The organism is Streptomyces sp. NBC_01288, assembly GCF_035982055.1.
In the GTDB taxonomy this organism is placed as follows: Bacteria; Actinomycetota; Actinomycetes; order Streptomycetales; family Streptomycetaceae; genus Streptomyces.
This window is the reverse complement of record NZ_CP108427.1, coordinates 6346231-6401739: the sequence shown is the minus strand read 5'-3', so window position 1 is coordinate 6401739 and position 55509 is coordinate 6346231. Positions and strand designations below refer to the sequence as shown.

The 55509-nt window shown below is 69.8% G+C and carries 59 protein-coding genes, 1 tRNA gene and 3 pseudogenes (2 of these 63 cut by a window edge); 20 read left to right on the top strand and 43 right to left on the bottom strand.

The annotated features are described in order from the left end of the window. On the top strand, positions 1-817 hold the 3' portion of the coding sequence (locus OG194_RS28880) for a PTS transporter subunit EIIC (protein ID WP_327403698.1). Its footprint begins 500 nt before the window's first position; the window shows 817 of its 1317 coding nt (coding positions 501-1317); its start codon lies beyond the left edge, outside the window; it ends in the stop codon at positions 815-817. Positions 818-892: 75 nt separating this feature from the next. Here OG194_RS28880 and OG194_RS28875 read toward each other — a convergent pair whose 3' ends face one another. From OG194_RS28875 to OG194_RS28865, 3 genes are all read right to left on the bottom strand, one after another. Beyond that, positions 893-1825 (bottom strand): NADP-dependent oxidoreductase, encoded by a 933-nt coding sequence (locus tag OG194_RS28875; protein WP_327403697.1) that lies wholly within the window; start codon positions 1823-1825, stop codon positions 893-895. A 120-nt stretch (positions 1826-1945) separates the two neighbouring features. Next, positions 1946-2362 (bottom strand): nuclear transport factor 2 family protein, encoded by a 417-nt coding sequence (locus OG194_RS28870; RefSeq protein ID WP_327403696.1) that lies wholly within the window; start codon positions 2360-2362, stop codon positions 1946-1948. A gap of 120 nt (positions 2363-2482) precedes the next feature. Beyond that, positions 2483-2929 (bottom strand): Rrf2 family transcriptional regulator, encoded by a 447-nt coding sequence (locus OG194_RS28865; protein WP_327403695.1) that lies wholly within the window; start codon positions 2927-2929, stop codon positions 2483-2485. 161 nt (positions 2930-3090) lie between these two features. Here OG194_RS28865 and OG194_RS28860 point away from each other — a divergent pair, with 161 nt between their 5' ends. Continuing rightward, a complete protein-coding gene (locus OG194_RS28860) occupies positions 3091-3789 on the top strand; it encodes an SDR family NAD(P)-dependent oxidoreductase (protein ID WP_327403694.1) in 699 nt (232 codons plus the stop codon). Between the two features lie 76 nt (positions 3790-3865). Here the strand turns inward: OG194_RS28860 and OG194_RS28855 are convergent, their stop codons facing one another. Next, positions 3866-4618, bottom strand: a complete 753-nt coding sequence (locus tag OG194_RS28855) for an MBL fold metallo-hydrolase (protein WP_033286049.1) — start codon at positions 4616-4618, stop codon at positions 3866-3868. A 214-nt stretch (positions 4619-4832) separates the two neighbouring features. Between OG194_RS28855 and OG194_RS28850 the strand changes: the two genes are divergently transcribed. Next, complete coding sequence (locus OG194_RS28850; RefSeq protein ID WP_327403693.1) at positions 4833-5252, top strand: type II toxin-antitoxin system PemK/MazF family toxin; 420 nt, start codon at positions 4833-4835, stop codon at positions 5250-5252. An 86-nt stretch (positions 5253-5338) separates the two neighbouring features. On the opposite strand, the gene OG194_RS28845 is transcribed toward OG194_RS28850, so the two are convergent. The 7 genes from OG194_RS28845 to clpS form a co-directional block, all read right to left on the bottom strand. Beyond that, entirely contained in the window at positions 5339-6289 is a 951-nt protein-coding gene (locus OG194_RS28845) for a PLP-dependent cysteine synthase family protein (protein WP_318016595.1), read from the bottom strand. A 16-nt stretch (positions 6290-6305) separates the two neighbouring features. Then, the gene (locus OG194_RS28840) at positions 6306-6584 is read right to left on the bottom strand and encodes a MoaD/ThiS family protein (RefSeq protein WP_327403692.1); all 279 of its coding nucleotides are present in this window, start codon (positions 6582-6584) and stop codon (positions 6306-6308) included. Between the two features lie 103 nt (positions 6585-6687). Then, complete coding sequence (locus OG194_RS28835; protein ID WP_327403691.1) at positions 6688-6783, bottom strand: putative leader peptide; 96 nt, start codon at positions 6781-6783, stop codon at positions 6688-6690. Between the two features lie 90 nt (positions 6784-6873). After that, the gene (locus tag OG194_RS28830) at positions 6874-7302 is read right to left on the bottom strand and encodes a M67 family metallopeptidase (protein WP_327403690.1); all 429 of its coding nucleotides are present in this window, start codon (positions 7300-7302) and stop codon (positions 6874-6876) included. A 76-nt stretch (positions 7303-7378) separates the two neighbouring features. After that, positions 7379-8803, bottom strand: coding sequence for an amino acid permease (locus OG194_RS28825; RefSeq protein ID WP_327403689.1), 1425 nt, complete (start codon positions 8801-8803; stop codon positions 7379-7381). A gap of 277 nt (positions 8804-9080) precedes the next feature. Beyond that, positions 9081-9686: a DUF2017 domain-containing protein gene (locus tag OG194_RS28820; RefSeq protein WP_327403688.1), complete on the bottom strand. Its 606-nt coding sequence runs from the start codon at positions 9684-9686 to the stop codon at positions 9081-9083. A gap of 12 nt (positions 9687-9698) precedes the next feature. Next, a complete protein-coding gene (gene clpS, locus OG194_RS28815; protein ID WP_327403687.1) occupies positions 9699-10016 on the bottom strand; it encodes an ATP-dependent Clp protease adapter ClpS in 318 nt (105 codons plus the stop codon). Between the two features lie 80 nt (positions 10017-10096). On the opposite strand from clpS, the gene OG194_RS28810 reads away from it, so the two are divergent. Further along, positions 10097-11443 carry a nicotinate phosphoribosyltransferase gene (locus tag OG194_RS28810; RefSeq protein WP_327403686.1) on the top strand — a complete coding sequence of 449 codons (1347 nt, stop codon included), beginning with the start codon at positions 10097-10099 and terminating at the stop codon, positions 11441-11443. A 129-nt stretch (positions 11444-11572) separates the two neighbouring features. Then, positions 11573-12157 (top strand): isochorismatase family protein, encoded by a 585-nt coding sequence (locus OG194_RS28805; RefSeq protein ID WP_327403685.1) that lies wholly within the window; start codon positions 11573-11575, stop codon positions 12155-12157. Here OG194_RS28805 and OG194_RS28800 read toward each other — a convergent pair. From OG194_RS28800 to OG194_RS28790, 3 genes are all read right to left on the bottom strand, one after another. After that, the gene (locus tag OG194_RS28800) at positions 12154-14394 is read right to left on the bottom strand and encodes an MMPL family transporter (protein ID WP_327403684.1); all 2241 of its coding nucleotides are present in this window, start codon (positions 14392-14394) and stop codon (positions 12154-12156) included. The genes OG194_RS28805 and OG194_RS28800 overlap by 4 nt on opposite strands. 302 nt (positions 14395-14696) lie before the next feature. Next, positions 14697-15050: a hypothetical protein gene (locus tag OG194_RS28795; RefSeq protein WP_327403683.1), complete on the bottom strand. Its 354-nt coding sequence runs from the start codon at positions 15048-15050 to the stop codon at positions 14697-14699. A 135-nt stretch (positions 15051-15185) separates the two neighbouring features. Then, the gene (locus tag OG194_RS28790; RefSeq protein ID WP_327403682.1) at positions 15186-17528 is read right to left on the bottom strand and encodes an immune inhibitor A domain-containing protein; all 2343 of its coding nucleotides are present in this window, start codon (positions 17526-17528) and stop codon (positions 15186-15188) included. 434 nt (positions 17529-17962) lie between these two features. On the opposite strand from OG194_RS28790, the gene OG194_RS28785 reads away from it, so the two are divergent. Beyond that, positions 17963-18289 (top strand): hypothetical protein, encoded by a 327-nt coding sequence (locus tag OG194_RS28785; protein WP_327403681.1) that lies wholly within the window; start codon positions 17963-17965, stop codon positions 18287-18289. Positions 18290-18400: 111 nt separating this feature from the next. On the opposite strand, the gene OG194_RS28780 is transcribed toward OG194_RS28785, so the two are convergent. Next, positions 18401-19051: an RDD family protein gene (locus OG194_RS28780; protein WP_327403680.1), complete on the bottom strand. Its 651-nt coding sequence runs from the start codon at positions 19049-19051 to the stop codon at positions 18401-18403. Positions 19052-19140: 89 nt separating this feature from the next. Next, positions 19141-20637, bottom strand: a complete 1497-nt coding sequence (locus OG194_RS28775; protein WP_327403679.1) for an RDD family protein — start codon at positions 20635-20637, stop codon at positions 19141-19143. Positions 20638-20902: 265 nt separating this feature from the next. On the opposite strand from OG194_RS28775, the gene OG194_RS28770 reads away from it, so the two are divergent. After that, positions 20903-21376 carry an SsgA family sporulation/cell division regulator gene (locus OG194_RS28770; protein WP_033286035.1) on the top strand — a complete coding sequence of 158 codons (474 nt, stop codon included), beginning with the start codon at positions 20903-20905 and terminating at the stop codon, positions 21374-21376. 64 nt (positions 21377-21440) lie between these two features. Here OG194_RS28770 and OG194_RS28765 read toward each other — a convergent pair whose 3' ends face one another. After that, complete coding sequence (locus OG194_RS28765; RefSeq protein ID WP_327403678.1) at positions 21441-22847, bottom strand: FAD-binding oxidoreductase; 1407 nt, start codon at positions 22845-22847, stop codon at positions 21441-21443. A 92-nt stretch (positions 22848-22939) separates the two neighbouring features. Between OG194_RS28765 and OG194_RS28760 the strand changes: the two genes are divergently transcribed. Beyond that, on the top strand, positions 22940-24406 hold the full coding sequence (locus OG194_RS28760) for a tetratricopeptide repeat protein (protein ID WP_327403677.1): 1467 nt from the start codon (positions 22940-22942) through the stop codon (positions 24404-24406). 9 nt (positions 24407-24415) lie between these two features. On the opposite strand, the gene nthA is transcribed toward OG194_RS28760, so the two are convergent. From nthA to hppD, 5 genes are read right to left on the bottom strand one after another with little or no spacing between them, the layout of a single operon-like run. Further along, the gene (gene nthA, locus OG194_RS28755) at positions 24416-24997 is read right to left on the bottom strand and encodes a nitrile hydratase subunit alpha (protein WP_327403676.1); all 582 of its coding nucleotides are present in this window, start codon (positions 24995-24997) and stop codon (positions 24416-24418) included. Further along, the gene (locus OG194_RS28750) at positions 24987-25283 is read right to left on the bottom strand and encodes an SH3-like domain-containing protein (RefSeq protein WP_327403675.1); all 297 of its coding nucleotides are present in this window, start codon (positions 25281-25283) and stop codon (positions 24987-24989) included. Before OG194_RS28750 ends, nthA begins: the two co-directional genes overlap by 11 nt. Then, a complete protein-coding gene (locus OG194_RS28745) occupies positions 25276-25566 on the bottom strand; it encodes a hypothetical protein (protein ID WP_327403674.1) in 291 nt (96 codons plus the stop codon). Before OG194_RS28745 ends, OG194_RS28750 begins: the two co-directional genes overlap by 8 nt. Before the next feature lie 27 nt (positions 25567-25593). Continuing rightward, positions 25594-26460, bottom strand: coding sequence for a phage baseplate protein (locus OG194_RS28740; RefSeq protein WP_327403673.1), 867 nt, complete (start codon positions 26458-26460; stop codon positions 25594-25596). Between the two features lie 32 nt (positions 26461-26492). Then, positions 26493-27638: a 4-hydroxyphenylpyruvate dioxygenase gene (gene hppD, locus OG194_RS28735; protein ID WP_327403672.1), complete on the bottom strand. Its 1146-nt coding sequence runs from the start codon at positions 27636-27638 to the stop codon at positions 26493-26495. A gap of 126 nt (positions 27639-27764) precedes the next feature. On the opposite strand from hppD, the gene OG194_RS28730 reads away from it, so the two are divergent. From OG194_RS28730 to OG194_RS28700, 7 genes are all read left to right on the top strand, one after another. Beyond that, positions 27765-28256 (top strand): Lrp/AsnC family transcriptional regulator, encoded by a 492-nt coding sequence (locus OG194_RS28730; RefSeq protein ID WP_033286027.1) that lies wholly within the window; start codon positions 27765-27767, stop codon positions 28254-28256. Between the two features lie 12 nt (positions 28257-28268). Further along, complete coding sequence (locus tag OG194_RS28725; RefSeq protein ID WP_327403671.1) at positions 28269-28916, top strand: ABC transporter permease; 648 nt, start codon at positions 28269-28271, stop codon at positions 28914-28916. Continuing rightward, positions 28909-30183, top strand: a complete 1275-nt coding sequence (locus tag OG194_RS28720) for a betaine/proline/choline family ABC transporter ATP-binding protein (protein WP_327403670.1) — start codon at positions 28909-28911, stop codon at positions 30181-30183. The genes OG194_RS28725 and OG194_RS28720 overlap by 8 nt, the downstream gene beginning before the upstream one ends. Next, a complete protein-coding gene (locus tag OG194_RS28715) occupies positions 30180-30986 on the top strand; it encodes an ABC transporter permease (protein ID WP_442811643.1) in 807 nt (268 codons plus the stop codon). Before OG194_RS28720 ends, OG194_RS28715 begins: the two co-directional genes overlap by 4 nt. Then, complete coding sequence (locus OG194_RS28710) at positions 30983-31939, top strand: glycine betaine ABC transporter substrate-binding protein (RefSeq protein ID WP_327403669.1); 957 nt, start codon at positions 30983-30985, stop codon at positions 31937-31939. The genes OG194_RS28715 and OG194_RS28710 overlap by 4 nt, the downstream gene beginning before the upstream one ends. Positions 31940-32020: 81 nt before the next feature. Further along, positions 32021-32593, top strand: a complete 573-nt coding sequence (locus OG194_RS28705; protein WP_327403668.1) for a winged helix-turn-helix domain-containing protein — start codon at positions 32021-32023, stop codon at positions 32591-32593. A gap of 16 nt (positions 32594-32609) precedes the next feature. Next, on the top strand, positions 32610-32801 hold the full coding sequence (locus tag OG194_RS28700) for a hypothetical protein (protein WP_327403667.1): 192 nt from the start codon (positions 32610-32612) through the stop codon (positions 32799-32801). Here the strand turns inward: OG194_RS28700 and OG194_RS28695 are convergent. From OG194_RS28695 to OG194_RS28670, 6 genes are all read right to left on the bottom strand, one after another. Then, entirely contained in the window at positions 32798-33592 is a 795-nt protein-coding gene (locus OG194_RS28695; RefSeq protein WP_327403666.1) for a S16 family serine protease, read from the bottom strand. The two genes, OG194_RS28700 and OG194_RS28695, sit on opposite strands and share 4 nt — an antisense overlap. Before the next feature lie 72 nt (positions 33593-33664). Then, the gene (locus OG194_RS28690; protein WP_033286087.1) at positions 33665-34306 is read right to left on the bottom strand and encodes an IclR family transcriptional regulator; all 642 of its coding nucleotides are present in this window, start codon (positions 34304-34306) and stop codon (positions 33665-33667) included. Between the two features lie 380 nt (positions 34307-34686). After that, positions 34687-36486, bottom strand: coding sequence for a DEAD/DEAH box helicase (locus tag OG194_RS28685; RefSeq protein ID WP_327403665.1), 1800 nt, complete (start codon positions 36484-36486; stop codon positions 34687-34689). A gap of 302 nt (positions 36487-36788) precedes the next feature. Next, positions 36789-37160 carry a type II toxin-antitoxin system death-on-curing family toxin gene (locus OG194_RS28680; RefSeq protein WP_327407239.1) on the bottom strand — a complete coding sequence of 124 codons (372 nt, stop codon included), beginning with the start codon at positions 37158-37160 and terminating at the stop codon, positions 36789-36791. A 32-nt stretch (positions 37161-37192) separates the two neighbouring features. Further along, positions 37193-37390: a hypothetical protein gene (locus OG194_RS28675; protein WP_327403664.1), complete on the bottom strand. Its 198-nt coding sequence runs from the start codon at positions 37388-37390 to the stop codon at positions 37193-37195. A gap of 42 nt (positions 37391-37432) precedes the next feature. Next, complete coding sequence (locus OG194_RS28670) at positions 37433-38893, bottom strand: MFS transporter (RefSeq protein WP_327403663.1); 1461 nt, start codon at positions 38891-38893, stop codon at positions 37433-37435. Positions 38894-39087: 194 nt separating this feature from the next. Here OG194_RS28670 and OG194_RS28665 point away from each other — a divergent pair. After that, positions 39088-39162, top strand: a tRNA-Cys gene (locus tag OG194_RS28665). Positions 39163-39461: 299 nt separating this feature from the next. On the opposite strand, the gene OG194_RS28660 is transcribed toward OG194_RS28665, so the two are convergent. The 5 genes and pseudogenes from OG194_RS28660 to OG194_RS28645 form a co-directional block, all read right to left on the bottom strand. Continuing rightward, positions 39462-39629 carry a hypothetical protein gene (locus tag OG194_RS28660; protein WP_327403662.1) on the bottom strand — a complete coding sequence of 56 codons (168 nt, stop codon included), beginning with the start codon at positions 39627-39629 and terminating at the stop codon, positions 39462-39464. Next, entirely contained in the window at positions 39629-39892 is a 264-nt protein-coding gene (locus OG194_RS28655; RefSeq protein WP_327403661.1) for a recombinase family protein, read from the bottom strand. The genes OG194_RS28660 and OG194_RS28655 overlap by 1 nt, the downstream gene beginning before the upstream one ends. A 103-nt stretch (positions 39893-39995) precedes the next feature. Continuing rightward, positions 39996-40268: pseudogene (locus OG194_RS47690) on the bottom strand (zinc finger domain-containing protein); the annotation flags it as partial. Between the two features lie 63 nt (positions 40269-40331). Then, positions 40332-41033 (bottom strand): NAD(P)H-binding protein, encoded by a 702-nt coding sequence (locus tag OG194_RS28650; protein ID WP_327403660.1) that lies wholly within the window; start codon positions 41031-41033, stop codon positions 40332-40334. Positions 41034-41098: 65 nt separating this feature from the next. Then, positions 41099-41773, bottom strand: coding sequence for a TetR/AcrR family transcriptional regulator (locus OG194_RS28645; protein ID WP_327403659.1), 675 nt, complete (start codon positions 41771-41773; stop codon positions 41099-41101). A gap of 204 nt (positions 41774-41977) precedes the next feature. Here OG194_RS28645 and OG194_RS28640 point away from each other — a divergent pair, with 204 nt between their 5' ends. Next, positions 41978-42841: an SDR family NAD(P)-dependent oxidoreductase gene (locus tag OG194_RS28640; protein ID WP_327403658.1), complete on the top strand. Its 864-nt coding sequence runs from the start codon at positions 41978-41980 to the stop codon at positions 42839-42841. Positions 42842-42856: 15 nt separating this feature from the next. Here the strand turns inward: OG194_RS28640 and OG194_RS47685 are convergent. Continuing rightward, positions 42857-43278, bottom strand: a pseudogene (locus OG194_RS47685) (Tn3 family transposase); the annotation flags it as partial. Positions 43279-43293: 15 nt separating this feature from the next. Between OG194_RS47685 and OG194_RS28630 the strand changes: the two are divergent. From OG194_RS28630 to OG194_RS28620, 3 genes and pseudogenes are all read left to right on the top strand, one after another. Continuing rightward, positions 43294-43356, top strand: a pseudogene (locus OG194_RS28630) (hypothetical protein); the annotation flags it as partial. A gap of 294 nt (positions 43357-43650) precedes the next feature. Then, positions 43651-44076 (top strand): antibiotic biosynthesis monooxygenase family protein, encoded by a 426-nt coding sequence (locus OG194_RS28625; RefSeq protein ID WP_327407238.1) that lies wholly within the window; start codon positions 43651-43653, stop codon positions 44074-44076. A 146-nt stretch (positions 44077-44222) separates the two neighbouring features. After that, positions 44223-44828 (top strand): DUF4328 domain-containing protein, encoded by a 606-nt coding sequence (locus OG194_RS28620; protein ID WP_327403657.1) that lies wholly within the window; start codon positions 44223-44225, stop codon positions 44826-44828. Between the two features lie 69 nt (positions 44829-44897). Here the strand turns inward: OG194_RS28620 and OG194_RS28615 are convergent, their stop codons facing one another. From OG194_RS28615 to OG194_RS28575, 9 genes are all read right to left on the bottom strand, one after another. Next, entirely contained in the window at positions 44898-45602 is a 705-nt protein-coding gene (locus tag OG194_RS28615; RefSeq protein WP_327403656.1) for a DinB family protein, read from the bottom strand. A 90-nt stretch (positions 45603-45692) separates the two neighbouring features. Further along, the gene (locus tag OG194_RS28610; protein ID WP_327403655.1) at positions 45693-46868 is read right to left on the bottom strand and encodes an SUKH-4 family immunity protein; all 1176 of its coding nucleotides are present in this window, start codon (positions 46866-46868) and stop codon (positions 45693-45695) included. Positions 46869-47035: 167 nt separating this feature from the next. Continuing rightward, entirely contained in the window at positions 47036-47566 is a 531-nt protein-coding gene (locus OG194_RS28605) for an AAA family ATPase (RefSeq protein WP_327403654.1), read from the bottom strand. A 7-nt stretch (positions 47567-47573) separates the two neighbouring features. Next, entirely contained in the window at positions 47574-49892 is a 2319-nt protein-coding gene (locus tag OG194_RS28600) for a xanthine dehydrogenase family protein molybdopterin-binding subunit (RefSeq protein WP_327403653.1), read from the bottom strand. Next, on the bottom strand, positions 49889-51538 hold the full coding sequence (locus OG194_RS28595; protein WP_327403652.1) for a 2Fe-2S iron-sulfur cluster-binding protein: 1650 nt from the start codon (positions 51536-51538) through the stop codon (positions 49889-49891). The genes OG194_RS28600 and OG194_RS28595 overlap by 4 nt, the downstream gene beginning before the upstream one ends. Further along, positions 51535-52428 carry an FAD binding domain-containing protein gene (locus OG194_RS28590; protein WP_327403651.1) on the bottom strand — a complete coding sequence of 298 codons (894 nt, stop codon included), beginning with the start codon at positions 52426-52428 and terminating at the stop codon, positions 51535-51537. The genes OG194_RS28595 and OG194_RS28590 overlap by 4 nt, the downstream gene beginning before the upstream one ends. A 234-nt stretch (positions 52429-52662) precedes the next feature. Further along, a complete protein-coding gene (locus OG194_RS28585; protein ID WP_327407237.1) occupies positions 52663-54312 on the bottom strand; it encodes a beta-N-acetylhexosaminidase in 1650 nt (549 codons plus the stop codon). A 10-nt stretch (positions 54313-54322) separates the two neighbouring features. Beyond that, a complete protein-coding gene (locus tag OG194_RS28580) occupies positions 54323-55186 on the bottom strand; it encodes a carbohydrate ABC transporter permease (RefSeq protein ID WP_327403650.1) in 864 nt (287 codons plus the stop codon). Further along, positions 55183-55509, bottom strand: the 3' portion of a protein-coding gene (locus tag OG194_RS28575) for a carbohydrate ABC transporter permease (protein ID WP_327403649.1). Its footprint extends 630 nt past the window's final position; only the last 327 of its 957 coding nucleotides appear in the window; its start codon lies off the right edge, out of view; its stop codon occupies positions 55183-55185. Before OG194_RS28575 ends, OG194_RS28580 begins: the two co-directional genes overlap by 4 nt.

The following is a 55509-nucleotide window of genomic DNA, read 5'->3' as shown; positions in this document are numbered from 1 at the left end:
GCTGTGGCAGCGCTACCACCGCAAGAAGCTCGTGGACTGGCTCGGCTTCTTCAACGGCCGCCGCCTGGTGCCGATCATCATGTCCGTCGTCGGCGCCCTCCTCGGTGTTCTGGTCGTCCTCGGCTGGCAGCCCATCGGTGACGTCATCACCAACTTCGGCGAGTGGATGACCGGGCTCGGTTCCTTCGGCGCGGCGCTCTTCGGTCTCATCAACCGCGCGCTGATCCCGATCGGCATGCACCAGTTCGTGAACTCGGTCGCCTGGTTCCAGATCGGCGACTACACCAATTCCGCCGGCACCGTCTTCCACGGCGACCTGCCGCGCTTCTTCGCGGGTGACCCGTCCGCGGGTATGTTCATGACCGGCTTCTTCCCGATCATGATGTTCGGTCTGCCGGCCGCCGCGCTGGCCATCGCGCACTCGGCCCGCCCCGAACGACGCAAGGCCGTCACGGGCATGATGGTCTCGCTGGCGCTGACCTCGTTCCTCACCGGCGTCACCGAGCCGATCGAGTTCTCGTTCATGTTCATCGCCCCGGTGCTGTACGCGATCCACGCGGTGCTCACCGCTCTGTCGATGGCCGTGACGTGGGCGCTGGGCATGCACATGGGCTTCAGCTTCTCGGCCGGCTTCACCGACGTGTTCATCAACTGGGGCATCTCCACCAAGCCCTGGCTGCTGATCCCGGTCGGCCTCGCCTTCGCCGCGATCTACTACGTCGTCTTCCGCTTCGCCATCACCAAGTTCGACCTCCCGACCCCGGGCCGGGAGTCCGACGAGGAACTGGCGGAGATGGAGAAGGCGGACGCCAAGTAGCCCTCGGCCACGTACAACGCCCGATGCCCGGCCCGGAGTTCACCCCGGACCGGGCATCGTCGTGTGCCGGCCGACTCACACCGTGAGCACGATCTTCCCGCGCACCGACCTGTCCTCACTCCTCCGATGCGCCTCCGCCGCCTCGGTCAGCGGCAGGGTCAGACCGACGCGGGTCCGCTTCTTCCCGTCGGCGACATCGGCGAGGATCCGGCCCAGCAGCGCGCCGTCGGACCGCGCGTTGACCCGGCGTACGTCGACACCGCGCTCCGGTGCGGGATCCGGCACGACCGCGATGACGACGAAGACACCGCCGTCGCGCACGGCGTGGATCAAGTCACCGCCGATACCGGCGGGGTCCACGACGACATCGACCCCGCCGGGCACCGACTTCCGTACGGCGGCGGCGAGTTCCCCGGCATCGTGCGAGCGCCCGAGGACGATGTCGGCACCGAGACCTTCGACGTACTTCTCGTCGCCGTCCGACGCCACGGCGACGACCTTGGCGCCGCGGCCGGCCGCGTGCTGGACCGCCCATCCGCCGATGGCGCCGCTCGCCCCGGTGACCAGCACGGTCTGCCCGGCTTCGAGCCCGCCCAGGTCGAGGGCCTGCCACGCGGTCTCGGCGGTGATGGGCACGGACGCCGCCGTGACGTCGTCGACCCCGGCCGGGATCTCCGCCAGATGGGCTGGGTCGATGGAGACGACCTCCGCGTACGTGCCCTCCTGGTCGACGAACCAGGGCGCGAGCCCGGCGACGCGGGTACCGGGGGCGAACGGTCCGTCGCCGTCGACGACCGTGCCCGCGAGGTCCGCGCCGAGGATGAACGGCGGTGCCAGGTCGGGCAGCACCTGGCGCAGCCATCCCGCGCGGGCCGCGAGGTCCGCCGGGTTCACGGAGGTCGCCGCCACCCGGACCCGGACCCGTCCGGCGCGCGGCGCGGGTTCGGGGATCTCGGTGACGGTGAGCACCTCGGGCCCGCCGAAGTCGTACTGCTGAATCGCCTTCATCACAGCCTCTTCCCTGCGAGATCCGGGTCCTCGCACGATCTGCTCAGACTTGCTTGCGGAAGCAATATTATGGCTATCAACTTGCCCCCGCAAGCAGTACGCCGAAAAGGGGGCGGTCACTCAGAAGCCTGCGCCGCCGAGCGCCTCCAGGAAGACCTTCGGGTTCCAGTACTCCCGGTAGTTGACGACGAGTCCGTCGCGGAAGGTCACGAAGGTCGCGTAACTCATGTTGTAGGGATTGCCGTTGGGCACCACGCTGCCGACCACGCTCCACTCCGCGATCGCCACGTTCTCGTCGGCGGTCGGATAGACGCGCACCGAGGGGATCTCGCGGATGTCGATGAGGTCCGGGTAGCCGCGCAGGTAGTCGTAGAGCGCCTCGCGCCCCTCGATCCGGGCCGGCGATCCTTCCGGGGCGAACGGGAATTCGGCGACGACATCCTCGGCGCACAGGTCCGTCCAGGCCTTCATGTCCTTGGCGAGGAAGGTGTCGAGGGTGCGCCGCAGCAGGTCGACGGCCGAGGGGGTGCCGCTCATCGTGTGCTCCTGTCATGGGTGGTGCCCGCCAGGGGCGGCGGACGCTCCGACACTAGCACTGTGTAAGCGACACAGCGACACTTATCTTCGAGCGGTGCCACGAACCACCCCGTCGGGCGGTCACCATTCGAGCGGCATCGTGAAGTTCCCGAGGCGGGCGACCTCGTCGGCGATCTCCGCGATCGTGGTGTGGTCCAACTCCGCCTCGAACGCCTCGCGCGCACGGGTCAGCGCGGGCTGGAGACCGCCCACGATGTTGCCGCCGACCGCGCAGTCCGGCGGCGGCGGGCTGCGGTGCAGGGTGAACAGCCGGGTGTCCTCCACCGCCCGGTACACCTCCAGCAGCCCGATCTCCTCGGCCGGCCTGGCCAGCAACGCGCCGCCTCCCGCGCCGAGTTGGGACCTGGTGAGCCCGGCGGCACTCAGCCGGGACAGCAGGCCGCGGATCACCACGGGGCTCGTGGCGGCCGAGTGTGCGAGGTCCTCGGAGCGCAGGGGTTTGCCGCCGCTGACCGCGAGGGCGACCAGGGCGTGGACGGCGACGACGAAGCGGCTGCTGGTGGGCATTGCGGTCCCCGGGCGTGTAAGGGTGACGGTTACACGTCCCACTATGCCGCAGCGATGACTTGCCGTGCGATCGCGGGCTGACGCATAATTTGCTTGCTTGAGCAATGAATGCTCAGAATGTGATGACCGCCCTCGATGCTGCGACGCAGGAGATGAGAACCATGGCTGATGTCCCGACGGCACGGGTCGCGGTGGTGACCGGCGGAGCCGGCGCGATCGGCGGTTCGATCGCCCGTGAACTCGCCCGGCTGGGCCACCGGGTCGTCGTCCTGGACCGGACCGGTGACGTCGGGTGCGATCTCGCCTCGGAGGCGGACGTACGGCGGGCCGCCGCCGAGATCCTGGAGCGGTACGGCCGGGTCGACGTGCTCGTCCACTCGGCCGCCGCGGTCGACCCGCAGGAGCTGGAGACCGTCGACCTCGCCACCTGGCGGCGGATCCAGTCCGTCAACGTCGAGTCGGTCCTGCTGCTCGCCCAGGCCTTCACGCCCGGGATGCGGGAGCGCGGGTTCGGCCGGATCGTACTGATCACCTCGGACACCGTCTGGAAGCCGCCGAGCTCCGACCTGCTCGGCTACATCACCAGCAAGGGGGCGCTCACCGCTTTCGGCCGCACGCTGGCCGCCGCGCTGGGCAGGGACGGAATCGCCGTGACGTCCGTGGCACCCGGGCTGACCCGCACCCCGTCGACCGCGTACCAGCCCGACGAGGCGTTCGACGCGGCCCTGGCCACCCAGGCACTCCCCCGCCCCCTCGTCCCCGAGGACGTCGCGGCGACCGTGGGTTTCCTGGCCGGCGACGCCGCGGAGGCGCTGACCGGCCAGGTCCTGACGGTGGACGGCGGCAGCCTGCTGAGGTGAGCTTCCGGACACGGCAGGGCCCCGGCGCCTTTCGGTACCGGGGGCCTTCGTGTGCGTACGGCTGGATCTCGTACGGCTAGATCTCGTACGACGCTCTCGGCGCCGCCAGTTCCACCGGCCCGGCGTAGACCTCGCGCGCGTCGGCCAGGTTGGCCTGGGGGTCTGTCCACGGGGGGATGTGGGTGAGGACCAGGCGGCGGACGCCGGCGCGGGTGGCGGTCTCGCCGGCCTCGCGGCCGTTGAGGTGGAGGTCCGGGATGTTCTCCTTGCCGTGCGTGAACGCGGCCTCGCACAGGAACAGGTCGGTGTCCCGGGCGAGTTCGTCGAGGGACTCGCTGACGCCCGTGTCGCCGGAGTACGTCAGGGACCGGCCGCCGTGTTCGACGCGGATGCCGTACGCCTCGACGGGGTGGCGGACCCGCTCGGTGTGCACGGTGAAGGGGCCGACGTCGAAGGTGGACGGCTTCACCGTGTGGAAGTCGAAGACCTCGCTCATGGAGGAGGCGGTGGGGGTGTCGGCGTAGGCCGTGGTCAGACGGTGTTCGGTGCCTTCGGGGCCGTAGACCGGGATGGGGTCGCAGCGGCCGCCGTCGTGGCGGTAGTAGCGCGCGACGAAGTACGCGCACATGTCGATGCAGTGGTCGGCGTGCAGATGGCTGAGGAAGATCGCGTCGAGGTCGTAGAGACCGCAGTGGCGCTGCAACTCGCCAAGGGCGCCGTTGCCCATGTCGAGGAGCAGCCGGAAGCCGTCGGCCTCTACGAGGTAGCTCGAACAGGCCGATTCCGCGGACGGGAACGACCCCGAGCAGCCGACGACGGTGAGCTTCATAAAGCAGAAACCTCCGCTGGCGGGAACTTCTGGAGTTGGGTGACGGGGGTCGTGCGGTCCGTCGAGCGTAAGGCGCAAAAGGGCCGGTCGCTCCTCCGCCAAGGGCTGTTGTGGGGGAACTCACCTGTGGTGTCACCGGTTCGGCTGGAACCGGGGCGCGTGGGGTCTACCAGAGGGCGCGCGGCGTTGTTTGCGCGCCGGTACGGTCGTTCGTATGAACACGTACTGGTGGCTCGGGCTCGCGGCTGTGGTGTTGCTGGCGTTGGTCGCCACGCTCGTCGACGGGTGGGGGCGGGGGTCGTCCCGACGGGTGCGGGGGGATCGGCCTCGGCCCGCTGAGATCTGGTGGGCGAACGTGCCCTACGAGGATCAGCCCGGGGTTGTCAAGGATCGGCCTTGTCTGGTGCTTGCGGTGCGGGGGCGGAAGGTCACCGTCGCGAAGATCACCAGCAAGTATCACGATGGGCGGGGTGGGGTGATTCCCTTGCCGCCGGGGGCCGTTGGGGATGCGCGGGGGCGGGCCAGTTTTTTGGAGACCGACGAGTTGAGGAAGGTGTCGGTGTCCGAGTTTCGGCGGCGGGTTGGGGTGGTGGACCCGGTCCTGTGGGATCAGGTCCGTCACCTCAGCGGTTGAGGGGTGCGTTTTCGGGTGCGGGTCCGTTGTGGCTGGTCGCGCAGTTCCCCGCGCCCCTGAGGAAATCGGCCCCTAGGGCGTTTTCGTCACGCCCAGAGTTGGCCCTGGAGTGTTGCGATCGCCTCTTCTGTCGTGGCTGCCGTGTAGACGCCCGTCGACAGGTACTTCCAGCCGCCGTCCGCCACCACGAAGGCGATGTCCGCGGTCTCTCCCGCCGCTACGGCCTTCTTGCCGACGCCGATTGCCGCGTGGAGGGCCGCGCCGGTGGAGACGCCGGCGAAGATGCCCTCCTGTTGGAGGAGTTCGCGGGTCCGGGTGACCGCGTCGGCCGAGCCCACCGAGAAGCGGGTCGTGAGGACCGACGCGTCGTAGAGCTCGGGGACGAAGCCCTCGTCCAGGTTGCGGAGGCCGTAGACCAGGTCGTCGTAGCGCGGCTCGGCGGCGACGATCTTGACGTCCGGCTTGTGTTCGCGGAGGTAGCGGCCTACGCCCATCAGCGTGCCCGTCGTCCCCAGGCCTGCTACGAAGTGGGTGATCGACGGGAGGTCGGTGAGGATCTCCGGGCCGGTCGTGGCGTAGTGGGCGCCCGCGTTGTCCGGGTTGCCGTACTGGTAGAGCATCACCCAGTCCGGGTGTTCGGCGGAGAGTTCCTTGGCCACGCGGACCGCCGTGTTGGAGCCGCCGGCCGCGGGGCTGGGGATGATTTCCGCGCCCCACATGTTGAGCAGATCGCGGCGTTCCTGGGAGGTGTTCTCGGGCATCACGCAGACCATGCGGTAGCCCTTGAGCTTGGCCGCCATGGCCAATGAAATGCCGGTGTTGCCGGAGGTGGGCTCCAGGATCGTGCAGCCGGGAGTCAGGCGGCCGTCCTTCTCCGCCTGTTCGATCATGTGCAGGGCCGGGCGGTCCTTGACCGAGCCGGTCGGATTGCGGTCCTCCAGCTTGGCCCAGATGCGGACGTCGGTGGACGGCGAGAGCCGCGGCAGGCGCACCAGAGGGGTGTTGCCCACCGCGGCCAGCGGGGAGTCGTAACGCATCAGCGGTCAGCGGGCCTTAGCGCATGCCGCCGGCGACGGCCGGCAGGATCGTGACGTTGTCGCCGTCGGTCAGCTTGGTGTTGATGCCGTCGAGGAAGCGGACGTCCTCGTCGTTCAGGTACACGTTGACGAAGCGGCGCAGTTCGCCGCCGTCCACGATGCGGGCCTGGATGCCCGCGTGCCGGGTTTCGAGGTCGGCGAAGAGCGCGGCGAGGTTCTCGCCGGCACCCTCGACGGCCTTCTCGCCGCCGGTGTAGGTGCGGAGGATGGTGGGGATGCGGACCTCGATGGCCATGGCAAGGGGCTCCTGTCGGAAGCGGAAGGGGTCTGGTCTCGGTGGGCGCGCGGCACGATCATGGGCGCGCAGGGGCGCACGGCCTACGGCGACTGCGCGAGGGTCAACAGATGGCGCTGCTGAGCCGGCACAGGTCGACGTGCAGCCGCGCCACGAGCAGCATGCCCGGCGCCTTGTCGCTCACGTCGAGAAGAACCATGGGCTCATCGTATCGATTCCCGGTCCGGTCCTCGGTAGGGGATCTCACGCTTCGGACGGATTTCATCCGGAGTACGAGATCAGGACCGGATCAGTACGACTCCACCACCTTGACGTCCTCCTCCGTGACCACGCCCTCCAGGATCTGGTACGAGCGGAACTGGAAGGGTCCCGCCTCGTCGGAGTCGGCGGTGGAGACGAGGACGTAGTGGGCGCCGGGTTCGTTGGCGTAGGCGATGTCGGTGCGGGAGGGGTAGGCCTCGGTCGCGGTGTGGGAGTGGTAGATGATCACCGGCTCCTCGTCGCGGTCGTCCAGGTCGCGGTAGAGCTTCAGCAGGTCCTGCGAGTCGAACTCGTAGAACGTGGGCGAGCGGGCCGCGTTCAGCATCGGGACGAAGCGCTCGGGGCGGCCCTGGCCCACCGGGCCCGCGACGACTCCGCACGCCTCGTCGGGGTGGTCCGCGCGCGCGTGGGCGACGATCTGGTCGAAGAGGGCCTGGGTGATGGTCAGGGTCGGCATGGTCGTCAGGATAAGCAGAAGGGCCGTCCTGTACCGAGTGGTGGTACAGGACGGCCCACATGGTGAAAGCGAGTGACTAGCCGACCTTTTCGAACTCCGGGTCGCGGCGCTCGGTGACCTGCGGGTTGCGGATCTTGAGGGCGAACCAGCCGGCGCCCAGGGCGAGGGTCCAGCCCGCCATGACGTAGAGGCAGACGCGGGAGTCGGGGTCGTAGGCGATGAGGCCCGTGACGAAGAGCAGGAACGCGATGGCCACGTAGGAGAACTTCGCGCCGCCCGGGGCCGGGAAGGACGAGGCCGGGAGGCGGCCCGCGTCGACCGCGCGGCGGTAGAGCACGTGGCTGACCAGGATCATCAGCCAGGTCCAGATGCCGGCGGCGGTGGCGACCGAGGTGACGTAGCCGAACGCCTTCTCCGGGACGACGTAGTTGAGGACCACGCCGATGCCCATGAAGGCGACGGAGATGGTGATGCCGGTCGCGGGGGTCTTGGAGGCGGAGAGCCTGCTGAAGACCTTGGGGGCCTCGCCGTTGTCCGCGAGGGTGCGGAGCATGCGGCCCGTGGAGTACATGCCCGAGTTGCAGGAGGAGAGGGCGGCCGTGAGGACTACGAAGTTGACGATTCCGGCGCCTGCCGGGATGCCGATCTTCGCGAACGCCTCGACGAACGGGCTGACGCCCGGGGCGAATTCGGTCCACTTGACGACGCAGAGGATGACCGTGAGGGCGCCTACGTAGAAGAGGGCGATGCGCCACGGGAGGGTGTTGATCGCCTTGGGGAGGGTCTTCTCCGGGTTCTCGGACTCGCCCGCGGTGACGCCGACCAGCTCGACCGCGAGGTAGGCGAACATGACGCCCTGGAGGGTCATCAGGGAGGAGCCGATGCCCTTGGGGAAGAAGCCGTCGAACTGCCAGAGGTTGGCGACCGAGGCGGTGTCACCGGCGCTGCTGAAGCCGAAGGTGAGGACGCCGAGGCCGATCACGATCATGCCGATCAGGGCGGTGACCTTGACCATCGAGAACCAGAACTCGATCTCTCCGAAGAGCTTCACCGAGATCAGGTTGGCCACGAAGAGGATCACCAGGAAGGCGAGCGCGGTCACCCACTGGGAGACGGCGGGGAACCAGTAGTTGACGTAGATGGCGGCGGCCGTGAGTTCGGCCATGCCGGTCACCACCCACATCAGCCAGTACGTCCAGGCGGTGAAGTAGCCGAAGAACGGGCCGAGGAACTCGCGTGAGTACTCCGCGAAGGAGCCCGACACCGGGCGGTACAGGAGCAGTTCGCCCAGTGCCCGCATGATGAAGAAGATGATCACGCCCGCGAGGGCGTACATGAAGATGAGGCTGGGTCCGGCCTTGGCGATGTTCGCCCCGGCTCCCAGGAACAGTCCGACGCCGACGGCGCCGCCGATCGCGATCATCTGGACCTGACGGCTGCCGAGCCCGCGCTCGTACCCCTCCTCGGGGGCTTTGTCCGTCTCGACCTGAGCGGAGGTCATGTGTGGTGCGCCTTTCTCCGAATCCCCCCATGGACTTGGAGCTGCCCGGCCGAGGTCCGTCGGCCGCATGGCGAACCCGGCGGGACATGGGTGGCGTCCGCCGGGCGGTCGTGAAGATCTATCACGGTCAGAATTGCGATCGGCGGAGACATTTGTGGCACACACCACAGGAAGAAGCGGACAAAAAGGAGCGACGGCCAGCATTCCTGGCCGTCGCGGTGACGTGATCGTTATCCGGATTTGAGGGTCCGCTGAGCGAACGGAACGGCTGCTCCGGTCAGCGCATCAGGGTGTTGACCAGCGTCTCCTGGAGGCCACCCAGCCAGAGGTACGCCATCACCATCGGCTTGCGCGGGTCCTCGTCCGGGAGCCGGTAGAGGTCGTCGGTGTCGTCCTCGTCGGTGATGTCGAGGCGTGAACCGATCGCCAGGCGCAGGTCGTTGAGCGAGCCGAGCCACTGCCGGGACTCCTCGGCGGTGAGCTTGAGGATCGCGCCGCCGTCGCCGCCTGGGGTCAGCGAGTCGAGGGTGCGGACCACCGCGAGGGCGTTCTCGCGCTTGCCGGCCCGCAGATCGTTCTCGGTGAAGCGGCGGAACTCGGCGGAGTGCGCCATCCGTTCCTCCGCGTCCTGCGGGGAGTCGGGGGCCTGCTCCGGGTCGGTGTAGGCGTCCGGGAACAGGCGCCGGAGCACCGGGTCGGCGGGCGGTTCGCTCGGGCCCTCGGCGAAGAGTTCGGCGAGCGGGTCGGCGGAGGCGTCCTCGCCCGGGCCGGGGCCGATCAGCTCCAGGAGCTGCACGGCCAGCGACCGGATGATGGAGATCTCGACGTCGTCGAGCGCGACGGCCGCGCCGCCGCCGGGGAGCGGTTCGAAGTGTCCTGGCATCGGGATGGGTCGCTACTTCCGGTCCTGCTGGAGGGTGGCCCACAGACCGTAGCCGTGCATCGCCTGCACGTCGCGTTCCATCTCCTCGCGGCTTCCGCTGGAGACGACGGCGCGGCCCTTGTGGTGGACGTCGAGCATGAGCTTGTGGGCCTTGTCCTTGGAGTAGCCGAAGTACGTCTGGAAGACGTACGCGACATAGCTCATGAGGTTGACCGGGTCGTTGTGCACGATCGTGACCCACGGGACGTCCGGCTCGGGTACGGCGAAAGCCTCCTCCGCCGACTCGGTCCGTTCGATCTCCAGGGGTGCGGGTGACGTCACACGGCCCATGCTGCCACCACAAGGGGGGCCCCGCACAAATGGACCCCACAAATCGTCAGAGTGACGAGATGGGAGTACGATCCGTTGCCATGAACACAGCGGACCTTGGGCTGCCGGTGGACGTTCCCTCGACGGCGCTCTTCACCGACCACTACGAGCTGACGATGTTGCAGGCCGCCCTCAAGGCGGGGACGGCCGACCGGCGTTCGGTCTTCGAGGTCTTCACCCGGAGGCTGCCCGAAGGGCGTCGCTACGGCGTCGTCGCGGGCACCGGACGCGTCCTGGACGCGGTGGAGAACTTCCGGTTCGACGCGGACGTCCTCGGCTTCCTGCGCGAGCGGGACGTCGTCAACGAGGAGACCCTGGAATGGCTCGCCGCCTACCGCTTCAGCGGTGACGTCTGGGGCTACCCGGAGGGCGAGGTGTACTTCCCGGGCTCGCCGATCATGCGGGTCGAGGGCTCGTTCGCCGAGTGCGTGCTCCTGGAGACGGTGATCCTCTCCATCCTCAACCACGACTCCGCGATCGCCGCCGCCGCCTCCCGCATGGCCTCCGCCGCGGGTGACCGCCCGCTGATCGAGATGGGCGCCCGCCGCACCCACGAACTCGCCGCGGTCGCCGCCTCCCGCGCCGCCTACGTCGGCGGCTTCGCCACCACGTCCGACCTCGCGGCCGGTTTCCGCTACGGCATCCCGACCGTCGGCACCTCCGCGCACGCCTTCACCCTGCTCCACGACAACGAACGCGACGCGTTCCAGGCCCAGGTGGACTCGCTGGGCCGCAACACCACGCTGCTCGTCGACACGTACGACGTGACCGAGGCCGTCCGTACGGCGGTCGAGGTCGCCGGGCCCGAACTGGGCGCCGTCCGCATCGACTCGGGCGACCTGCTGCTCGTCGCGCACCGGGTGCGGCAGCAGTTGGACGAGTTGGGCGCCGTCGACACGAAGATCGTGGTGACCTCCGACCTGGACGAGTACGCCATCGCCTCGCTGGCGGCGGCGCCGGTCGACGCGTACGGCGTCGGCACCCAGCTGGTGACCGGGTCCGGGCACCCGACCTGCTCGATGGTCTACAAGCTGGTCGCCCGCGCGGAGTCCGCCGACACGAAGGCGCCGCTGGTGCCGGTCGCGAAGAAGTCGAGCGGCGGCAAGACGTCGATCGGCGGGCGCAAGTGGGCGGCGCGGCGGGTCGACGACGACGGGGTCGCGGAGGCCGAGGTCATCGGCACCGGGCCGGTCCCGGCCGAACTGGCCGACCGGCAGCTGCTGGTGGAGCTGGTCAAGGGCGGCGAGGTCGTCGCGCGCGAACCCCTGGACGTCGTACGGGACCGGCATGCGGGAGCGCGGGGGAACCTGCCGCTGTCCGCGACCCAGTTGTCGCGCGGGGAGGCCGTGATTCCGACGGAGTACGTGCATCTGCGGTCGGGTAGTTAAGAACCGCCGATGAAGACCCCTGGTCGGGACCCGCTGGTTAAGACCCGTACGAAAATCAGGGGTACGCCCTCCCGTAGTGCCGCCGGAGTCTCTAGGCTCGAAGTTCACTCACCGTCGAAGGACACCACCATGCGCCGCGCCTTGATCGTCGTTGACGTGCAGAACGACTTCTGCGAGGGAGGCAGTCTCGCGGTGGCCGGCGGTGCGGATGTGGCCGCCGCGGTCACCGAGTTGATCGGGCAGGCACCGGCCGGGTACCGGCATGTCGTGGCCACCCGCGACCACCACATCGCGCCCGGCGGGCACTTCGCCGACAACCCCGACTACGCCCACTCCTGGCCCGCGCACTGTGTCGCGGGTACGGAGGGGGTCGGGTTCCACCCGAACTTCGCGCCCGCGGTTGCCTCCGGGGCGATCGACGCGGTGTTCGACAAGGGGGCGTATGCGGCGGCGTACAGCGGGTTCGAGGGGCGGGACGAGAACGGGGTTTCGCTTGGGGAGTGGTTGCGGGCGCGGGAGATCGATGAGGTGGATGTGGTCGGGATCGCCACGGATCACTGCGTGAAGGCGACCGCGTTGGACTCCGTGCGGGAAGGGTTTCGTACGCAGGTTTTGCTTGATCTGACGGCTGGGGTGGCGAAGGAGACGACTGACCGGGCGTTGGAGGAACTGCGTTCGGCGGGCGTGGAGTTGACCGGGAAGCCGGTCGTCTAGTGGTTCTTTGTCTGCGCGCCGGTGGGGGCTGGTCGCGCAGTTCCCCGCGCCCCTGAAGGGGCGCTCTCGCTCGCCGGGTGTTGGCGGCTCAGGCTCTCTCCCTCGATGTCTACGTTCGGGAGGAGGCGGTCCAGCCAACCCGGTAGCCAGGAGATGCGGTCGCCCAGGATGGCGAGGACGGCCGGGACGAAGGCCATGCGGACGATGAACGCGTCGAAGAGGACGGCTATCGCGAGGCCGAAGCCGATCATCTTGATCATGGAGTCGCCGGCGGTGATGAAGCCCGCGAAGACCGAGATCATGATGAGGGCGGCGGCCGTCACGACGCGGGCGCTGTAGCGGAACCCGGTCGCGATCGAGGCGTGGGCCGCGCTGCCGTGAACGTAGGCCTCGCGGATGCGGGAGACGAGGAAGACCTCGTAGTCCATGGCGAGGCCGAAGACGATGCCCACCAGGAAGATCGGCATCAGGCTCATGATCGGGCCGGTGGTCTCCACGCCCAACAGGCTTGCGCCCCAGCCCCATTGGAAGACCGCGACCACGCAGCCGAGGGCGGCGAGCACCGAGAGCAGGAAGCCGACAGCCGCCTTGATCGGGATCACTATCGAGCGGAACACCAGGAGCAGGAGCAGTACCGCCAGGCCCACGACCACGATCAGGTACGGGACCAGGGCACTGCTGACCTTCTGGGCGACGTCGATGTTGAGGGCGGTGGTGCCGGTGACCTCGAAGGTCGCGCCGGGGGCCGCCGATTCGATGGCGGGGCGGTCGTCGCGGATGGTGTGGACGAGGTCCACGGTCTTCTCGCTCGTGGGTGCCTCGGCGGGTACGGCGGTGAACAGGGCTGTGTTGCCAGTGGAGTTGAAGCGGACGGGCGTCACCGAGACCACGCCCGGTACCGCCGCGATCCGGCGCTCGACCGTGGCTGCGGCAGCCTTCGGGTGGGCGGAGTCGGTCACGTCCACTACGACCGTCAGCGGGCCGTTGAAGCCGGGACCGAACGCCTTGGCGAGGTCGTCGTAGGCGCGGCGTTCCGTGGTCGCGGTGGACTTGGCCTCGTCGCCGGACTGGCCCAGTTGCAGGCCCAGCACGGGGAGCGCGAGGACCACCAGGCCGGCGACCGTGCCGAACAGCACCGGCCAGGGGTGGCGCAGCACGAACCCGGCCCAGCGGCTGCCCATGTTGCCGGCCACGCCCTGGATACGGCGGCCGGTCGTCTTGTAGCGGCGGGAGAGGACGGCACGCGGCCAGAAGCCGAGCAGGGCCGGGACGAGGGTCAGTGCGATGAACACGGCGAGGGCGACCGCGGCGGCCGCGCACAGGCCCATCTTGGTGAGCAGTGGGATGCCTACGACCGAGAGGCCGGCGAGTGCGATCACGACGGTCAGACCGGCGAAGACGACCGCCGAACCGGCCGTGCCCACGGCCAGGCCCGCCGCTTCCTCGGTGGTGTGGCCGTTGGCGCGTTCCTCGCGGTAGCGGAAGACGACGAACACGGCGTAGTCGATGCCGCAGGCCAGGCCCAGCATCGTGGCGAGGGTGCCGGTCGTGTCGGAGAGGCCGAGGGTGCCGGCCAGGGTGGTGATCGCGGTCATCGAGATGGCGACGCCGAGGAGTGCGGTCAGCAGTGGGAGTCCGGCGGCGGCGAGCGATCCGAAGGTGATCAGCAGCACTACGGCGGCGATGCCGACGCCGATGACCTCGCCGACGCCGCCCGCGGCGGGCTCGGCGGCGAGCGCGGTGCCGCCGATCTCGACGGTGAGGCCGGAGGCGCGGGCCTGTTGCGCCGCGTTTCCGAGGTTGTTCTTGGCGGCGTCGGTGAGGTCGTTGGCCTGCACCGTGTACGTGATCGTCGAGTACGCGGTCGTCGCGTCCTTGCTGACCGCGCCGGCCTGGAAGGGGTTGACCGCGCCGGCGACCTGCGGTCCGCCGGAGACCTCGTCGACGAGCCGGACCACGGCGGCGCGATCCTTGCCGGTGGTGATCTTCCGCCCATCGGGTGCGACGAACACCACACGGGCCACGGCGCCGTCCGCCTGCGCTCCGGGGAAGCGTTCCTGGATCAGGTCGAAGGCGCGCTGGGACTCGACGCCCGGGGTGGAGAAGGTGGTGGCGGGGGCGTCGGCCGCCTTGCTGGAGGCGAAGCCGAGTGCCGCGAGGATCACGACCCAGAGGACGGTCACATACCAGCGCCGGCGAAAGGCCAGGCGCCCCAGGCGATACAGGACGGTAGCCACGAACGGGCCTCCGCAGCGGTCTAGGGTGCCCCGAGCCATCCCAGGATGGGGTCGATCGGGCTCGTCCGCCTGTCGGGGGTCGTGCGTCGTCCGCGGGCCCGGTGGGGGCCGGTCGCGCGGTTCCCCGCGCCCCTTAAGGCAGCCCCTTCGGGGCGTGCCGCCGCGGGGCTGTATCGATGTGCGGCTCCGCCGCGTGGGCGCGCTCAGCCCCCACCGGGCCCGCAGCCAAGGCACCGCCCCTCAAGGGGCGCGGGGAACTGCGCGACCAGCCCCCACCGAGCCGCAGGCAAAACTCGACCCCGCTACGCCGAGGCCGCAGGCCTCCGTAGCAGCGCCCGGATCGGATGCCACAGCTCCTGTGCCCGCTCCGGACCCGGGATCACGACAGCGTTGTCAGGCGCCGGGGCCGTGCGCCATATCAGGCCGTCGGGGTGGTGCAGGACGGCCGTGATCTCGTCCGGGGTCGGCGGCTCCGCGTTGCCGCGCAGGTAGACGGCCCGCATCCCGAGGTTGCGGAGCCGGGTCAGAGCCCGGGCGCGGTTGCGTGCGTGGACGAGAACGCGGACGCAGCCGTCACCCTGGGCGCTGGGTCTGGGCAGGTTCAACGCCACCACCACGCTGCCGGTCGGCAGCCTGCAGAAACCTCCTGCGGACAATGCGGTCACACCCCCTGGCGGGTCGAGGTCGAAGTCGGTGTCAATAAGCCGAGCACAGGACGCACCTAAACACGGATCGGCGGCGACCCGCCAGGGGGTCACCGCCGATACGTTTCTGACCTGCGCTTTTACCGACTACTTCGCCGAAGGACCGACCTGGAGGCTCACCGTCGAGCCGTCGTGCGACTCCTTGGTGATCTTGATCCGGGTGTTGGTGTCAGTGATCTTGACACCGGCCGTCGGGTTCGACGTGTCGTAGTAGGTCGACCTGCCGTCGTCGAAGACCGGCACGCCCGGCTGCGACTTGATCTTGGTGGAGACGTCCGCGCTGTGCAGCGTCATCGAGTCCGTGCGGTCCAGGCCGAACGGCGAGTCGTACGCCTGCACGCGGTTGCGCATCAGGGTGCCGTCGGACCACTTCAGCTGCGTCGGGTGGGAGTCGATCGGCAGGATCAGACCCTCACCGGCGTGCTCGCTGGTGTTGTCGTCCGCCTGCGAGGTGTCCCACTTCCAGATCAACAGGCCGTTCTGGTAGGCGTAGTGCTCCACCCAGTCCGGACGGGTCGTCGAGAAGCCGAAGTTGTACGGGCCGACCTTCAACACCTTGTCGTACGACACGTATTGACGGTTCTCGGCGATGTAGTACTGCGCGTAGTCGTCCGTGAAGGACGAGCCGATGCGGGTGAAGCCCTTGGCCGTCCACGCGGGGTCGGCGCTCTCGGCGTTGTCGGAGAAGAGGGCGGTGCCGTCGGCGGTCACGGTGATCTCGTCGGCCGTGAAGCCCTTCTGCGCCACCCCGCTGTCCGTCTGGTAGCGGAAGCGGACGTCGATCTTCTGGCCCGCGTAGGCGTCCAGCGGGTACGTCAGCTTCTGGTACGCGGCCGCCGTGCCGGTGAGGGCCGGGTTGCCGCTGCCGTCACGCGGGATGGCGGAGCCGTCGGCGAGGGTGCCGTCGATCGGGGTCCAGCTCGTGCCGCCGTTGGTGGACACCTCGGTGTAGAGGTAGTCGTAGTCGGCCTCGGCGTCGTACCAGCCGTCCAGGGTGAGCGCGGCGGACGTCTTGCCCGTCAAGTCCACTGTCCGGGAAAGGGTGTTGCTCAGGCTGTTGCCGCTGCCGCTCCACCACTGGGTGGCGCCCTGTGCCGGGGCGATGACGTCGGTGGTGACCGCCTTCTCGGGCAACTGCACCACGAGCGCTTGGGCGTTCTTGGTGTTGTACTCCGCGACGCCCAGCGTGTGCTTCGACTTGGTGCCGGCCTTGGCGATGTCGTAGTCCAGCCAGCCCAGTTGGAGCTTGTCCCAGGCGTTCATGTCGCCGGGCAGGTCGCCGATGGCCTCCTTGCCGGTGCCGAGCCAGGAGCCGGACGACATCAGCGTCCAGAAGCCGGTGGAGTTCTCGCCGCCCGCGGTGTCGTACTCGTCGGGCAGGCCGAGGTCGTGGCCGTACTCGTGGGCGTAGACGCCGAGTCCGCCGTTCTCCGGCTGGATGGTGTAGTCGCCGACCCAGACGCCGGTGTCGCCGACCTGGGTGCCGCCGAGCCTGTTGGTGTCCGGGCCTGTGGAGCCGGCGTCGGTGCCGAAGGCGTACCAGCGGTGGGCCCAGATCGCGTCCTCGCCCTGCGCGCCGCCGCCGGCCGACTCGTCCTCACCGGCGTGCACGATCTGGAAGTGGTCGATGTAGCCGTCGGGCTCGTTGAAGTTGCCGTCGCCGTCGTAGTCGTAGCGGTCCCACTGGTCGAACTGGGCCAGCTCCGTCTTGATCTCGGCGGCCGTGTCACCCGCGGCCTCGCGCTGGGCGACCCAGGCGTTGACGCCGTCCTGCACCGCGTACCAGGCGCCGGTGGAGGCCTTGTTGGAGCCGTAACGGGCCTCGTTGTAGGGGACCTTGACCCAGTCGGTGACCTCGCCGTCGACCGAGTAGCGGCCCGAGGACTGCTTCTCGTAGTACTTCTTGAGCGACTCGGTCTTCTTGCCGGTGCCGAAGTACAGGTCCTGGAAGTGCGCCTGGTTGTAATCCGCCTGCCAGGCCGTCGAGTTGTCCTTCGCCCGGTCGGGCGCGGCTATCTGGTTGTGCAGCGGGCCGACGGTGCCGCCGTAGCGGCTGTCGACCTGGTCGCCGAACTCGACCAGGATCGTGAAGATCTTGTCGGTCTTCTCCCGGCTCAGCTCGACGTACTTGCTCTTGCCGCCCTTGCTCTTGAGCTGGACGACCTTCGAGCCGTTGCGGTCCTTGACCGAGGCCTTGCCGGCTATGACCTCGTTCAGGGCCTCCTGTCGCTGCGCGTCCTGCGTCTTGCTCAGCGGGCCGTCGAGGTCGTGCTCCTTCTGTGCGACCGGTGCCGGGTCGTGCCGGTCGACAGTGGTGGCCTTGGCCGAGGTGTTGGCCTCCGCCACGGCGAACGTCGAGAACGTGGCGGTGGCCGCCGCGAGGGCGACGCCCACCGCGGCCGCTCTGAACGTCCAGGGTCTGCTGGTCACTTGAGGTCCTCCCCTGCGCACACTCGACCGCGCGGAAGGGGGGGTCCTGGAGTCATGGAGGTCCGCGCGCGGTGAACGCGTGATAGTCAAGTGACGTTATTTGACTAGAGGTTTACGGGAAAAGACAGACCTTGACTTGAGCAGGACAAGTGCACTATGCGAAGCCGGGGTCCGCTTTACGGACGCGCGCGGCCGACTCGTGGACCACTCAACAGGCGCGTGCATCCGTCCACTTGGTGGACGGTATGACTCCGTGCGCCCCCCATGCTCCGGAGCTGTGGGTTAGGTCATGCTTACTGCACGTTCCACTCGGGCATGCAGGCGAATAGAGTCGATTGGCGGAACGCCCGGAACCGGCGGAAAGCCAGGCCGACATCCTTGTCGCACCCCCCTTTCACAGCTCCCCTCCATCGCCTAACGAGGACTCGATTGCCATGCCTCGTCCGACCGCCGCACAGCTCGCCTACGGTTCGTTCACCGTGATCTTCTCGACGCTCGCCATGCTGCTGCTGTCACAGACGAACTCGGGTCTGGGCATCGCCGTCATCGCCTGCGCGGCACTCGCCCTCGGGGTGCTCGTCTCCCTGACGGTGCCGCAGCCGAAGACCCGTACCCGGACAGTGGCCCAGGCCGCCCCCCAGACCGCGGCTCCGGCCGTTCCGCAGCGGCAGCGCGTGCCGGTGTCGGTACGGCGGGAGACCGTGTCCGCCGCCGCGTCGTCCGCGTCCGCGGAGCCGGTACGGGAGCGGAGCACTCCCTAGACCAAGCACAAGCCCAAGCTCGACCTCAAGCTCGACTACGCGAATCGGCGGGCCCGTTGACCACGGACCCGCCGATCGCTGTGTGCGCTCCGGGTGTTGACCCCGGTCACGTCAACGCGTGCTGACCACCACGGTCTTGGCGGCCTTGTCGTGCAGGCCCTGCTTGTACGGCTTGTCGAAGAAGCTCCAACCGCCGCAGATCGCCGTCCAGATGCAGGCGCAGCAGAACGCGAACGGGATCCACAGCACCGCCGCGCGGATCAGGTTGGTCTGCACGGACGGCGTCGACCCGTTGTCGAGGTTGGCCACGCGCAGGCCCAGCCACTTCTTGCCCAGCGTCTGACCGGACTTGGCCATCATCACGGTGTCGTAGCCGATGTAGAGCACGGCCGCGATGAGCGACTGGCCGAGCGACTTGGCGTACGACGCGCCGTTGGAGCCGACGTCGTACTCGTGGACGCCGAAGGCCCAGGTGACCAGCCAGACGATGATGCCGACGAGGATCAGGTCGATGATCCGGGCGAGCGTGCGGCGGCCGCTGTCGGCGAGCGGGGGCATGCCGGCGAGGGGGTCGGTGGGGTAGGAGCCGCCGCCGTAGGGATCGCCGCCACCGCCACCGTCGTACGGAGGAGGCTGCGGAGGCTGGTTCCCGTAGGACTGGTCGTACGGTGAGCCCGATCCCTGGCCAGGAGGGGGCTGCTTCCTGAACGGGTCGTCTTCCGGCGGCTGCTGGCCGGAGCCCGGAGGCGGTTCGGTGCTCATGCGCCGAGTCGACCGCGAACCGTCCGCCTCCGCATCCGGCGAGGGGCCGTCCGGGGTACGGAATCAGGTACCCCGGATGCCGTACTCCCCTATGCCGCCACGAACGTATGTGCTGCCTTGTCGTGCCAGCACTGGTGCCAGGGCCGGTCGAACAGGCACCAGGCGACGCCGACGATCCCGATGCCGAGCAGCCCCGGGACGCTGTAGACGAGCCAGCGGCGCAGCGCCCCGCCGAAGCCGGGCGGCTCGTGGCTCTCGATCCCGCGGACCTCGATACCGCAGAGCTTCTTGCCCAGGGTGCGGCCCCACTTGGCGGTCGGCAACGCCTCGTAGAGGACGCCGAAGAGGAGGAGGACGGCGAGGACGATGCCCAGGTAGGCGGCCGTGGTGCCGTCCAGCAGCCAGACCGTCTCGGTACGGCCGGAGAGCTTGGCCGCGTCGATCTTCTCGTCGAGGTGGTCGGCCGCCTTGGTGCCCAGCGGTACGGCGGCGACGGCGGTGACCGCGCCGAGCACGACGGTGTCGATCAGCCGCGCGACCAGCCGCTTGCCGAGCCCCGCGGGCCGCGCCTCCGACTGCCGCCGCGCCGCCGCCTGGAACACGTCCTCCACAGGCGGCTTCCAGGGCGCTACGGGCCCCTCCTCGTCCCCCGCCAGCCGGTGCACCTGCTGCGCCCAGGAGGGCTGCCCGCCACCGGGTCCGGCGGCCATGGGCGTACCCACGGCGGCGCCCTGGGGCTGCGCCGGGCCGGACTGCTGAGGGACACCGGGGGCGGCCTGCTGGGGTCCGGAGAGGGCCGTGGAGGCGGAGGCGGGCGCGGCGGAGGCGGCTGCCCCGGAGCCGGTACCCGCCTGGCCCGCCTGGGCCTGCGCGGCACGGGCGGCGGCCGCCTTTCCGGCACCGAAGCCGGGGCCGGAGGGGTCGCTGGAGGGGGTGTTCCCGCCGGGGCTGTCGGGCCCGAACGCACCGCCGGCGGAGCCGGTCCCCACAGGCCCCTGCACACCGGAACCACCGGCGTCGACCCCGGCCGCGGAGCCGGACCGTGCCGAACCCTGCGAGTCATAGCCGCCGCCCGCACCGGACCCGGCCGAGCCCTGCCCGCCGAAGGCGCCCCCGCCCTGCGCCCCCGGCGCCCCGCCCTGTTGAGGCGTGCGCGGGGCCGGGCGGCGGAAAGTGGTCGTGCCCTCGTCGGCGGGCGGGGTCGACGGCGCCGGGATGTCCGCGGGCACTCTCGGGTCCGCGGGCGTTCTCGGGTCCGGGGAGCCCCAGGAGACGCGGCGGTCCTGGTCGCCGCCGAAGCCGCTCTGGTGGGCGCGGTCCGCGCCCCACGCGGCGGCCGGTTCGGGGCGACTGCCGTGCTGGGCGTCGGCCGGGCTCACCGGGTCCTCGTCGAAGAAGTGCGGCCCGGTCTCCTCCACGGACGCACCCGGCGCGCCCGGTGACAGGCCGTCCGACGGTGCCGGGCGGCTGGTGCCGGGCACCCAGGCCGCGCCGTTCCAGTACCGGACATAGCCAGGAATGGACGGGTCCGGGTAGTACCCCTCGCGGGGCCTGTCGTCACCGGGTGCCGGGGTTGGGGCGCTCATGTCCGTCGTCCCATATCTGCTCGGAGGTCAAATGGGGGTGTCCACATCTATCAGACCCGTGCGACCACCACTGCCCGTCCCGCCGGACCCACCCCTTTCCGGGCAACCTCGTGCACGGAGTCCACACGCCCCGAAGCCCCGCGAAGCCTTCGTGACGCCGTGCGGAAAAAAAGTTTCCCGAACTCGCGTAATGCTTCGGCCCGCACGCCCTCTCCACTCGTACGGGCCCACCGCGGGGCCCGGTCAGCGAGAGGAGACACACGTCATGCACACAGTCGTAGAGCGGGAGTTGGAGCTCAAACTCATCCTGTCGCCGGAGCGCAGCATTCCGGTCCCGGCCCGGCTGAGCTACCGCACCGACGACCCGTACGCCGTCCACATCTCCTTCCACATCAACTCCGAGCACCCCGTGCACTGGACGTTCGCCCGCGAACTCCTCGTCGAGGGCGTGTTCCGGCCATGTGGGCACGGGGACGTGCGGGTGTGGCCGACGAAGGTGGAGCGGCGCAGTGTCGTCCTGATGGCGCTGAGTTCACCCGACGGGGACGCCCTGCTGGAGGCTCCGGCGGCGCAGGTGTCGGCGTGGCTGGAGCGCACCCTGCGGGTGGTCCCTCCGGGCTCTGAGGCCGAGCAGCTCGGCATCGACGCCGGCCTGGCCGAGCTGCTCGCCCCGACCCCGGCCGACGACCTGTGGCTGCGCGACCCGTGGCCGTCGGACGAGTCGCGGGACGGGGAGTGAGTTCAGAAAGTGTGTCACTCTCGGCGAAAGTGTCACACTTTTCTGGGATAGGTGTCCTCCGCCCTCAGAACAGCTTGCCGGGATTGAGGATCCCCAGCGGGTCGAAGGTCGCCTTGACCGCCCGCTGCATCTCGACGCCCACCGGGCCGAGTTCGCGGGCCAGCCACTCCTTCTTCAGGACGCCGACGCCGTGTTCGCCGGTGATGGTGCCGCCGAGTGCGAGGCCGAGGGCCATGATCTCGTCGAAGGACTCGCGGGCGCGCCGGGACTCGTCGGCGTCCTGCGCGTCGAAGCAGACGGTGGGGTGCGTGTTGCCGTCACCGGCGTGCGCGCAGACGCCGATGGTCAGCCGGTACTTCTCACCGATCCGTTCCACCCCTTCGAGCATCTCGCCGAGCCGCGACCGGGGCACGCACACGTCGTCGATCATCGTCGTGCCCTTGACCGCCTCCAGCGCCGTGAGCGACAACCGCCGCGCCTGGAGCAGCAGTTCGGACTCGGCAGCGTCCTCGGCGGGCACGACCTGCGTGGCTCCGGCCGCCTCGCACAGGGCTCCTACGGCGGCCAGGTCGGCGGCCGGATCCAGCGTGTCGAAGGCGGCGAGCAGCAACGCCTCGGTGCTCTCGGGCAGTCCCATGTGGGCCAGGTCGTTGACGGCCTTGACGGTCGTACGGTCCATCAGTTCGAGGAGGGACGGCACGTGCCCGCCCGCCATGATCCGGCAGACGGCGTCGCAAGCGGCCGCCGCGGACCCGAACTCGGCCGCCAGTACGAGCTGTTGGGGCGGCTGCGGCCTCAGCGCCAGGGTCGCCTTGACGACGATCCCGAGCGAGCCCTCCGAGCCGACGAACAGCCGGGTCAGGTCGTACCCGGCGACGCCCTTGGCCGTACGCCGGCCGGTGCTCATCAGCCGCCCGTCGGCGAGGACGACGTCCAGGCCGAGGACGTACTCGGCCGTCACCCCGTACTTCACGCAGCACAGCCCGCCGGACGCGGTGCCGATGTTGCCGCCGATCGTGCACATCTCCCAACTGGAGGGATCCGGCGGGTAGTAGAGGCCGTGCTCGTTGACCGCGCGGGAGAGCGTCGCGTTGATGACGCCGGGCTCGACGACCGCGATGCGGTCGACCGGGCTGATCTCCAGGATGCGGTCCATCTTGACGAGGGACAGCACGACGCAGCCCTCGGACGCGTTGGCCGCGCCCGACAGGCCCGTGCGGGCGCCCTGCGGGACGACCGGGAGGCGCAGTTCGGTGGCCACGCGCATGACGTGCTGGACCTGTTCGACCGTGCGCGGCAGCACGACGACGGCGGGGGTGCCGGACGGGCAGAAGCTCGCCATGTCGTTGGCGTACGAGTCCGTGACGTCCGGGTCGGTCAGGACGGCCTCGGCGGGCAGCCCGGCCAGCAGCCGGTCGACAAGGGTCCCGGTGTCCTGGTCGCGAGGCGCTTCGATACGGCTCATGATCACAGCGTCGCACTCGCGGCCATCGGTGTGAACCCCGTCCGCGCGTGGCTTTGGGTGCCGGGATGTGGTCGTCGTACTGACGCAGAGTGAGCGCCATGGAGAACGAACAGCGGGGCCCCGGTACTTCCCTGGTGGCGGAGGCGCCCCGGCGCCGCTCCCCCGTTCCGCGCCGGGTGCTGATCGCGACGGTCGCCGGGTGTGCCGTGGTCGGCGGGCTGCTGTGGCTGCTGCCCGAGGAGCCGCGTCCGGCGCCGCGGCCCGCGCCGGGACCCAAGGCGCAGGCGCTGAGCGCGGTCACCGCGGGGGTGCCGGCCGCGCTGCCCGACCTGGCCGCGCTGATCGGCGACCGCGAGACGCGGGTACGGGTCCATCCGCGGGACGCCCGGTCGTGGGCGGTGCTCGGCTCGGCCTATGTGGAGCAGGGGCGGCGGACCGGGGACACCCTGTACTACCCGAAGGCCGAGGAGGCCCTCCGCACCTCGCTGAAGGTCCGCGCGAAGGGCAACGACGCGAGCGCCGTCGCGATGGACGGCCTGGCGGCCCTCGCGAACGAACGGCGCGACTTCCGCGCGGCGCGCACCTGGGGCGAGGCCGCGGTGAAGGCGGCGCCGAGGCGGTGGACGACGTATCCGCTGCTGATCGACGCCTACACCGGCCTCGGCGACTACAAGGCGACCCACCGCACCCTCGAAAAGCTGCTGGAGCTGCACACCGGACCCGCCGTCATGGCCCGTGCCGCCGCCGTCTACCGCGACCGCGGCTGGCGCGAGGACGCCGCCGCCCAGCTCGCCGACGCGGCGGCGAAAGCCACCGCCCCGGCGGAGCAGGCCGCCTGGTTGCAGCGCGCCGGGGAGCTGGCCTGGGAACGCGGGGACCGCGAGGTCGCGCTACGGCACTTCGAGGCGGCCGTACGGCTCGACCCGGACCAGCGGGAGGCGCTCGCCGGTGAGGGCCGTGCGCTCGCGGCGCTGGGCCGCACCTCGGAGGCCCTGAACTCCTACCAGGTCGCCCTCGCCAAGCAGCCGACCCCGCAATACGCCCTGGAACTCGGCGAGTTGTACGAGTCGCTGGGACTCACGCAGGCCGCCCGCGTGCAGTACGACACCCTGCGCGCCCTCGCCGCCAAGGACGCGGCGGCCGGGGTCGACGACGAGTTGGTCCTCGGTGCCTTCGAGGCGGACCACGGCGACGCCCAGGACGCCGTACGCCGGCTGCGGGCCGAGTGGACCCGCCAGCCGGGGATCCCGGTGGCCGACGCGCTCGGGTGGGCGCTGCACCGGGCCGGGCAGGACGAGGAGGCGCTGAAGTTCGCGTCGGCGGCGACGGACAAGGTGCACGGGGGCGGGGTGCGGGACGCGCTGTACGCGTTCCACCGGGGCATGATCGAGAAGGAGTTGGAGAAGTTCGCGTCCGCGCGCCGCCATCTCCAGGAGGCGTTGCAGATCAACCCGTACTTCTCGCCGCTGCGGGTGCCGTTGGCGCAGGCGGCCTTGGCGACGATGGGCGAGCCGTCCGACGAGCCACTCCCCACGGACAAGGAGCCGCAGGAGAAGACGAGTTGAGCCGCCGCCTCACACCGCTGCCGTGCCGATGAGCGCGTTGCGGGTGACCAGCGCGGCCAGTTCGTCCTCGGTCAGCGACTCCGTGCCTTCGGGCCTGAGCGGAAGCACCATGTAGCGGGTCTCCGCGCTGGAGTCCCACACGGTGATGTCCGTGGTCGTAGGCAGCTGGAGCCCGAACTCGGCGAGTACGGACCGGGGTTCGCGGACCACGCGGGAGCGGTAGGCCTCCGACTTGTACCAGCCCGGGGACGGGCCCAGCAGCGGGAGCGGGTAGCAGGAGCAGAGGGTGCAGACGATGACGTTGTGGGTCGCGTCCGTGTTCGCGACGACCCGCAGCCGCTGGAACGAGCCGTCCATGAAGCCGAGTTCCCGCACGGCGGCCGTGCCGTCCGTCAACAGCCTTGCCCTGTACGCCTCGTCGGTCCAGGCGCGGGCCACCACCCGTGCCCCGTTCGCCGGTGACGCGCCCGCGAGGAACGCGTCGAGCACCTCGTCGACCGCCCCGGCCGTGACGACCCCCTTCTCCTCCAGCAGGGTCTCAAGTCGCCGCACCCGCCGGGAGATCGAGGCGTCCTCGTGGTCACCGCTCATCGTCACGTTCCTCTTCGCACGCTTCCAAGTAGCTTTCCCACAGATCGAGTACGACGTGATGGTCGCCCTCGCCCCACAGGTCCCGGGCCGCGAACCGCACCGCGTACACCTGCTCCACCGGCGCGTCCCCGGTCCCCCGCGCACTGACGTCGGCCAGCTCCGCGCGCCCTTCCGGCTCCACGACGACACCGGACCTGCCGCGTGCGTAACGGGGCAGGCGGGTGTGGTGCGGCGGGTCGTGGCGGAAGGTCCGGACGCGGGTGCCGGGCGGGAAGCGGTCAGGCATCCGGCTCCCCCAACTCACCTGGTTCGATCACGCCCTTGCGTTCCAGCAGCGTGGTGATCGCGGTGAACCAGCGCTCGTAGTACGGCATCGAGAGGTACGCGGCGGGCGGGATCGCCTCGATCGCGTCCCGGAACTCGTTGGTGTTGAAGATGCCCTGCGCGCGCAGGGCGTTGAACAGCCCGACGACCCGCGCCTCCCAGTCGGCGTGGAAGGGCTCGGGGTCGTCGGTGGTGTCGATGGCACCGAACCCCTGGGTGCCGCCCACGTCGTTGATCCTGGCCATGAGGGCAGCGTACGGCCCTGTCCGCGGCTACGGCTTGTGGCAGAGGGAGAACTTCCGTGCCCCCGCCTCCCCGGACGCGAACCCGATGCACAGACGGGTGCTGGGCTTCGTGCGGACGGCGAGGCCCTCCGGTTCGCGGTAGGTGAGGTTGTAACCGGCCTCCGTGCGGGACCGCTGGACCAGTTCGCCGGTGCGGATGTCGAGGCAGGAGACGTAGGTGTTGCCGTGTTTCGCGGGCGGGTTGGTGGTGGAGTTGTAGGCGGAGCCCGCGAGTTGGTAGAGGTGGTCGCCGTCGAGCGCGTAGCCCTGGAACGGGATCGACGGGTCCGGGTGGGCGCCGGTCTGGGCTATGTCGGCCAGCGGAGTGGCGTAGTCGCGGGCCACGAAGGCGTCCAAGTCCCAGACGCGGTACCGGGGTTGGTTGGCGATGCGGTAGCGGATCGCTATGCGCTTCGAGGTCATGCAGACCGTGGGCTGGTTGTTGGTGGAGTTCGCGATCGGCTTGCGGACCGCCACGTCGGCGGAGGTGCGGGTGGCGCCGTTCGCGAAGTGGAAGCGGGTGACGGCCTGGCCGTAGGCACCGCCCGAACCGGCCTTCGCGGCGGCCTCGGTCCAGATCCACACATCGCCGTCGGAGGTGTTCTGCACACCCATGCTGACGCCGTGCCCGAAGCCCTGGAGGTGCATGTGGCCGAGCGCCTTGCCCGTGTAGTCGAGCTGGTTGAGACAGAGGTTGCCGGCGTCGGCGCCGCCCGTTCTCAACTGGAGGACGTACAGGCGCTGGTGGACCTCGTCGAGGGCGAACGACTGGAGGACCGTGGGCTCGTGCAGGGTGCCCTTCTGCCACAGCCAGCGTGCCGCCGGTGCGGACAGATCGATCGGCGCGACGGCCACGGTCCTCCCAAGTCCCTTGCGGGACCCGTGCGTTACAGGTTGCCCCGCTTCTCCTGCTCCCGCTCGATCGCCTCGAACAGCGCCTTGAAGTTGCCCTTGCCGAAGCCCATCGAGCCGTGTCGCTCGATGAGTTCGAAGAACACCGTAGGCCGGTCCTGGACCGGCTTGGTGAAGATCTGGAGAAGGTATCCGTCCTCGTCGCGGTCGGCGAGGATCTTCAGCTCGCGCAGGGTGTCGACGGGGACGCGGGTGTCGCCGACCCACTCGCCGAGGGTGTCGTAGTAGGAGTCGGGGGTGTCGAGGAACTTCACTCCGGCCGCGCGCATCGTCCGTACGGTCTGCACGATGTCGTTGGTGTTGAGCGCGATGTGCTGGACGCCCGCGCCGCCGTAGAACTCCAGGTACTCGTCGATCTGCGACTTCTTCTTCGCGACGGCGGGCTCGTTGATCGGGAACTTGACCTTGAGCGTGCCGTCGGCGACGACCTTCGACATCAGCGCGCTGTACTCGGTCGCGATGTCGTCGCCCACGAACTCCTTCATGTTCGTGAAGCCCATGACCTTGTTGTAGAAGCCGACCCACTCGTTCATGTGGCCGAGTTCGACGTTGCCGACGCAGTGGTCGATCGCCTGGAAGGTGCGATGGGCGGGGGCCGCGACGAGCGGTTCGGCGGGGGCGAAGCCGGGGAGGTACGGGCCGTCGTAGCCGGTGCGCTCGACGAGGGTGTGGCGGGTCTCGCCGTAGGTGGCGATCGCGGCGAGGACGACCGAGCCGTTCTCGTCCTTCAGCTCGTACGGCTCGGCGAGCGAACGGGCGCCGTGCTCGACGGCGTAGGCGTACGCGGCGCGCGCGTCCGGCACCTCGATGGCGAGGTCGACGACACCGTCGCCGTGCTCGGCCACGTGCCGGGTGAGGAACTCGCCCCAGGGGGTGGCGGGCTTGATGACGGAGGTGAACACGAAGCGGGCGGAGCCGTTGGTGAGCACGTACGAGGCGGTCTCGCGGCTGCCGTTCTCCGGACCGGAGTAGGCGACCAGCGTCATGCCGAAGGCCGTGGAGTAGTAGTGCGCCGCCTGCTTGGCATTGCCCACGGCGAAGACGACCGCGTCCATCCCCTTCACCGGGAAGGGGTCGGCCTGCCGGGCGGTGTCGGGGGTGTGGTGAGTGGTCTGCGTCATGTCCGCAGACTCCCCCTCCCCGGCAAGGTGCGCAATAGTTTGCGTATTGGCTGGGCATTCTGTTCAGTGCTACGACCGTTTCGGCGGGCTTTCTGTACAGGATGACCATCCTCGGAGGCGGACACCATGGGCATCGATCAGCTCGACGGACGGATCATCGTGCTGTTGGCCGAGGAACCGCGGATCGGGGTGCTGGAGATGTCCCGGCGACTCGGAGTGGCCCGGGGGACGGTGCAGGCGCGGCTGGACCGGCTTCAGTCGAATGGAGTCATCCGGGGATTCGGCCCGCAGGTCGATCCGGCGGCGCTCGGCTATCCGGTCACGGCGTTCGCGACGCTGGAGATCCGACAGGGGCAAGGCCCGGACGTGCGGGCGCACTTGGCGACCGTCCCGGAAGTCCTCGAACTGCACACCACCACCGGCAGCGGGGACATGCTGTGCCGGCTCGTGGCCCGGTCGAACGCCGATCTCCAGCGGGTCATCGACCGGGTTGTCGGTTTTGATGGCATTGTCCGGGCCGCCACCGCCATCGTCATGGAGAACCCCGTTCCGCTGCGGATCATCCCGCTGGTGAAACAGGCGGCGGAAGACCCGGAAGGGACGACCTGGCCGACGTAGGGGTGTGGGCATGTGAGCTTCTGGGAGTACTTGGGCAACCGGCACCAGCAGCTGCTCACCGACGCCTACCAGCACGCCAGCGCGGTCTTCCAGTGCATGGTCGTGGCCACGCTGATCGGTGTGGTGATCGGGGTCGTCACCTATCGGAGCGAGTGGGCGGGCAACCTCGCCACCACCGCCACGTCGACCATTCTGACCATTCCGTCGCTCGCCATGATCGGTCTGCTCATTCCGATCGTCGGTCTTGGCGTTCCGCCCACAGTGATCGCATTGACCTTGTACGGCCTGCTGCCGATCGTCCGTAACTCGATCGTGGGCCTGCGCGGGGTCGACCCGTCCCTCGTGGACGCGGCGAAGGGCATCGGGATGTCCCGGCCGGCGCGGCTCCTGCGGGTCGAACTGCCGTTGGCCTGGCCGCCGATCCTCACCGGTATCCGGGTCTCCACGCAGATGCTGATGGGCATCGCGGCCATCGCGGCGTACGCCTCCGGGCCCGGCCTCGGCAACGAGATCTTCCGCGGGATCGGGTCGCTGGGCAGCAAGAACGCCCTCAACCAGGTGCTCGCGGGCACGCTCGGGATCATCGTCCTGGCGCTGCTGTTCGACGCCGCGTACGTCCTTCTCGGACGGCTGACCATTCCCAGGGGGATCCGTGCCTGAGCCATCCGCGTCCGAGCGATCCGCGACCGAGCCGGCGACCGCGACCTCCGGTGCCTCCATCGAGCTGGAGAACCTGACCAAGCGGTATCCGGGCAGCGCCGACCCGGCCGTCGAGAGCGTCAACATGGAGATCAAGGCGGGTGAGTTGGTCGTCTTCGTCGGGCCGTCCGGCTGCGGGAAGTCCACCACGCTCAAGATGATCAACCGGCTGATCGAACCGACCGGTGGCCGGATTCGCATCGGCGGCGAGGACGTCACCGACATCGACCCGGTGAAGCTGCGCCGCAAGGTCGGCTACGCGATCCAGTCGAGCGGTCTCTTCCCGCACATGACCGTCGCCCAGAACATCGCGCTGGTCCCGAAGATGATCGGCTGGTCCAAGTCCCGGATCAGGAACCGGGTGGAGGAGATGCTCGACCTGGTCGGCCTTGACGCCGGCGAGTTCCAGGGCCGCTATCCGCGCCAGCTCTCCGGCGGGCAGCAGCAACGCGTCGGCGTGGCACGGGCGTTGGCGGCGGATCCGCCGGTGCTGCTGATGGACGAGCCGTTCGGCGCGGTCGACCCGATCACCCGCGATCACCTCCAGGACGAGCTGATCAGGCTCCAGCACGAACTGCACAAGACGATCGTCTTCGTCACGCACGACTTCGACGAGGCGATCAAACTGGGCGACCGGATCGCGGTGTTGCGCGAACGCTCGCACATCGCGCAGTTCGACACCCCGGAGGCGATCCTCACCAACCCGGCGGACGACTTCGTGTCCGGTTTCGTGGGCGCCGGGGCGGCCCTGAAGCGGCTGAACCTGACCCGCGTACGGGACGTGGAGATCACCGACTATCCGACGGTGACCGTCGACGACCCGCTCCAGAACATCTTCGACAAGCTCCGGGACAGCGGCACCAACGAGATCCTCCTCCTCGACAAGCGCGGCCGGCCCTACAAGTGGCTGCGGCGCGGCGACATGATGCGCGCCAAGGGCTCGCTGGCCCGGGCGGGCACACTGGTCAGCGACACGGTGACGCGGGACGCGACGCTCCGGGACGCGCTGGAGGCGGTGCTCACGGACAACGCGGGGCGGGTCGCGGTCACCGGACGGCGCGGGGAGTACACCGGCGTCGTCGACATGGAGACGCTGATGAACTCCGTGCACGAACTCCTGGAGGCCGACCGGCTGGAGGCGATGGAGGGCCGGCACGAGCTGGAGGAGGCCCGGGCCCTCCAGACGCACGCCGAGCAGGAAGGCGCCGGCGGGGAGGAGAAGGCGTGACCACTCCCGAGCTGGACGAGGAGACCGAGGCCGAGGCGGTGGTGCCGCCTACGACTCCCCCGAAACGCCGGATCACCTGGCAGAAGCTGACCTTCCTGCCCGCCGCCCTGGTGGCGATCCTGCTGGCGACCTGGCTGTGGTTCAACCAGGCCCACCTGGACGCCATTTCGGAGAACGCGCTCTCCAACGGCCAGGTCAGCAAGGCCCTTTGGCAGCACGTCCAACTCACCGTGATCTCCACGTTCTTCGTGCTGATCATCGCGATCCCGCTGGGCATCCTGCTGACCCGGGCGGCGTTCCGGAAGGCCGCCCCGGTGGCGATGACCTTCGCCAACATGGGCCAAGCGACCCCGGCGATCGGCCTGTTGGCCCTGCTGGTGATCTGGCTCGGCACCGGCGAGAAGGCGGCCCTGATCGGCATCATCATCTACGCCGTCCTGCCGGTCCTGTCCAACACCATCGCGGGCCTGAAGGCCAACGACCCGACCCTGCTGGAGGCGGCCCGAGGCATCGGCATGTCCCAACTCGGCGTCCTGGCAAAGGTGGAACTCCCGCTCGCCGTCCCGCTGATCCTGGCCGGTGTCCGAACCGCCCTGGTCCTCAACGTCGGTACGGCGACCCTGGCGACCTTCGGCGGGGGCGGCGGCCTGGGTGTCCTGATCACCACCGGCATCACCACCCAGCGGATGCCGGTCCTGGTGCTCGGCTCGATCCTCACGGTCAGTCTCGCCCTGCTGGTCGACTGGCTGGCCTCCCTGGCCGAACTCCTGTTGCGGCCAAGGGGATTGGAGGCGGGCTCATGAGGCGCACCTGTCTGCTGCTGGCCGGGACCCTGGTCGTCGTCTCCGGTTGCGGGCTGACCAGCGGCTCCCCGATGGTCGACGACGTCAGCCCCGGCACGGTCGGGCGGGGCGAACCCCTGAAGGGAGCCCATCTCACCGTCACCTCGAAGGAGTTCACCGAGCAGCTGGTCCTCGGCGCGATGATGGGTATCGCCTTCGAGGCGGCCGGCGCGGACGTCCTCGACCGGACCGGCATCCAGGGTTCGATCGGAGCGCGGGAGGCCGTCAAGTCCGGTGACGCGGACGGGATGTATGAGTACACAGGCACCGCGTGGATCACCTACCTCGGCAACAGCAAGCCGATCACCGATCCGCTGAAGCAGTGGCAGGCGGTGCGGGACGCGGACCTGAAGAACGGCATCACCTGGCTGCCGCCGTCGGCCCTGAACAACACCTACGCCCTCGCGATGAACCAGGCCAACTTCAAGAAGTACGGCACGAAGACGCTGTCCGAGGTGGCCGCGCTGGCGAAGAAGGACCCGGGCGCGGTGACGGTGTGTGTGGAGAGCGAGTTCGCCAACCGCGCGGACGGGCTGCCGGGCATGGAGAAGGCGTACGGGATGAACCTCCCCGCGAAGAACATCACGCAGATGGACACCGGGATCATCTACACCCAGGTGAAGAAGGGGAGTTGCACGTACGGCGAGGTCTTCACCACCGACGGCCGCATCAAGTCGATGAACCTCGCGGTGATGGCCGACGACAAGAAGTTCTTCCCCAACTACAACGCGGCGCCCGAGATCAACACGAAGGCGTTGAAGAAGTGGCCGGCGATCGCGAGGGTCCTGGACCCGGTGACGAAGAAGCTGAACAACACGGTGGCGCGGACGCTGAACGCGAAGGTGGATGTCGACGGGGAGGATCCGCATCAGGTGGCGTTGGACTGGATGAAGGCGGAGGGGTTGGTCAAGTAGGGCTCGTGGGGGGCGAGTTCCAAAGGATCGGTTGCAAAGAACCCGTTGCAACTGGTCCTTTGCAACGCTATCTTTGTACTCATGTACGAGCCGGAACCGTCCAAGTACCGCAATCTCGACGCCCGTTCGCTGCGCGGGATCGCCCATCCACTGCGGATGCAGTTGCTGAACGCGCTGCGACGGTACGGACCGGCCACCGCGTCGATGCTCGCCGAGCGGCTGGGCGAGTCCAGCGGAGCGACCAGCTACCACCTCCGCCAGCTGGCCACGCACGGGTTCGTCGAAGACGCCCCGGAGCGCGGCAAGGGGCGGGAGCGCTGGTGGCAGGCCGTTGAGCAGGGCATCGGCTTCGACGAGAACCTGCTCATCGACGCCGACCCGGCGGTGCGTGGCGCGGCCGACACGTTCCTGCACGAGGTGGCGACCACCCACGCCCGTGAACTGTCGACCTGGGTCGGCACCCGCGAGGACTGGCTGCCCAAGTGGTCCCACTCGACCGACATGAGCGACTGGACCGTGCGGCTGACACCCGAGCGCACCCGTGAACTCGTCGGAAAAATGCACGAGTTGCTCGAAAGCTATGCGGACGAGACCGCGCCCGAAGCAGAACAGGTGCGCTTCCACCTGCACGCCTTCCCGACCGAATCAGAGTGAGACGAGGCAGACCCCGATGCACCCGGAAACCCACCTCCAGCTACACCACACCCGCGCCGCCGAACTCCAGGCCGAGGCCGCGGCCCACCGCCTCGCCGCCCAGGCCAGGCACCCCCGCGAACTCCGTACCCGCCTCGGCTGGACCCTCGTAGAACTGGGCCTTCGCCTGGCCGCCACGCCCAACGGCACCCATCCCGCCGTCGCCTAACAGCCCGGCACGGACCCCTTACCCGTCTCCAGCGCCTCCAGGGCGGACACCGCGCCCTTCAGCGAGGTCACCGCGACCAGCCGTAGCCCCTTGGGCAGTTCGGACTTGGCGTCCGAGCACTCGGCCTTCGGGACCAGGAACACCGTCGCACCGTCACGTCGCGCGGCCTGGGTCTTGAGGGCCACTCCCCCGACCGCGCCGACCGTACCGTCGGTGCCGATCGTCCCCGTACCGGCGATGGTGCGACCACCCGTCAAGTCAGCGCCGCTGCCGTCGCCGTTCAGCTTGTCGATGATGCCCAGGGTGAACAGCAGGCCCGCGCTGGGGCCGCCGACGTCCGCCAGCGTGAGGGTGACCTTGACCTTCTTGTCGCTGAGGTTCAGGTAGTTCAGCGCGGCGGTGGTCGCGTCGTCCTGCGACTCCTGCATCTGCTCGGTGTTGTGCTGCTCGATCTCCTTGACGCTGTTGCCGCTCGGGTAGACCGAGTCACGCGGCATGACCGCTCGATCGGTACGGAACCAGCTGTCGATCACATCGCTCAACGACACACGTTGATCGGGCCCGGTCGCTTCGATCGTCGTCATGCGCAACTGACCGCTCGTCGTGCGCACCGGCGCCCCGGAGATCGTGATCACCGGGGTGCCCTTGTTCTCGCCGAGCACGTTCGCGGTCAGACCGGGCTGCGCCAGCGAGAACGGCAGCGGCGCGAAGCCCGCCGTGGCGAGCAGTGCCACGACGGGCAGGGCGCAGACGGCTACGGCCTGGGGGCGCGTGAGGCGAGAGAGGAGCACGGGATCAATCTAACGCGACGGCCACTTTCGGCCGGGCGCCGGTCACCCCCTGCCCACAAACGACCTCAGGCCTCAGCGCAGCGCTTCGGCGACCTCGCGCGCCGCGTCGACGACCCGCGGTCCGACCCGCTCGGGCACCGCGTCGGCCAGCATCACCACGCCGACGCTGCCCTCGACCCCCGTGACGCCCAGCAGCGGAGCCGCGGCACCGCTCGCGCCGGCCTCCAACTCGCCGTGCGTCAGGGTGTATCCGGGTTCGTCGGCGGCCTGGTGCCGGGCGGCGAGGATCGCGCGGCCCGCGGCTCCCCTGTCCAGGGGATGGCGGAAGCCGGCGCGGTAGGCCACGTGGTAGTCGGTCCAGGTCGGCTCGACCACCGCGACGGCGAGGGCGTCCGCCCCGTCGACCAGGGTGAGGTGAGCGGTCGCCCCGATGTCCTCGGCCAGCGAACGCAGCGCGGGGAGCGCTGCCTCCCGTACAAGAGGATGCACCTGGCGGCCGAGCCGCAGCACCCCGAGCCCGACGCGGGCCCGGCCGCCGAGATCACGGCGTACGAGTGCGTGCTGTTCGAGGGTGGCCAGCAACCGGTACACGACGGTCCGGTTGACGCCCAGTTTGTTGGACAGTTCGGTGACGGTCAGCCCGTGGTCCGTATCGGCCAGCAGTTTGAGGACGCGCAGTCCCCGGTCGAGCGTCTGGGAGGTCTCCGCGGTCACGACGCCCACTCCTTAAGTGGTGAGGTCGGCGGCCCCCTAGCGACGGATGCGTCACCGAGTCCCGTCAGTGACGCGCTTCAGAGGCCGCCGATCGGCGAGGCGGCCCGGCGTGTCCGGGCCCAGTCGCTTCACGGCTGCGCTCCGCGGCGGCGCTGCCACGGGGCGTGTGCGTAGCGGGACACTAGCGAAGGGGGTTCGCTGAGCGGAAGTCTCCGTCCAGAATCCGGTCACCGACTGGTACGGACCGGTTCCCTTCATGTCGATATGTCCTGACCTGGGGGCCAACCCTGCGCAGATTCCGCACAGATGTGCGGGCCGGGCGGGTGCGCGAGCGGGGGCGGTCAGTGCATGCGGTCCGTGCAGTCGGTCAGTGCATGCGGTCAGTGCATGCGGGTGGCCCACTCCTGGACCTTCGCGATGCGCTGCCGCAGCTGGCCTGCCGTGGCCTCGGCGCTCGGCGGGCCGCCGCAGGTGCGGCGCAGCTCGGTGTGGATGACGCCGTGCGGTTTGCCGGTCTGGTGGACGTACGCGGAGACCATGGTGTTGAGCGACTTCCGCAGCTCCATCATCTCCTTGTGGGAGACGACGGGCCGCCGCTCGGCGGGCAGCTCCAGCAGGTCGGCTTCCCCGTCCGGCTTCTTGCGGCTGTGCGCGATCTGCCGGGCCTGCCGCTTCTGGAGCAGCATCTGCACCTGGTCGGGTTCGAGGAGTCCGGGGATGCCGAGGTAGTCCTGCTCCTCCTCGCTCCCCGGGTGCGCCTGCATGCCGAACTCGGCGCCGTCGTAGAGCACGCGGTCGAAAACGGCCTCGGACTCCAGGGCCTCGAAGGCGAACTGCTCCTGCTCGCCGGTGTCCTCGTCCTGCTCCTTGTTCGCCTCCTCCATCTCCTTCTCGGACTCGGCGTACGGGTCCTCCTCGCCCTCCTTCTTCGGCTTGTCGAGGGCGTGGTCCCGCTCGACCTCCATCTCGTTGGCGAAGGTGAGGAGGTCCGGGACGGTCGGCAGGAAGACGGAGGCGGTCTCGCCGCGCCGCCGGGACCGCACGAAGCGGCCGACGGCCTGGGCGAAGAAGAGGGGCGTGGAGATGGTGGTGGCGTACACCCCGACGGCGAGCCGCGGCACGTCGACACCTTCGGACACCATGCGTACGGCGACCATCCACCGGTCGTTGCTCGCCGCGAAGTCGTCGATGCGCTTGGAGGCACCCGTGTCGTCCGACAGCACGACGGTCGCCTTGCTGCCGGTGATCTCGCGGATCAGCTTGGCGTAGGCGCGTGCCGAGTCCTGGTCGGTGGCGATGACGAGGGCACCGGCGTCCGGGATGCCCTTCCTGACCTCGGTCAGCCGCTGGTCGGCGGCGCGCAGCACGCTCGGCATCCACTCACCGCGCGCGTCCAGCGCCGTACGCCATGCCTGACTGATCGCGTCCTTCGTCATGGGCTCGCCGAGCCGCGCGGCGATCTCGTCACCGGCCTTCGTCCGCCAGCGCATGTTGCCGCTGTAGGAGAGGAAGATGACGGGCCGCACGACTCCGTCGCTGAGCGCGGAACCGTACCCGTAGGTGTAGTCGGCGGAGGACCGCCGAATCCCGTCTTTCCCTTCTTCGTACGTCACGAAGGGAATGGGATTGGTGTCGGACCGGAACGGCGTACCGGTCAGCGCGAGGCGGCGGGTGGCCGGCTCGAAGGCTTCAAGGCAGGCCTCGCCCCAGGACTTGGAGTCACCGGCGTGGTGGATCTCGTCGAGGATGACGAGGGTCTTGCGCTGCTCGACACGGTTGCGGTGCAGCATCGGCCGTACGCCGACGCCGGCGTACGTGATCGCGACACCGTCGTAGTCCTTGCCGAGCGGCCCCGCGCTGTACTCCGGGTCGAGTTTGATCCCTATCCGCGCGGCGGCTTCCGCCCACTGCTTCTTCAGGTGCTCGGTCGGCGCGACCACGGTCACCTGCTGCACGACATGGTGGTGCAGCAGCCAGGAGGCAAGGGTGAGCGCGAAGGTCGTCTTGCCGGCACCGGGGGTCGCGACCGCGAGGAAGTCCCGCGGCTGCTCCTGGACATACCTGTCCATCGCGCCCTGCTGCCAGGCACGCAGCTTGCCCGCGGTGCCCCAGGGGGCTCGGCCGGGAAAGGCGGGAGAGAGGTGGTGGGAGCTGGCGGAGGAGGCGGCGGTAGTAGTCACGGTCTCCGGGTTCGGGGGTAGGGCGGCTCGGTCACGTCGGCTACGTCGGCTACATATGACAACCGGGCCACCCTACCGGCGGGGTGGTGGTGTCAGGGTGCGGACTGCGCCGGGGTGGCGGGGGATGGGATTGAGGTCACAGGGGAGGGGGGTGGGGTGGCGGGGGATGGGATTGAGGTCACAGGGGAGGGGGGTGGGGTGGAGGTGGGGCCGGCACGGAGGCGGTCCCGGGACAGCGCGACGGTCGGGCGGGGTCAGCTCCGGGAGGGGCGGCTCCGGGACAGCTCGACGGCCCCGCGGGATCAGTGCGCGAAGCGCGGCAGCTGGGCCGCGATCTTCGGCACGTCCAGCGCGCCCTGGCAGACGTCCAGGACGAACCGCTCCGCCTCGTCCACGTCGAAGTCCGCGTCCAGCGGGTGTCCGTTCAGGTGCAGGAAGACCCAGGTCGCGTACCAGGCGATGCGTTTATTGCCGTCCACGAGGGCGTGGTTGCGGGCGAGGGACTCCATGAGCGCGGCGGCCTTCTGCCATACGTCCGGATAGGCGTCCTGCCCGAACACGCTCGACCGGGGCCGGGCGAGCGCCGAGTCGAGGAGGCCGTAGTCACGCACCTCGTCCGTGCCGAGCCGCTTCCCGAGGTCGAGTTGCTCGGCGAGGGTGAGGTAGTCCGTCAGGCGAGCCTCCGGTTCGGGCTCGGCGCCGGCCTTCACGCGAGCCTCCGGTTCAGCTCGGCGCTGGCCTTCAGCACATGCTCGGCCGCCTCGTCGAACAGTCGCGCCCGCTCGTTCACCGCCGCGATCACCGCGTCGTGAGCGAAGGCCTGCATGCTGCGCCCCTCCGCCGCCGCGCGGTCACGCAGGGCGTCGAGCTCCTCGTCCGTGAACCGTAGATTCAGTCCAGCCATACCTCAACGGTACCAATCGGTACCAGTCGGTACCACGTGATGTCACCGCGATTCCGCCCGCACCCGCGTGGTCACCCAAGCCCCCGCCAACGCCACCCCCGCCATCGGCAGGAACACGGCCGCGAACGCCCCCGGATGCCCCCCACCACCACCCGCCGAACCGACGACATGCCCCACGGTGCCTCCGCCCAACGCCCCGAACGCGGCCCCGCCCACGGAGAGCAGCACGGCATTCGACAACCCGTCAGAGATCTGCAACGCGGCGGAGTTGGAGCCGGCCTCCGCCGGAGCGGACAGCTGAAGCAACAGCACGCTGGTGGAGGAGATCACCAGCCCCATCCCAAAGCACCCGAACGCCCACGCGACGGCGACGATCCACACGGGCACGGCAGGGACAAGAACACTCGGCGCCCCGGCGATGGCGGCGGCCACCAGCACCATCCCGACGGTCATCAGCCGTTCCCGATACGGCTCGACCCCCGCCCGGGACTGCACCCACGACCCGAGCGCCCACGTCCCACCGCCCGCCGCGAGCGAGAACCCGGCCAAGGTCGGCGACAACCCCCGCTGCGTGACGAGCATCAACGGCACGAAGGACTCCGCCGAGATGAACGACCCGGCGGCCACCCCGCGCAACAACACGACGGAGGGCAGCCCCCGCGCCGCCCGATACGTCCCCCGCGGCAACAACCCGAGCGCGGCGGGCACGAGCAGCGCGACACCGGCGGCAGCGGGGAGAAGGGAGAACCACGTCAGATCCTGAGCGGCGTACTGAAAGAGCCCGGCACCGATAGAGATCCCGAGGGCAAGCCGAATCCGACGCCGATCGAAGGAGGCGGACGGCTCACCGGTATCGCTCACCGGCCCGGCCGCCCGCCGCCGTATCTGAGGAAGAGCAAGCGCAAGCGGAAAGACGACAAGCACCGGAATCCCGAGGAACACCCACCGCCACCCGAGATGCTCGGTCACCGCACCGGAGGCAAGCGGCCCGACAACGGACGGCACGACCCAACTCGCCGCGAACGCGGCCATGATGGCGGGCCGCAACCGCTCCGAATAAGCCCGCCCGACAACGACATACAGAGCGACGATGACGAGCCCACCCCCGAGCCCCTGCACAGCCCGCCCCAGAATGAACACCCACATGACCTGAGCGGTCCCCGCCACCACCAACCCGACGGCAAAAGCCCCGATCCCACTGGTCAACGCCCCGAGCGGCCCCCGCCGATCCGACCACTGCCCGGCGAACACCATCCCGAACAGGCTGGTGGTGAAGTACCCGGAGAACGCGAACGCGTACAACGACACCCCGCCCAGTTCCCGAGCGGCAACCGGCATCGCGGTCCCAACTGCCGTCGCCTCAAAGGCGATCAGCAGAACAACGGACACGATCCCGACACTGAGCGCCCGATGCGACCGCCCCAACACGGAGTCACGACACTCATCGGCCAGGTCAGAGGCGCTGTCGGTGACGTCGGCGTCACGGGGTTCGAGGACGGTCATGCCCGCCAGCGTAAGGTCCACGGGCCGGGTTGACCCCTGTCGGAGGATGGTCGGGGGCTGAGACCTTGGTCGTACGACCAGCGATCCCACCGGCCACTCCCCATTCATGAACGGCGTATGGCAGTCCCGTTGCGCCACCCCAGGCCCCCTTGTCCGGGGCCACCGCCCGGCCCTACGGTCAACTCACCAAACACGGCCGTGTGCCCGAGTGGTTCAGGGACTCGCCTGCAAAGCGAGTTACGCGGGTTCGATTCCCGCCACGGCCTCCAGTAGTAACTTTGATCTGCATGTTCCTTGGTCAAAGGCTGCTCTCCAGGTCTGGGACTCCCGTCCAGGACAGGGCCAGGTCAGTTGCTTGGTCCACTGCCGAGTGACCTGGCTCCACAGAGCGCCGCATGGCGCAATGGGAGCCCGCAGTGCCATCACGTGCACCTCTCCGGAGCGCGCTCAGGAAGCCTCGGACGGACGCTCAGCCACGGATGCGCGGTCTTGGGCTGGCCCTACCGTATTTCCGCGTTCGGGTGAGGCTGCGGCTGGAGCCGCTCGCGCAGGTCGAACTCCTCCGCGGTCAGCCCGGTCTTGAGGGTGAGCTTCTTGGCGATGCCGGCTGCCCGGCAACCGCGAGTACGGCGAAGAACATGGCGCCCATGCCGTTGGGGTCGTAGACGCCGGTGAGCGGGCCGGTGAGGAGTTCGATCTGGATGTCGCCGACCTGGAGCTCGGCGGACAGCGTCATCAGCTCGGCGGCGTTGTGCGCGAGCCGCTTGAGTTCGTGGACGGTGAAGGCGACCGGCGTCTCGGCGCGGCCTCCTTGAACTGGCGGGCGAGCGCGAGCGCCTTCTCCAGTTCGGGCCTGAATTCGATGCGGGTGCTGATCTGCTCCTTGAAGACCTTGTGGCACTCCGGGCGGTGGAGGGCTTCGAGCCGGCTCGCCGGCTCCTGGCCGGCGGTCGACGTCCTCGCGCAGCCGATCCGGACTGGTCGCTCGACGCGGGGCACGGGGCGCGGATACGACGGCGAGTGTGGGGCCCTGCTGCCACGCGCGGCCGGGAAGCCGGTCGGCGGGGACCGGGATATCCAGTTCCTCGCGGAGCGGGGGAGCGCGGAGCGCTGGGACGAGGACGAAGCTCGGGGTGTGGTACTTCGCGGCGGTCTTCCCGCCGCCGGTGCGGCAGGCGCTGCCGGTGGGCGCGTCACAGGTTGGGCAATCATGACGTTCCACCGACGGTGCGGCCCGATCGGGCGTGAGATCCGTAGCGGCGCGTCTCAGAAGCACCTCGCACAACACGCCCGTTCCGAGAGGGCTTTCGCGAACGGCGGCCTGCGGAAACGGGATCGCCCCGGGGGCTCTCGCAGAACTCCCACAGATGGTCATTCATGAGAACCCCGGAGCGTCACACCCGAGGCCGGAGGTCACCGGGAGCGGCCTCCAGGACAGTCAGGAGTGCGGAGGCTTGGGCGCCTGCCCGGGCTCGACTGCGACGAGGCGGTTGATGTCGGGGTTGTGCAGCACCGTGGGGCCGGCGCCGTTCAGCCGGGTGACGGCGAGCATGGCGGAGCCGACGGCGTCGGTGGTGGTGACATGGCGGGGGAAGGCTCGCCGCAGGAGGGGGTACAGGCTCCCGGTGATGCGGTACAGGACGCGGTAGACCGGGGTGCGGGAGGTGGCGCCGCCGACGGGCTGGATGTAGCCGGGGCGGAACATGTACGCGTGCATCGGCATGGCGAGCAGGTCGTTCTCGGTGCGGCCCTTGACGCGGGCCCACATCTGGCGGCTCTTGCCGGTGCTGTCCGTGCCCTCGCCGGAGACGTAGACGAAGGTCAGCGAGGGGTTCGCGGCGTTCAGGGCGCGGGCGGCGGCGAGGGTGTAGTCGTAGGTGACACGGGTGTACTCCTCCTCACCGCGCCCGACGGCGGAGACGCCGAGGCAGAAGAAACAGGCGTCCAGATCCTTCAACTGGTCCTGGACGGCGGTGTAGTCGGTGAAGTCGGCGTGGATGATCTGCCGCAGCTTTGGATGGTCCAGAGGAAGAGGGCTGCGGACGACGACGAGGACCTCGGTGACGGCCTCGTCGAGGAGACAGGCGCGCACTGCGCCGTGGCCGACCATTCCGGACGCTCCGAAGATGATGACGCGCACTGCTGCTCCTAGGCATGAGAGGGGGTGGCTTTGGGGGGCTTCGGGGGTGGCATTGAGGGTGGGACTCAGGGAGAAGTGCGGGCGAGCGTGCCGACGGTGAGGGTGGCCAGCGCCTCTTGCAGGGCGATGTCGAAGTCCATCTTCAGAACGGCGAGGGAGGGGTCGGCTTCGTAGGCGGCGAGCATCGCCTGCGACGGGCGGGCGTGGGTCCACACCGCGCCGATCACCATGATCATGGACGCGGCCAACTGCTGAGCGCGATCGCCCAGTTCGGGCAGGTGAACGCGGGCGAGGGCCGTGAGCGCGTCGACGTTGGCGACGGCGGCCCTCTTGTAGCGGGCGGCGACTTCCGGGGAGACGTTGTGCTCCAGCACGCCGGCCTGTGCGCTGAGCAGGTCGCACAGCATGCGGCGTTCGGCGAGGGAGTCGCTGATCACGGTGGCGAACTGTTCGCCGCGCTCTTCCACCGCGGCCTCCGCGTCGATGCCGGCGGTCAGTAGGTCGGGCAGGTCGGCCGTCCACTGCTTCCAGGCGGTGTCCAGCAGTTCCAGCAGGACCGCCTCGCGGGACTCGAAATAGCGCAGCACGTTCGACTTGGCGAGCCCGACGCGACGGCTCAGCTCGTTGAGGCTGACCGCGCTCACCGGCATCTCGTCGAGCATGGCGGCGGCGGTGTCGAGGATCGCCCGCCGCCGGATCTCGCGCTGCTCCTCGCTGCGCGCACGTTGGAAAGTAGTCATGCCCCACATATTACAGACTCCCGGTCTTTTGACATCAGACCGCCGGTGCCTTAAGTTGGAGACATCGCAACAGACCGGCGGTCTGAAATTGCGGATCTGTGATCACGCAAGAGACCGCCACTGCTACCGATATCGCTGGCCGGGCCATCCGGCGGCGTGTGCACCGGCGGATCGACGCCGCCAAGATCACGAAGGAGTCCCCTCATGAACCGCACTGTTGTCATCACCGGCACCACCTCAGGCTTCGGCCGCGACAGCGTCCGTCTGTTCGCGTCCCAGGGCTGGAACGTCGTGGCGACGGTCCGCAAGGAGACGGACCTCGCCATCCACAACGACCTGTCGAACGTGAAGACCCTCCTGCTCGACGTCAACGACGAGGGCGCCGACACCGCCTTCGCCGAACAGGCCGCCGCCCAGTTCGGAGGCATCGACGCGTTGGTGAACAACGCCGGCTACTACCACATGGGCCCCGTCGAGGCCTCCTCGATGGAGCAGATCCACGACCAGTTCCAGACCAACGTCTTCGGCCTGATGGCCCTGACCAAGGCCTTCCTGCCGTACTTCCGCGAGCAGCGTTCCGGCGTGATCGTCAACATCTCCTCGATCAGCGCCGACCAGGGCTACCCCTACACCGCCGTCTACGCCGCCTCCAAGGCCGCGGTCGCGGCCTTCTCCGAGGGCCTCAACATCGAGATGGCGGCCTTCGGCGTCTCGGTCAAGGCGGTCTTCCCGGGCGCTCACGCCACACGCATCTTCACCAAGATCGACCAGGCGGGCGACATCCCCGAGGACTACCAGCCCGGCATGGAGCGCTTCTTCGGCATGCAGGGCACCGGCTCCAGCCCGGCCGTGACCGCGCAGGCCATCTATCAGGCGGTCACGGACGGCAGGATCGAGCAGGTCCGCTACTACACCGGACCCGACGGAGTCGCCGTACCCCGCGTCAAGCAGCTCCTGGGCGCCGACTGGTACTGGGCGGAGTTCCGCAACGCCGCCACCGGCAACCCCAGCGACCTGTGGAAGAGCCTCGTCACGCAGGGCAAGGAGCCCGTCGAGTTCACCCTCTGACCCACCGCCCGGTCGGTCCTGCCCACCGTCCTCGTCGTCGTCGAGCCCGGCCGTTTGCGGATCGCGCAACGGCCGGGCTCGACGACGACGGGGACGGAGGCGTTGAAGCCGTAGCGGCCCAGGGCGTTGAGGTTCCGGTGCTTGAGCGGGGACAGGCGGGCCAGGTCCTCGTTACGGATCCCATGACCCTCCGCGCAAAGTTGGACGACGGCGGCATCGATGTACCGCGTCGTCCAGAGCACCACGACATTCAGAACCAGGCCGAGCGATCCGAGCCGGTCCTCCATTCCACTCCACCCTGGTAGGCCTGTGGCGGGGCTCCTGGACCGTGAGCTGCTTGTGCATCTGCCAGCGGTTGGTGTCATCGACCGGGTCGACGACGGCGCGCAGGCGCAGAGGGTCTTGGCGATCCGCCCGTACTCGGCGACCGGGAGGCCGCCGAAGCGGTCAGCATGACGATCGTCCTCGTCGGAGCGCTGTGGACACACATCCATCCGACAGAGGCCGTGCGCGCGGCCTACGCCAGCGATCCGAGCCTCGTCTTCCTCCGCACACTCTTCGCCGCGGGCTTGTCATTGACGTCGGCCGCAGTGGCGATGACCTTGACCGGGGTACGGCTGCGAGTCCCCCGCGGGGGCACAACAGGCAAGCCCGCAGGGCGAGTTACGCGGGCTCGATTCCCGCCACGGCCTCCAGTCGTACGTCCGACAACCACGCAGCTCGGCCCTCTGCCCGACCGCGCGGTGGTGCAACGGGTCAGTTCGCCTCTCGGCGTCAACATCGGGTGCGACCTGCCCTACCGTGGCGCCATGAGCGATCACCCCGAAGCGCCCGTCACGCCCGTCACACCCGTCGAGCCCTATCAACCCCCGTACTACATGGCCGTGTTCACCACGGTGCGAACCCAGGAGCAGGGCGGCTACGGCGAGACCAACGCGCGTATGGAGGAGCTGGTGAAGGACATCCCCGGGTATCTGGGGATGGACCACGCGCAGACTCCGGGTGGGCTGGGGATCACCGTCGGGTACTTCCGTGACGCCGACGCGCTCACGGAGTGGCGGACTGACGCGGAGCACCGTGTGGCGCAGAAACGCGGGCAAGACCAGTGGTACGAGAGCTACACCCTGCATGTGGCGAAGGTGGAGCGGAGCCACGGGTTCGTGCGGGCGCGGGTTCCGCAGGACCCGCAGGACCCGCAGGACCCGCAGGACCCGCAGAGCCCTGCGGCGGGCTGACGCGCCGAAGTCCTGGACCGAGGACGCGGAAATCGTACGCGCGTGCGGCGATCAGACCCTATGATCACTCAGCCCCGGTGTCCGCATGATCACTCAGCCCCGGTGTCCGCCGCGGCCGCACCCGCCTCCGAGACAGGCCGAAGTCGATGACGAGTACCGCCCGCAGAGCTCCCCGGATCCTGGTCCGTTCCGCGCAGGTGGCGATAGCCGTGTCCGCTGTGGGGGACGTGTTCCGTGCGGCGGCGGTCCGCGATCAATACGTGGACCACTCGGATGCGTCCGAGTCGGGCCTCATCTCCATGGTCTCCGTCTATCTGACGACTCTCGCGATCGTGCTGTTCCTCGTGTGGCTCACCCAATCCCGGCGCAACGCCCAGGAGTTGACGCCCGGGGCCTCGGTGCCGAGCCGGGGCCGGACGATCGGCATGTGGTTCGTCCCATTGGTCAACCTCGTCGTCCCTCGCGGGATCGTCCTCGCCATCGGGCGGGCGAGCTCCGCGTCCTGGGCAGAGAAACGGGACACGGCCCTGGTGAACGCGTGGTGGGCCGCCTGGGTCGGGCACGGGCTGGTGCTCACGGTCGCGATCCGGGTGGCCCCGGGCTCGATGGCCTTCCTGGTGGTGGAGGAGGCACTCATGATCGCGGCTGCCGTACTGGCGGGGCTCGTGATCGAGCGCATCACGGCGCTACAGAACGCCGCACTCGGTGCCACCGTTCCCACAGAGCCCACAGAGCCCCTTGCCCAGGCCTGAGGTGCTCCCCTTCCTCGCCCTCGGCTGAACTACCCCAAGGCACCTGAACTCCCCCAAGGCGCCTCGGACTTAGCCCTCACTCGCACCCCGCGCCCGCCACAGATCCCGCAGCAGCGCTATCTCCGCCATGTGGTGGATGAACTCCAGGTTCGCCCCCGCCAGTACGGAGACATACGGGTCGTCCGGGTCGGAGCCGTACGGGTACCGGGAGAAGCCGACCACGTCCAGCTGGTCCTCCGTGACCGTGGCCACGGCCGCTCGCCAGCGGTCGATCACCGGCCAGAACCGGTCCAGGGTCAGGGCTGCGGAGGGGCTGAAGTCGACCATCCGCTTCGGGTCCTGGCGCCGCTCACCGAAGGTCCACTCCCACCCGCCCGCGAACTGGAAGTGCAGGTGCCCCAGGCGCCACGCGATGGTCGTGATCGGCGTCGAGTCGGGTTCCGGCTCGCCCTCGTGGGCGAGGATCTCCTCGACGCGTTCGACGGTCACGCTCCAGTCCTCGGCGATCTTCGCGACCGTCATGCCGTCGGCGGCCTGACGGGCGACCTCCGCGTACTCGCTCGCCGGGATGTCCGCCGCGCCCAGGTCGAGGACCCACTCCCCCGGTCCGAACGCCCTCGGTGTCACCGCCTCGCTCCGACGCCGGAGCGACCAGCAGTCGGGCGCCGGCTCCCAGAGGTACTCCTCGTCGCCGAGCCCCGTCAGCCGGACCTCGGCCATCTCCCGGGCCTTGTCGAACTGCTCCAGGAGCAGGCCCAGTCGGTCGGTCCCCATGTGTGGTCCCCCCATCGCCGTGCGGTCAGGCGGACGCTAGCGGCTCGGCCCGCCCGGCGCGAACGAATTCCTCGGCCGCCTACGCGCCCGTCACAGCACCCCGCCCGCCTCGTCCTGGAACGCCTCCGTCCAGTAGTGCGGGTGATCGCGGCCGTCCCTCCGGCGTCCCGCCACCGTCGGGTCCACCGCCGACAGCGTCTGGAGCATCGTCGTCGCCAACTGGTCGTACGCCTCTGCCGTCAGCTCGCCCGACAGGTCCGCGTCGATCGCCTTCTCGCGGTGGAGCAGCCAGAGGGTGAAGGCCAGGGTCGAGACATCCGTGTTGAGGGGAGCCAGTGTCGCCTCGGGCTCGCTCCAGGTCAGGATCTCGCCCGTCGCGCCGTCCACCACCAGGCTGTTGTCCTCCAGGAGGTAGCCGAGGCGGATCAACTGGTCGGCGCGGGGCGGGAGTTCCCCGGCGGGCTCGTCCTCGTAGAACTCGGTGAGGGTGGGGAGCTGGACGTCCGTGTCCAGCTGGAAGAGGAACGCGTCCTCGGGCAGGCCGGTCTCACGCAGGAAGCGGCGGGTCGGCTCGTGGGTGAGCGTGGCGGGGAAGTCGACCTCCTCGAAGCGGGCGACCGCTCCCTGGCCGAACTCCTGGTCCAGCAGGCGGGCCGGGATGTCCAGCGTCAGGCCTGACGTCGTGCCCGGGCCCGCCACCAGTGCGAGCGGGCGGATCAACGCCGCCGCCTTCCAGAACGGGGGCACCTCTCCGGCCGTCCCCGACTCGAATACCGCGAGCAACTGGCGGGATGCCTCCGCCGCCGTCTTCGTGCCGTGCCGGCCCTCATAGGACGCGAACTGGCCGCGCAGGCCCGTCAGTTCGTCCGTCGTCGTCGTGAAGCGGGCCAGCGTTTCGATCGACGGGGCCAGCGGGCCGGTCTCCATCAGGTCCGGGCGGTCGTGGAAGAAGAACGTCGTCGCGATCTCACCCGTCTCGCCGTCCAGCAGGATCGACTCCGCCTCCGCGCCGCCGGGGCCCCAGAGCGCGCCTATCACCAGCTGGTCCCGGAGCTCCCGCGCCAGTGGGCCGGGGTCGCCCAGCGAGTCCGCGACCGTCCGCAGGCCCTCCCTGCGCAGCTCCTCGAACGTCAACAGGCCGCTGTCGCCCGGCAGTCCGGGACCCGTCAGCCAACGGCGTGTCGACGCGTGCGTGATGTACGGATCGAGGTCGTCCTCGGTCAAGGTGATCATGGTCGCCGTAGCACCGGCGTCAGTCCTGCTCATCGTTCCCCCGTGCGTGAATCTTCCCCGTGTGGCACCGGTGTTCCGCTGTCGTCCCCACTGCCCAGAACACTACGCGGCACCACTGACAACGGCCCTGACCAGCGAAAACGCCTCCCAGAACCCCGGAGGACGCGAAACGTCCGAAACGTCCTCACCTCATCAGACGCTCAGACCACCCGCGAACGTTCCCGTCCCTCGACGATCGCGTCCACCGTCTCCTCCACCGTCAGCCCGGAGGTGTCCAGCCACAGGCCGATGCGCGGGGTCTCCGTCCGCAGGGCGCCGTCCAACTCCTCGACCGTCCACGCGCCGTAGCCGTTCTTCGCCCGGCCCGCCTCCCGTGCCGTCACGGTCGCCGGGGCCAGTGCGAGGACGATCACGTGCAGCGGACGGGTGCGGATCAGGTCGACGTACGCCGGCAACTCCGCGCCCAGCACCACGTCCTGGACGACCGCCGTGAACCCGGCCTCCGCGTACGCGTCCGCCGTCGCCGCCGACAGCCGGTACCGCAACCGGAGTTGGGACTCCCCCGCGCCGCCCGCACCGGGGACGTACTCCTCGCGCCCCGAGACGACCATCCGCCGGAAGACGTCACCCCGGACGTGCGCCGCCCTCGGCAGCCTCTCCGCGAGCGCCTGCGCGACCGTCGACTTGCCGGAGGCCATCACGCCCGTGATGAGGACGACCCCCTCAAGCACCCTGCACCTACTGCCCGTAGGGACCGCTGTTCGTCACCACCGCCGCCTGCGGGCGGATCGGCAGCCGGTTCACCGGGCGGCCCGTCGCGGCGCGTACGGCGGACGCGATCGCCGCCGGGGAGGTGACCACGGGTACCGCGCTGACCGCCTTCGCCCCGAAGGGGGCGACCACGTCACGTTCCTCGACGAGTTTCACGATCTTGATGTCGGGGGTGTCCAGGGCGGTGGGCAGGGCGTAGCCGGTGAGGTCGGGGTGGCGGATCAACCCGCGCGCGGTGCGCAGGTTCTCGGTGAGTGCGATGCCGACGCCCTGGGTTACGCCGCCCTCGATGCGGGCGACCAGCTGGGTCGGGTTCAGGATGCGGCCGACGTCCTGCGCGAGGGCGAGTTCGACGACCCGGACCGAGCCCAGCTCAATGTCCACGTCGACGACCGCGCGGATCGCGCAGAAGGCGAGCCCTACGAAGGCGTCGCCCTGGCCCGCCTCGTCCAGGGGCTCGGTCGGGTGCGGGCGGCACTGGGCGGTGGCCCAGAGTTCCTTGCCGTCCAGGGCCTCGGTGACGGTCGTCGAGAGGACTCCGTCGTACGAGGTGATCTTGCCGTCGGTGATCTGGAGGAGCTCGGTCGACATCCCGAACTTGTGCGCCAGGGGCTGGAGGAGCTGGGTGCGGACCATTTTCGCGGCCCGTTCGACCGCGCCGCCCGATACCCAGGTATGACGTCCTCGGCAACCAGGGCCGGCGGGCGGCTGATCGGTGTCTACAGGGGCGACGTGCACCTCGTCGATACCGAGGGTCTCCTGGACGATCTGCCGGGCCAGCGTGGTGAAGCCCTGGCCGGTCTCTACGGCCGCGCACAGGACCGTAGCGATGCCGTCGTGGACCTTCACCGTGGCCGTGGAAACCTCGTCGGCGCCCTCGGCGCCGAGCATGTGGACCATGCCGAGGCCGTAGCCGACGCCCCGGCGCACCGCGCCCGGTTCGCCCGCGCCCTCGGGGCCGCCGGGCAGCAGCCACTCGTCCTCGGGGGTGTCCTTGGGGAGCTGCGGCAGCGGGAAGTCCCGTACGGCCTGGAGGAGTTCGGCGACCGGTGCCGGGCAGGTCACCGTCTGGCCGGTCGGGAGGACGTCCCCGGTGGCCATGGCGTTGCGCAGGCGCAGCTCGGCCGGGTCCATGGCGAGCTTCTTGGCGAGCTTGTCCATCTGCGCCTCGTAGGCGGCGCAGACCTGCATGGCGCCCTCGCCCCGGACGTGTCCCGAGGGCGGGTTGTTGGTGCGCACGGCCCAGCCCTCGATGAAGGCGTTCGGGACGACGTACGGGCCGCAGGCGAAGGAGACGGCGGCGGCCAGGGCCTCCGAGGAGGTATCGGCGTAGGCGCCCGCGTCGAGCAGTACCTGGGCCTCGACCTTGACCAGCCGGCCGTCCTCGTCGGCGTGGTGGCGGTAGCGCAGGAGCGTGGGGTGGCGGTGGGTGTGGCCGAGGAAGGACTCCTCGCGCGTGGCGGTGAGTTTGACCGGGCAGCCGGTCTTCAACGCCAGCAGTCCGAGCGGGAGTTGGAAGCCCTGGTCCTCGCGGTCGGCGGTGGCACCGGGGACGCCGGTGACGACGACCTTCACGCGGTCGGGCTCCAGGCCGTAGCAGGCGGCGGCCGTGTCGCGGTCGTTGTGCGGGTCCGTGGAGGCGATGTACAGCTCGACGCCGCCGTCGGGGCGGGGCACGGCGAGACCGGCCTCGGCGCCGATCGGGGCGGGGTCCTGGCGGCCGATGCGGTACAGGCCCTCGACGACGATGTCGGCGACCGCGTCCGGGTCGCCGTGGCGCAGCGGGATGTGCCGGATCAGGTTGCCGTCGGGGTGCAGCGGTTCGGCCTCGAAGGCCTGCTCGGGGTCGGTCACCGGGTCGAGTACTTCGTACTCGACCATGATGGCCGCGGCGGCCATGCGCGCGGTGTCGGGGTGGTCGGCGGCGACCGCGGCGATGGGCTCCCCGTGGTGGCGTACGACCTCGGAGGCGAACACCGGGCGGTCGGCCGTGCCCCGGCCGTAGCGGTCCCTGCCGGGCACGTCCTCGTGGGTGATGACGGCCCGGACGCCGGGCATGTCCCGCGCGTGGGACGTGTCGACGGACACGATGCGCGCGTGCGGGTGCGGCGAGCGCAGGACGGCCGCCCAGAGCAGGCCCTCGGCCCACAGGTCGGCCGCGTACGGGAAGGTGCCCTCGGTCTTCGCGCGGGCGTCGGCGGCCGGGAGCGAGGCGCCCAGGCCATGGCCCGGATGCTCCGGGGCGGGCGCGGCCTCCGTGGTCGCGGTGGCGGCTTCGTTGCTCACGCCTGACCTCCGTCCTGGCCGTAGACCTGGTCCTGCGTGCGCGGGGACTCGAACGCCGACTGGTGGACGCCACCGCCCCCGGGCCCCGCCTGGTGGGGAATACGCGCCTCGTCGCCGTCCGACTCAGGTTCGGCGGCAGCGGCGTGCGCCTCACGTTCGGCGACGACTTCCTGTACGGCGTCCAGGACACCCCGGTAGCCGGAGCAGCGGCACAGGTTGCCGCACAGGGCCTGGCGTGCCTCCAGTTCGGTGGGCGCGGGGTTGCCCTCCAGGAGGTCGTGCACGGTCATCGCCATGCCGGGCACGCAGAAACCGCACTGCACGGCACCGCACTTGGCGAGCGCCCGCTGCACGTCCGAGGGCTGCCCCTCGACGGCGAGACCCTCGACCGTACGGACCTCGGAGCCGGCGGCGGTGACCGCGGGCACCAGGCAGGAGGCGACGAGCCGTCCGTCGACCTGGACGTTGCAGGCGCCGCACTCGCCCTGCGAGCAGCCGTCCTTGGCGCCCGCGAGGCCGAGGCGTTCGCGCAGCACGTAGAGCAGCGACTCGCCGATCCAGGCGTCGGTGACGGGCCGGTCGGCGCCGTTGACGCGCAACACGTAGGAGGCGAGCGGGTGTTCCTCGCCGGGGATCTTCGGGGCCGGCTCGGCGGCCTCGTCCGGCGCGTCGGGTTCGGCGTCCGTCACGGGCGCCTCAGCGGCCTCCGGGGCGTCGTCGACACCCTCGGCCGCATCGACCGCCGCGGACGTCTCCGCGGGCCCCTCAGCGCCCTCCGCGGGCCCTTCGCCGTCGTCGCCCGCCGCGCCGCTCCCATGAGCCGACTGTGCGTCGTCCGCGGCGAGTTCGGCGGCGGTGTCGTCGTGGCGGTCGGCGCGCGCGTCGCCGTAGGGGTCGCCGGGTGCTTCGGAACGGGTGTGCGCGTACGGGTCTCCGGGCTCGCCGTACGGCTGCCGGGTCGCCTCGGCGGGCGGCCGGGTGGCGGCCCGCGCCGACACCTCGCCGGTGGTGTGCGTACCGGACCGGTCGGCCGGGTGTTCCAGGCCGCGTCCGTCGGTGTGCTCGCCGGGCCGCTCGACCACTCCGGTGTCCGACGCCTGCTGCGCCCAGTTCTGGCCCGCGCCGTCCGTCGCCCAGGGCGCTTGGGCGCCGCCGGGCAGGGTGGCCGGCGGGGTGCCGCCCCACTGCTCGACCAGGGCCGAGGTGGTGAACTCGCCCGATTCGTCCGGGAGATCACCGCCGGCGACGGGGATCGACCACTCCCCGGTCACGTCGCGACCGGGAGCGGCGCCCGCGTCCGGGGCGTTGGTGTCCTGGAAGGTCCACTGGCCGGTGGACCCGGGGCGGTACGAGAACTGGTCGCCCCCGGCCGTCCCCTGCTGCGGTACCGCGTTCGGGTCGGGCCACTGGACGCCCTCGGCGGGCACCGCCCAGGAGCCGGTGCCCGAGGGGTCGGCGTCCGGGGCGGGGGTGGCCGTTATGGACGGCGGCACATAGCCGTGCCCCGGGGCGGCCAGGAGGGCGTCGATGCCCCCTTCGGGGAGTTTCACGAAGGCCGTGGCGCCGTCGTCGTAGTCGCCCTGGGGCAGCGGGTCCCAGCGTCCGCCACCCTGAGGGGTGCCCTCTCCGTGCTGGTCGTCGGTCACGACAGCGCCCTCCCGAGTGCTCGTCGGGCCAGTGCGGCGACGGTGCGCCGCAGGTGCAGTACCGCGGGCGGAAGCTGTTCCACGGAGCCGTCCTCGGCCGGTACCGGGTCGGGGATGCAGGCCGCGGCGACGTACTCCCCGAAGGCGCTCAAGGCCTCGGGGACGATCGTGCGGCTGTTGTCCCAGTCGATCAGCCGGGCCACCCACTGTTCGGCGTCCAGCGGTCTCAGCGGCATCGGCGCTATGGCTCCGACGGCGCACCTGACCCCGCGGCGGGCAGGGTCGAGGACGACCGCGACGGACGCGACCGAGCGCCCGGGGCCGGTCCTGCCGGTGGCCTTCAGGAAGACCTGCGGGGCGTGCAGCAGCGGCACGCGCACGAAGCCGATGAGTTCGCCGCCGCGCAGCATCTCCACGCCGGCCAGGAGGTGCGACACCGGGATCTCCCGGCGGGCTCCGTCCTGGCCCGCGATGATCAGCGTCGCCTCCAGGGCGGCCAGTACGGGCAGCGCGTCCCCGGTGGGCGCGGCCGAGGCGATGTTGCCGCCCAGGGTGCCCGCGTTGCGGATCTGCGGCGGGCCCGCGGCACGCGCGGAGGCGGCGAGCGCCGGGATGAGGGCGGCGAAGTCGGGGCGGCCCATCCGGGCATGCGTGAGGCCCGCGCCGAGCAGCGCGTGCCCGTCCTGGTACTGCCAGCCGCGGATCTCGCTGATCCGCCCGAGACCGACCAGCGCGCTGGGCCTGAGCTGCCCCGAGTTGACGGCCGCCATGAGGTCGGTGCCACCGGCCACGGGAACGGCCGTGGGCAGGTCCGTGAGCGCCGCCACGGCCTCGTCCAGCGTTGTGGGCAGCGTGACGGACTGCCCCGCCTGCGGTGCGTGCGTGGTCAAACCGGCTGCCCCTTCCCGCTGCCCCACCTGGTCCCACCTGTTGCTGCCGTACGGTACGTGCTGACAGGGCGGACGTGGCAACTCTGGCACATCTTCGCAAGACCCGAGCGCGGGGGTCCGCTAGGAGGCATTCGCCCGCCTCATCGGGGAGATGGTCCGTTTTCGTACGGCATCACCGGTACACGCGGATTGCCACTCAACGGTGACTCCTGGGGGCTTTTTCCCTTACGGGTTCTACGCGTTCGGGGGCGGACCGTCCTTGGGTCGTCCGAGCACGCCGGGGCGTCGCTGCCACGGCAGTGGTCCGGTGGGCGGACGGTAGGCGACCCCCAGGGCGTCGAGGCGCGGGTAGTGGGCGGCCATCCGGCGCTCGAAGTCGGCGAAGTCCCGTTCCGCGGGCGCCGGAAGAGCGCTCCAGGCGACCTCGGCGAAGGCCGCGAGCCGGGGGAACGTCTGGTAGTCCACGCGTGCGTGGTCCTCCATCACCTCGGTCCACACGTTGGCCTGCGCGCCCAGCACATGACGGGCCTCGTCCTCACTGAGCCGCTCGGGAACCGGCTCGAAGCGGTAGACGTCCTCCAGGCTGCGCACATGGGCGATCGGCACGGGCTCGTCCTCGCCGGGGGCCTGCCGCCAGTCCAAGTACACATACTGCTCGGGGCACATGACGACGTCGTGCCCGGCGCGGGCGGCGGTGATCCCGCCCTCGAAACCACGCCAGGACGACACGACCGCCCCCTCCGCGAGCCCGCCCTCCAGGATCTCGTCCCACCCGACGAGCCTTCTCCCGCGCGCGGAGAGCCACTTGTCGAAGTGTCCGATGAACCACGACTGCAACTCGTCCTCGTCCGCGAGCCCGAGTTCCGCGATGCGCGCCTGCGCGATCGCCGACTGCTTCCACTGGTCCTTGAGGCATTCGTCACCGCCGACGTGAATGAACTCCGAGGGGAACAGCTCCAGGAGTTCCTCGAACACCCCCTCGTAGAAGCGCAGGGTGTTGTCAGTGGGGGCGAGTACGTTCGGGTTGATGCCCCAGGTGTCCCAGACGGAGAGGGAGTTGGTGTCTATGACGTCGGTGTTGCCGAGTTCCGGATACGCGGCGATGGCGGCCTGCGAGTGTCCCGGTACGTCGATTTCCGGGACCACGGTGATATGCCGCTCGGCGGCGTAGGCGACGATCTCGCGGATGTCGTCCTGCGTGTAGTAGCCGCCGTGGGGCTTGTCGTCCCACAGCTGTGAGGCACGGTGGCCGAATTTCGTGCGCGCCCGCCAGGAGCCGATCTCGGTCAGCTTCGGGTACCGCTTGATCTGTACGCGCCAGCCCTGGTCGTCCGTCAAGTGGAAGTGGAAGACGTTGAGTTTGTGCGCCGCCATGAGATCCAGGTAGCGCAGGACGCCTTCCTTGGGCATGAAGTGCCGGGCTACGTCGAGCATGAGGCCGCGCCAGGGGAAACGGGGGGCGTCGCGGATGCTGACCGCGGGCAGTTCCCAGCGCCGCTCGGCAGTGACCGGGGCGCGGCGGAATGCCTCGGGGCCGAGGAGTTGACGGAGGGTCTGGGCGGCGTAGAACAGGCCGGGTTCATCGGCCCCCCAGAGGTGGACCAGATACCCGTCCACGATCAGGGTGTACGCCTCCGGGTCGTCGGACTCCCCCGGGCCGACGCGCAGCATGATGCGGTTTCCGCTGTCCCGGTGAGGTGACAGGGGCAGTCCGGTCGCCGCGCCGACGGTGGCCCGCAGCCACTGCGCCACCCGCTCGGTGCCGGGGCCCGCGTCGATCTCGGTCCCCGCGTCGAGGATGTAGCCCACGCCCCCGCCGGGCAGTGCGTGCGCGACGCTGCTCGGCGCCGGAATCAGTTCCGTCTCTGAAGTCACGTCGGTCACGTCGGTCACGTCAGTCCTTAACCGCTCCGCCCAGCCCCGAGACCAGACGTCGCTGTACGAGTACGAAGAACACCAGCACCGGAATCGTCATCACCGTGGAGGCCGCCATGACCCCGCCCCAGTCGGGATCGTCGGGCTTGTAGAAGACCAACAGGGCCATCGGCAGGGTCGACTGGGAAGTGTCGCTGATGATGAAGGACTTGGCGAAGAGGAAGTCGTTCCAGGCCGAGATGAAGGAGAACACGCTCGTGGCGACCAACCCCGGGAAGACGAGCGGGAAAAGGATCTGCCACAGGAATCGCGTCCGGCTCGCCCCGTCGATGTACGCGGCCTCCTCCAGCGCGTCCGGTACGGCTTTCACGAACCCCCGCAGCATCCAGATCGCGAACGGCAGCGAGAACGCGATCTGAGGCAGGATCAGCGACCCCAGGGTGTTCAGCAGCCCGAGCCCCCGCATGGTGAAGAACAGGGGGATCGTCAGCGCTTCCACGGGCACCATCTGGGCCACCAGGAACATGATCAGGAGGGTGGTCCGGAAGCGGAACCGGAATCGCGTCACCGCCGTCGCGGCGAGAAAGGCGATCAGCGCCGAGACGATGACCACCGAGCACGCCACGACAAGGCTGTTGACGAAGTAACGGCCGAATTCCTGCTGCCCGAACACCCGCCGGAACGAGTCCAGAGAGGGCGCGAGCGTCCACGGCCGGGGCTCGCTCGACTCGATCTCCCCGGCCGGTTTGAAGGCGCTGAGCACCATCCAATAGAGGGGGAAGGCGACGACGACCGCGATCAGCAGCGCGGAGGCCTCGGCAGCGAGCCGCCAGGGCCGCCGGGGTCGTCGTACAAAGCCGTCAAGACCGCGAAGCAGACTCACAGCTCCTCCCCCTGCCTGCGCAGCAGGCGCAGATAGACCAGCGTGACGGCGAGCAGCATCAGCAGCATGACGACACCGATCGCCGAGCCGAGGCTGTACTTCGAGGACGCGAACGCCTGTTGGTAGGCGTACACGTTCAGCACGAGGTTCTGGCCCGCGATGCCGCCGCCGTTGGTCATGACGTAGATCTGGGTGAAGACCTTGAAGTCCCAGATGACGGACTGAATGGTGACGACGGTCAGGATCGGCCGCAGCATCGGGGTGAGGATCGACCGCCAGATCCGCCACTGCGAGGCCCCGTCCAGAGCGGCGGCCTCCAGCAC

Excerpts from the sequence above, each read along its gene's own strand:
- OG194_RS28845 (WP_318016595.1), bottom strand. The coding sequence starts at position 6,289 with ATGCGTTACGACTCCCCGCTGGCCGCGGTGGGCAACACCCCTCTGGTG.
- OG194_RS28670 (WP_327403663.1), bottom strand. The coding sequence starts at position 38,893 with ATGACCGTCCTCGAACCCCGTGACGCCGACGTCACCGACAGCGCCTCT.
- OG194_RS28810 (WP_327403686.1), top strand. The coding sequence starts at position 10,097 with ATGAACACAGCGGACCTTGGGCTGCCGGTGGACGTTCCCTCGACGGCG.
- OG194_RS28675 (WP_327403664.1), bottom strand. The coding sequence starts at position 37,390 with ATGGCTGGACTGAATCTACGGTTCACGGACGAGGAGCTCGACGCCCTG.
- clpS (WP_327403687.1), bottom strand. The coding sequence starts at position 10,016 with ATGGGCCGTGTGACGTCACCCGCACCCCTGGAGATCGAACGGACCGAG.
- OG194_RS28870 (WP_327403696.1), bottom strand. The coding sequence starts at position 2,362 with ATGAGCGGCACCCCCTCGGCCGTCGACCTGCTGCGGCGCACCCTCGAC.
- OG194_RS28780 (WP_327403680.1), bottom strand. The coding sequence starts at position 19,051 with ATGAGCACCGAACCGCCTCCGGGCTCCGGCCAGCAGCCGCCGGAAGAC.
- OG194_RS28830 (WP_327403690.1), bottom strand. The coding sequence starts at position 7,302 with ATGCCGACCCTGACCATCACCCAGGCCCTCTTCGACCAGATCGTCGCC.
- OG194_RS28835 (WP_327403691.1), bottom strand. The coding sequence starts at position 6,783 with ATGGTTCTTCTCGACGTGAGCGACAAGGCGCCGGGCATGCTGCTCGTG.
- nthA (WP_327403676.1), bottom strand. The coding sequence starts at position 24,997 with ATGAGCGGTGACCACGAGGACGCCTCGATCTCCCGGCGGGTGCGGCGA.
- OG194_RS28805 (WP_327403685.1), top strand. The coding sequence starts at position 11,573 with ATGCGCCGCGCCTTGATCGTCGTTGACGTGCAGAACGACTTCTGCGAG.
- OG194_RS28730 (WP_033286027.1), top strand. The coding sequence starts at position 27,765 with ATGGGCATCGATCAGCTCGACGGACGGATCATCGTGCTGTTGGCCGAG.
- OG194_RS28645 (WP_327403659.1), bottom strand. The coding sequence starts at position 41,773 with ATGACTACTTTCCAACGTGCGCGCAGCGAGGAGCAGCGCGAGATCCGG.
- OG194_RS28700 (WP_327403667.1), top strand. The coding sequence starts at position 32,610 with ATGCACCCGGAAACCCACCTCCAGCTACACCACACCCGCGCCGCCGAA.
- OG194_RS28850 (WP_327403693.1), top strand. The coding sequence starts at position 4,833 with ATGAACACGTACTGGTGGCTCGGGCTCGCGGCTGTGGTGTTGCTGGCG.
- OG194_RS28640 (WP_327403658.1), top strand. The coding sequence starts at position 41,978 with ATGAACCGCACTGTTGTCATCACCGGCACCACCTCAGGCTTCGGCCGC.
- OG194_RS28745 (WP_327403674.1), bottom strand. The coding sequence starts at position 25,566 with ATGGCCAGGATCAACGACGTGGGCGGCACCCAGGGGTTCGGTGCCATC.
- OG194_RS28785 (WP_327403681.1), top strand. The coding sequence starts at position 17,963 with ATGCCTCGTCCGACCGCCGCACAGCTCGCCTACGGTTCGTTCACCGTG.
- OG194_RS28615 (WP_327403656.1), bottom strand. The coding sequence starts at position 45,602 with ATGGGGACCGACCGACTGGGCCTGCTCCTGGAGCAGTTCGACAAGGCC.
- OG194_RS28875 (WP_327403697.1), bottom strand. The coding sequence starts at position 1,825 with ATGAAGGCGATTCAGCAGTACGACTTCGGCGGGCCCGAGGTGCTCACC.
- hppD (WP_327403672.1), bottom strand. The coding sequence starts at position 27,638 with ATGACGCAGACCACTCACCACACCCCCGACACCGCCCGGCAGGCCGAC.
- OG194_RS28770 (WP_033286035.1), top strand. The coding sequence starts at position 20,903 with ATGCACACAGTCGTAGAGCGGGAGTTGGAGCTCAAACTCATCCTGTCG.
- OG194_RS28825 (WP_327403689.1), bottom strand. The coding sequence starts at position 8,803 with ATGACCTCCGCTCAGGTCGAGACGGACAAAGCCCCCGAGGAGGGGTAC.
- OG194_RS28860 (WP_327403694.1), top strand. The coding sequence starts at position 3,091 with ATGGCTGATGTCCCGACGGCACGGGTCGCGGTGGTGACCGGCGGAGCC.
- OG194_RS28760 (WP_327403677.1), top strand. The coding sequence starts at position 22,940 with ATGGAGAACGAACAGCGGGGCCCCGGTACTTCCCTGGTGGCGGAGGCG.
- OG194_RS28625 (WP_327407238.1), top strand. The coding sequence starts at position 43,651 with ATGAGCGATCACCCCGAAGCGCCCGTCACGCCCGTCACACCCGTCGAG.
- OG194_RS28620 (WP_327403657.1), top strand. The coding sequence starts at position 44,223 with ATGACGAGTACCGCCCGCAGAGCTCCCCGGATCCTGGTCCGTTCCGCG.
- OG194_RS28840 (WP_327403692.1), bottom strand. The coding sequence starts at position 6,584 with ATGGCCATCGAGGTCCGCATCCCCACCATCCTCCGCACCTACACCGGC.
- OG194_RS28865 (WP_327403695.1), bottom strand. The coding sequence starts at position 2,929 with ATGCCCACCAGCAGCCGCTTCGTCGTCGCCGTCCACGCCCTGGTCGCC.
- OG194_RS28820 (WP_327403688.1), bottom strand. The coding sequence starts at position 9,686 with ATGCCAGGACACTTCGAACCGCTCCCCGGCGGCGGCGCGGCCGTCGCG.
- OG194_RS28660 (WP_327403662.1), bottom strand. The coding sequence starts at position 39,629 with ATGACGCTGTCCGCCGAGCTCCAGGTCGGCGACATCCAGATCGAACTC.
- OG194_RS28855 (WP_033286049.1), bottom strand. The coding sequence starts at position 4,618 with ATGAAGCTCACCGTCGTCGGCTGCTCGGGGTCGTTCCCGTCCGCGGAA.
- OG194_RS28705 (WP_327403668.1), top strand. The coding sequence starts at position 32,021 with ATGTACGAGCCGGAACCGTCCAAGTACCGCAATCTCGACGCCCGTTCG.
- OG194_RS28750 (WP_327403675.1), bottom strand. The coding sequence starts at position 25,283 with ATGCCTGACCGCTTCCCGCCCGGCACCCGCGTCCGGACCTTCCGCCAC.
- OG194_RS28710 (WP_327403669.1), top strand. The coding sequence starts at position 30,983 with ATGAGGCGCACCTGTCTGCTGCTGGCCGGGACCCTGGTCGTCGTCTCC.
- OG194_RS28610 (WP_327403655.1), bottom strand. The coding sequence starts at position 46,868 with ATGAGCAGGACTGACGCCGGTGCTACGGCGACCATGATCACCTTGACC.
- OG194_RS28775 (WP_327403679.1), bottom strand. The coding sequence starts at position 20,637 with ATGAGCGCCCCAACCCCGGCACCCGGTGACGACAGGCCCCGCGAGGGG.